This window comes from Streptomyces sp. CHD11 (assembly GCF_018638295.1).
Taxonomy (GTDB): Bacteria; Actinomycetota; Actinomycetes; order Streptomycetales; family Streptomycetaceae; genus Streptomyces.
In genome coordinates this window covers 1-57,076 of record NZ_JABTTS010000021.1, presented here as the reverse complement: position 1 = coordinate 57,076, position 57,076 = coordinate 1, and the positions used below count along the sequence as shown (strand labels likewise).

Here is a 57,076-nt window from a genome sequence, read left to right as displayed (position 1 = left end):
CGACGCGGCCGAGGCGAAGGTGCTGGCGCTGGGGGCGCGGGTGCTGGACCGCGAGGACTACGAGAGCAAGGACTTCCGCGTCTACGCCGATCCCGCGGGGCATCCCTTCTGCCTGTGCCGGATCGAACAGCCGTAGGGGCGGTGTTCGGCGATCGGCGGGGCCGGCTTGCGCCTCGGGCCGGAGCACGAGGAGCAGGCCGGCCGGCACGAAGGATTCCGGCCTTCCCGACCGGGCGGCGAACGCCCGAGCCGCTGGATTGTCAGCCGCTCAGGGCGTTCAGGGTGGCGTTGGACGGCGCGCGGGTGGTGCGGAGGCCGCGGGAGACGTCCTCCGCGGCGGCCAGGACGCGGACCGCGTTCTGCCAGGTGAGCTTGGCCAGGTCGGACCTGGACCAGCCGCGGCCGAGCAGTTCGGCGATCAGGTTCGGGTAGGCGGAGACGTCGCCGAGGCCGTCGGGGGTGAAGGCCGTGCCGTCGTAGTCGCCGCCGATGCCGAGGTGGTCGACGCCGGCCACCTCGCGCATGTGGTCCAGGTGGTCGGCGACCGTGGACACCGTCGCGACCGGGCGCGGGTGGGTCTCCTCGAAGGCGCGGTGGACCTTCATCCCCTCGGCCGTGGTGTCGAGATGGTGGAATCCGTGGGCGCGCATGTTCTCGTCGGCCGCCGCCGTCCAGTCGACGGCGGCCTGGAGCACGAACTTGGGCACGAACGTCACCATCGCGACGCCACCGTTGGCCGGCAGCCGCTCCAGGACGTCGTCCGGGATGTTGCGCGGGTGGTCGCAGACCGCGCGGGCGGAGGAGTGGGAGAAGATCACCGGCGCGGACGTGGCGTCGAGGGCGTCCCGCATGGTCGTCGCGGCGACATGGGAGAGGTCGACCAGCATGCCGAGCCGGTTCATCTCCCGCACCACCTCCCGGCCGAAGGCGGAGAGGCCGCCCACCCCCGGCTCGTCCGTCGCCGAATCCGCCCACGCCACGTTGAAGTTGTGGGTGAGGGTCAGGTAGCGGACGCCGAGGTCGTACAACCCCCGCAGGGTGCCGAGGGAGTCGGCGATGGAGTGGCCGCCCTCCGCCCCCATGAGGGAGGCGATACGGCCCTGCCGGCGCGCGGCCTCCATGTCGGCGGCGGTCAGCGCGGGCGCCAGGTCTTCGGGGTACCGGGTCAGCAACTGCCGTACGCAGTCGATCTGTTCCAGCGTGGCCGGCACCGGGTCGGACTGGTCCGCGCGGACGTAGACCGACCAGAACTGCGCGCCGACCCCGCCCGCCCGCAGCCGGGGGATGTCGGTGTGCAGGTGGGCGGACTGGTCGGCGCCGATGTCGCGGGCGCCGAGGTCGTAGCGGACCTGTTCGCGCAGCGCCCACGGCAGGTCGTTGTGCCCGTCGACGACGGGGAACTCGGCCAGCAGCGCGCGGGCTTCGTCGAGGTGCTTCACGGCAGGACCCACCCCGCTCACTTGCCGAAGCCGAAGCCGTTGCCGGAGCCCTCGGCCCTGGCGCGCAGCCGCTTGCCCTTCTCCGTGGCCTGGTCGTTGAGCTCCTGCTGGAACTCCCGCATCCGGCCGAGGAGTTCCTCGTCGTGGGCGGCGAGGATCCGGGCCGCGAGCAGGCCCGCGTTGCGGGCGCCGGCCACCGACACGGTGGCGACCGGGACTCCGGCCGGCATCTGCACGATGGAGAGCAGGGAGTCCATGCCGTCGAGGTACTTCAGCGGCACGGGCACACCGATGACGGGCAGCGGGGTGACCGAGGCGAGCATGCCGGGCAGATGGGCGGCGCCGCCCGCACCCGCGATGATCACCTTGATTCCGCGGTCCGCGGCCTGCTCGCCGTACGCGATCATCTCGCGGGGCATGCGGTGCGCGGAGACGACGTCGACCTCGTGGCCGATCTCGAACTCGTCGAGGGCCTTGGCGGCCGCCTCCATGACGGGCCAGTCGGAGTCCGACCCCATGACGATGCCCACCGAAGGGAGGGGGCGCGCGTCGGCGCTCGTCGAGGGGCGGTGGTCGTCGGACGGGTGGGCCGGGCTCATTCGGTGATCGTGCCTCTCAGGTAGCCGGCTGCGTGGCGTGCGCGCTCCAGCACGTCGTCCAGGTCGTCGCCGTAGGTGTTGACGTGTCCGACCTTGCGGCCGGGCTTCACGTCCTTGCCGTACATGTGGATCTTCAGCTGGGGGTCGCGGGCCATGCAGTGCAGGTACGCGGAGTACATGTCCGGGTAGTCGCCGCCGAGCACGTTCACCATGACCGTCCACTTCGCGCGCGGGCGCGGGTCGCCGAGCGGGAGGTCGAGGACGGCGCGGACGTGGTTGGCGAACTGCGAGGTGATCGCGCCGTCCATGGACCAGTGGCCGGAGTTGTGCGGGCGCATCGCGAGTTCGTTGACCAGGACGCGGCCGTCCCGGGTCTGGAAGAGCTCGACCGCGAGGTGGCCGACGACGCCGAGTTCCCCCGCGATGTTCAGCGCCATCTCCTCGGCACGCAGCGCGAGTTCCTCGTCGAGGCCGGGTGCGGGAGCGATGACCGTGTCACAGACTCCGTTGACCTGCTGCGACTCCACGACCGGGTAGGCGACGGCCTGGCCGTGCGGGGAGCGGACCACGTTCGCGGCCAGCTCGCGCACGAAGTCGACCTTCTCCTCGGCGAGGACCGGAACACCCGCCTTGAACGGCTCGGCGGCCTCCTCGGCGGAACGGACGACCCAGACGCCCTTGCCGTCGTAGCCGCCGCGGACCGTCTTGAGGACGACGGGGAACCCTCCCCCACCCTCCGCCGCGAACGCGGCCACGTCCCCCGGGTCGGCGACCAGGCGGTGCCGTGGGCACGGCACGCCGATCGCGTCGAGCCTCGCGCGCATCACGCCCTTGTCCTGGGCGTGCACGAGCGCGTCGGGGCCGGGACGGACGGGTACACCGTCCGCCTCCAGGGCCCTGAGGTGCTCGGTGGGCACGTGCTCGTGGTCGAAGGTGATCACGTCGCAGCCGCGCGCGAAGTCGCGCAGCGTCTCCAGGTCGCGGTAGTCGCCGACGACGACATCGCCGACGACCTGCGCCGCGGAATCCTGCGGAGTGTCACTGAGAATCTTGAACCTGATGCCGAGCGGGATGCCCGCCTCGTGTGTCATACGAGCGAGCTGGCCCCCGCCGACCATGCCGACTACCGGGAACGTCACGCCCCCAGGGTATCGGCCCGCGCCACGGTGGCCGATTTCGCACCCGTCGGGCGGGAGGGAGCGCGGTCCCGGCCCGCGTCCGCAGGAAGATCGCACGGGTGGGTGGTTAGCATGGTCGGGTTGACGCATTCGACGGACGGGAGCCTGCAGGCGATGGAACGCGGTTCCCCGGGCCTTCGACGGCTCTTCCGGGAAGTGGCCAAGTTCGGCGCGGTGGGGGGAGCCGGCGTACTGGTCAATCTGGGCGTGTTCAACCTGGTCCGCCAGGTGACCGACCTCCAGGTGGTACGGGCGAGCGTCATCGCCACCATCGTGGCGATCGTCTTCAACTACGTCGGTTTCCGGTACTTCGCCTACCGGGACCGCGACAAGTCCGGGCGCACCCGGGAGATGTCCCTCTTCCTGCTCTTCAGCGCCATCGGCCTGGTGATCGAGAACGGCGTGCTCTACACGGCGACCTACGGTTTCGGCTGGGACAGCTCGCTGCAGAGCAACATCTTCAAGTTCGTCGGCATCGGCGTCGCGACCCTCTTCCGCTTCTGGTCCTACCGCACCTGGGTGTTCCGCGCGCTGCCGGCCCGTGCGCCGGTGGCGGGGTCCCCTCCGGCCACCGAGGGCCGCCGGCCGAAGCAGCGGGTTCCCTAGCCGGGGGTGTCCGACCACGCCTCGGCGGAGGCGTCCCGCCGTCCTCCTCAGCGCACCGTCCGGCCGTGGGCGTCCGGTTCCTTCTGCGGGGGTGTGCGGGAGAGGAACAGGCCGAAGACGGCCGGTTTGGCCTGGAGCATCTCCAGGCGGCCGCCGTCGGCTTCGGCCAGGTCCCGGGCGACGGCGAGTCCGATGCCGGTGGAGTTGCGGCCGCTGATCGCCCGCTCGAAGATCCGGGCGCCCAGGTCGGCGGGGACGCCCGGCCCCTCGTCGGTGACCTCGACCACGACCTGGTTGCCGGTGACCCGGGTCCGCAGGGCGACCGTGCCACCGCCGTGCATCAGCGAGTTCTCGATCAGCGCGGCCAGCACCTGGGCGACCGCACCCGGCGTGCCCACCGCCCGCAGCTCCCGCTTGCCGGACGTGACGATCGCCCGGCCCGCGCTGCGGTAGGCGGGGCGCCACTCGGCGAGCTGCTGGGTGATCACCTCGTCGAGGTCGAAGGTGACCGCGGAGCCGGTACGGGGGTCGCGGGAGTTGGTCAGCAGCCGCTCCACCACGTCCGTCAGCCGCTCGACCTGTGCCAGCGCGATCGTCGCCTCCTCCTTCACCGTGTCCGGGTCGTCGGTGAGGGTGATCTCCTCCAGCCGCATCGACAGCGCGGTGAGGGGGGTGCGCAACTGGTGGGACGCGTCGGCGGCGAGGCGGCGTTCGGCGGTCAGCATCCGGCCGATGCGTTCGGCCGAGGAGTCCAGCACATCCGCGACCCGGTCCAGCTCGGGGACGCCGTACCGGCGGTGCCGGGGACGCGGGTCGCCGGAGCCCAGGCGCTCGGCGGTCTCCGCGAGGTCGGTCAGCGGGGAGGCGAGCCGGCTCGCCTGGCGGATCGCCAGCAGCACCGCGGCGATCACCGCCAGCAGTGCCACCAGGCCGATGATCAGCAGCGTCCGGCCGACCTCCCGGGTCACCGAGGAGCGCGGCTCCTGGACGGTGACCGTCTCGCCCTCCTTGCCGGGCGCCGACGCGCTGATGACGTCGCCGTCCGGTCTGCTGCCGACCTCGATGGGCGGCTTGCCGGGGATGTCGACGACGGCGTACCGGTCCTCGGTGATCTGGTCGCTCAGGATCTCGGCGGTGACCTTGTCCTCGACGAGCAGCCGGCTGTCGACGATGCTGGCCAGCCGTACCGCCTCGGACTCCACCCGCTCCCTGGCGGTCTCACTGATCGTGCGGGTCTCCACGATCACCAGGGAGACGCCGAAGACGGCGATCACGACGAGCACCACGGCGAGCGTGGACTGGATCAGACGACGGCGCATGTTCCCTTACCCCGAGCCGGACCCCGCCGGGTTCAGCTCTTCTCGAAGCGGAAGCCCACACCGCGCACGGTCGCGATGTAGCGGGGGTTGGCGGCGTCGTCGCCCAGCTTCTTGCGCAGCCAGGAGATGTGCATGTCGAGGGTCTTGGTGGAGGACCACCAGGTGGTGTCCCAGACCTCGCGCATCAGCTGGTCGCGGGTGACGACCCGGCCCGCGTCCCGTACCAGGACCCGCAGCAGGTCGAACTCCTTGGCGGTGAGCTGGAGCTCCTCCTCGCCCATCCACGCCCGGTGCGACTCGACGTCGATGCGCACCCCGTGGGTGGCGGGCGGCTGCTGGGGTTCGGTGGAGCCGCGCCGCAGCAGGGCGCGGACCCGGGCGAGCAGTTCGGCGAGGCGGAACGGCTTGGTGACGTAGTCGTCGGCGCCCGCGTCCAGGCCCACGACGGTGTCCACCTCGTCGGCGCGGGCGGTCAGGATCAGCAGCGGAACCGTGTGCCCCTCGGAGCGGAGCCGGCGGGCGACCTCCAGGCCGTCCATTCCGGGCAGGCCGAGATCCAGCACCACCAGGTCGACGCCGCCCTGCAGTCCGGCGTCGAGCGCGCCCGGTCCGTCCTCACGCACCTCGACTTCGTAGCCCTCCCGGCGCAGGGCGCGGGCCAGCGGCTCCGAGATGGACGCGTCGTCCTCGGCGAGCAGTACACGGGTCATGGCAGTGATGGTAGTCCCGTCGGGGCGGGCCCATGGGTGTGATCGCCGGGCCGGCTTCCTGCCTCCGTCCTACCTGATTCCCACCTCCGGCAGCCCGGGCAGGCACCTGGGGGTGTGAGGTGCGATGGTGGGGAGACCTTCGAATGAGTGATCCGGTTCCGTGTTCACCTGTGATCCGTGTCTCAAGTCCTTCCATATCCGGCAGTGTCCTGCCGTATGGTGAATCCACGCCTGTTGCACCGCGGGGACCTTTGGCGCAGTCGACGCCGAGGGTCTCTTTCGCGTGCGGGCCGGTTCTCCGCCGGCCCCGGAAGGAATGACCTGTGGCCGGGCCTCCTGCGCGCATAGACGCACGGAGGAGGCGTGGATCCCGGTGGTCGCCGTCCGCCGCTCCGCGACCCGGAGCGGCCTCCCCGGGCGTGGGTGGACGGTACGGCCTCGCCGGTGCCGGCCTGCCCCCCACCGGGCGCGTACCCGCATCCGCGACGCGTCCCGACAGCAAGGAACGACCATGGCGTCCAGCCTGACGAAGGACTCGGTCACTCCGGGCACCCCCGGTTCCGAGAAGACCTTCTTCGGCCACCCCCGCGGACTGGCCACACTCTTCATGACCGAGATGTGGGAGCGGTTCTCCTACTACGGCATGAGGGCCCTGCTCCCGCTGTACCTCGTCGCGCCGGGCGGACTCGGTCTGAGCGCGGGCACCGCCACCGCGATCTACTCGGTCTACCTCTCCCTGGTGTACCTGCTCACGATGCCGGGCGGCTGGTTCGGTGACCGTGTCTGGGGCCCCCGCAAGACCGTCGCCGTCGCCGGCGGCGTCATCATGCTGGGCCATCTGACGCTGGCCCTGCCGTCCTCCGGCACCTTCTACGCGGGGCTCGGCCTGGTCGCCATCGGCTCCGGCCTCCTGAAGGCCAACATCTCCACGATGGTCGGCCAGCTCTACCAGGGCCCGGACGATCCACGCCGGGACGGCGGCTTCACCGTCTTCTACATGGGCATCAACCTGGGTGCCTTCGCCGCGCCGCTGATCATCGGCACCATCGGTGAGAGCGTCAACTGGCATCTGGGCTTCGCGCTCGCCGCGGCCGGCATGGGCCTGGGCGTGGTGCAGTTCCTGCTGGGCAGCCGCCACCTGGACGCCCGGTCCAGTGTCGTCCCCAAGCCGCTGTCGGCCGAGGAGAGGTCCTCCACGCTGCGCAAGGCCGCACTGTGGGCGGGCGTCGCCGTCGTCGCGTACGCCGTCCTGGGCGTCACCGGCACCTACACCCTGAACTGGGTCCTGGTCCCGCTGACGCTGCTCGGCGTGATCGTCCCGGTGATGGTGATCGCCCGGATCAAGCGCGACAAGGACCTGGACCGCGCCGAGCAGTCGAAGATGTCCGCGTACATCTGGTTCTTCGTCGCCGCCGCGATCTTCTGGATGATCTACGACCAGGGCGGCTCGACCCTGTCGCTCTTCGCCGACTCGTCGGCCGAGAACAGCGTCCTGGGATGGGACTTCCCGGTCTCCTGGTACCAGTCGGTCAACCCCGTGCTGATCATGGCGCTGGCCCCGGTCTTCGCCTGGATCTGGCTGGCGCTGAACCGGCGCGGCAAGGAGCCGAGCACGATCGTGAAGTTCGCTTCCGGTCTGGTGCTGGTCGGCGTGTCGTTCTTCCTGTTCCTGGCCCCGCTGTCGATCGCCGAGGGCGGTCACAAGGCGGCGGCGCTGTGGCTGGTGGCGATCTACTTCACGCAGACCGTCGGTGAGCTGCTGCTCTCCCCCGTCGGCCTGTCGGTCACCACGAAGATGGCGCCCGCGAAGTACGCCTCGCAGATGATGGGCGTCTGGTTCCTGGCCGTGACCGCCGGTGACGCCACGACCGGACTGCTGTCCATCGCCGGAGTCGACCTGAACAAGACGGGCATCGTCGCGATGGAGGCCACGCTCGCCGTGCTCGCCGGTGTCGCGGTGTGGATGTACCGCAAGAAGGTCAAGCTCCTCATGGGTGACGTGCGCTGAGCCCTCCGGGGGCGGTGCACCGGGCTTCTTCGCCCCCCGGCCCCTTCCCCCTGCCGGAACCGGGGCTCCGCCCCCGGACGCCCTGCTCCTCGAACGCCGGAGAGGCTGGCTTCAGCCTCTCCGGCGTTCGAGGAGCGGGTGCGGGGGCGTGGGAACCTCACCGCACCCGGAGGACTACGCGGGCGTGCCCAGTTCCGCCCAGACCGTCTTGCCCGCCACGTCCGGCGCACGCACGACGCCCCAGTCCAGGCACAGCCGCTGCACGATGAACATGCCGTGACCGCCCGGCCGCCCCGCCCGGTGCGGGGTGCGCGGCGCCGGCTGTCCCGTGCCCCGGTCGGTGACCTCCAGCCGGATCACCTTCTTGTCACAGGTGATCGCCATGTGGTCGGGCCCCTCCGCGTGCAGACACGCGTTGGTGACCAGCTCGGAGACGACGAGGAGGACGTCCTCCGCGGCGGCCCGCCGGTCCGCGGTGGCGGCCGGCAGCCAGCCCCACTCGTACAGCGCCTGGCGGGCGAAGTCACGGGCGAGCGGCACGACTCCGCTCTGGCCGTCGAAGTCGAGCCGACGGGTCCCGCCACCCGGAGAGCCCGGTGGCGCGGTGGGCGCGGCCATACCGCCGTCCGGCGCGTCCCCGGCCGGTGCCACGCCCCCGGGCACCCCGGAAGCGCCGCCGGGCTCCGGACCTCGGTCGCCCGGCGAATAGGGCCGGGTGGTGCTCATCAGCGCTTCACCTCACCGTGTCACCGGTTCACGATTCAAAAGATTCCGTACTCGGTCGGTCACGTACGCACGGCACGTCCGGTTCCCAGCACCCCCGCGACCACCGTGTCCGGCCCGTTCAGGGTCTCTCCTGCCCGGGCGGACCGACGGGACACCCCCGTGTTCGCACGAAAAGGCACGACGGAGGAGGACCTCCGTCTCCGGGAGCAGCGGAGGCGCTCCGCCGGGCGTGCCCGCGCGGATCACGCCGAATCGTCGGCCAGAGCCGCCTCGAGAGTGTCATGGACGGTGAACACCGCGTCCGCCCCCGTGATCTCGAACACGCGGGAGACCACGGACTGCATTCCCGCGAGATGGACACCGCCCCCGGCTGCCTCGGCCTTGAGCCGGGCACCGAGCAGTACGTTCAGTCCTGTGGAGTCACAGAACTCCAACCTGGAGCAGTCGATGACAAGACGCTTGAATCCCTTGGCGAGGCAGCCCTCGAGTGGCTCGCGCAACAGATCGGCGGTGTGGTGATCCAACTCACCCGCCGGAGTCACGACGGCACTGGGGCCCTCTTCTCGCACGTCGACCAGAAGCCGGCCCGACTGTGCGCTGCCGACCGTCCCGCGGTCCATGCCGTCTCTCTCTCCCGACACCGTGGCTGCTTGCTGACGCTTCTGAACATTACGCCTTCCGGCCACGCATCGACACTCTAACAATCACGCACAAACGGACATATGCACACAGAACACACTTGCGATGTGCCCGCGGAAGCCGGTAGGGCTAGTAAAGACACGTAAACCGACACGGCCGGCTTTGGAGGCGCCGCACACCGCAGTGCACGTATCGGCTTCGGCAGCCATATGCCGAGAACGATGGAGGACATCATGTCACCCCGGCTCGACGCATCGCCTACCCCTGAAGCGACGTCGACACCACCTCCGGAACATCTGGAACCCATCGAACCGGACGATATGGGTGTCGTCCCGGACGACTTGCTCGCCGGACTCCCGGAGATCCCCCCGTACGACGAGGTGGGCCCGGTCGACGCCCGGGCTCTGTCCAAGACCCTCTTCGAGCGCCTCGAATCGCTGGAGGAAGGCACCCAGGAGTACTCGTACGTACGCAATACGCTCGTCGAACTGAACCTCGCCCTGGTCAAGTTCGCCGCCTCCCGCTTCCGCTCGCGCAGCGAGCCGATGGAGGACATCATCCAGGTCGGCACCGTCGGCCTGATCAAGGCGATCGACCGCTTCGAACTGTCGCGCGGTGTGGAGTTCCCCACCTTCGCGATGCCGACCATCATCGGCGAGATCAAGCGCTTCTTCCGGGACACCTCGTGGTCCGTGCGCGTACCGCGCCGGCTCCAGGAACTCCGGCTCGACCTGGCCAAGGCCGGTGACGAACTCGCCCAGCAGCTCGACCGCGCGCCGACAGTGGCCGAGCTGGCGGAACGTCTGGGCATCACCGGCGACGAGGTCGTCGAGGGCATGGCCGCGTCGAACGCCTACACCGCCTCGTCGCTGGACGCCCAGCCGGAGGAGGACGACGCCGAGGGCGCGCTGGCCGACCGGATCGGTTACGAGGACCACGGGCTCGAAGGCATCGAGTACGTCGAGTCGTTGAAGCCGCTGATCGCCGAACTGCCGCCGCGCGACCGGAAGATCCTCTCCCTGCGTTTCGTCGCGGGCATGACCCAGTCGGAGATCGGTGAGGAGCTGGGCATCTCCCAGATGCACGTCTCCCGTCTGCTGTCGCGGACGCTGGTGAAGCTGCGCAAGGGACTCACGGCCGAGGACTGATTCCTCACCGGATGGTGTTCGTCCTCCAGGGGCGGTCCGCGGTCGGGCCGCCCCTTTCGGCTGCCGTGACCGGCCGTCGGACGCCGTTCACGCCCGCCCGACGGCCGGTGGCCCTCCCGGCGGGCCGCCCGGTCACACCTGGCGTACGCCCCGGCGCCACACCCCCGCGACCAGCGGGACGCCCGGCCGGTAGGCGAGGTGCACATGGCTCGGGGCGTCGAGAAGCGTGAGGTCGGCGTACGCGCCCGGGGCCAGCCGTCCGACGTCGGCACGGCGCAGGGCCGCCGCGCCGCCCGCGGTGGCCGACCAGACCGCCTCGTCCGGTGTCATCCCCATGTCCCGTACCGCGAGGGCGATACAGAAAGGCACGGAGGACGTGAAGGACGAGCCGGGGTTGCAGTCCGTGGACAGCGCGACCGTCGCCCCGGCGTCCAGCAGCCGGCGGGCGTCCGGCCAGTCGGCGCGGGTGGAGAACTCGGCGCCGGGCAGCAGGGTGGCAACCGTGCGGCTGTTCGCGAGGGCGTCCACGTCGGCGTCGGTGAGATGGGTGCAGTGGTCGGCGCTGGCCGCGTCGAGCTCGACGGCGAGCCGCACTCCGGGGCCGTAGGAGAGCTGGTTGGCGTGGATCCGCGGGTGCAGGCCCTTCGCCTTGCCCGCGGTCAGGATCGCGCGGGCCTGGTCGCCGTCGAAGGCGCCCTTCTCGCAGAAGACGTCGATCCAGCGGGCGTGCGGCGCGCAGGCGTCCAGCATCGCGCCGGTGACCAGGGCGACGTAGCCGGCCGGGTCACCGGCGTACTCCGGAGCGACGATGTGGGCGCCGAGGAAGGTGACCTCGTCGGTGTGACGGGCCGCCAGGCGCAGGGCGCGGGCCTCGTCCTCGGTGGTCAGCCCGTACCCCGACTTGGTCTCGAGGGTCGTGGTGCCCTGGCGCAGGGCTTCCGTGAGGTGGCGGGTGAGGTTGGCCTCCAGCTCCTCCTCGCTCGCGGCCCGGGTGGCGGCCACGGTCGTCCGGATGCCGCCGGCGCTGTACGGGCGGCCCGACATCCGGGCGTTGAACTCCTCGGTGCGGTCGCCGGCGAAGACCAGGTGGGAGTGGGAGTCCACGAAGCCCGGGAGGACCGCCCGCCCCCCTGCGTCGACCCGGTTGTCGGTGGCGGGTGCTTTGCTTGATCCACCGGTCCACACGACGCGGTCGCCCTCGATGACGACGGCCGCGTCCCGGACCAGGCCGAGGGGAGAGGTGTCACCCAGGGAGGGGTCGTTGGTGACCAGCGTGGCGATGTTGCTGATGACGGTGCTGCTCATGGTGTCCTCATGGGTGGTCGTCAGGCGCGCAGGGCTTCGACAGCCCGCGCGAGGGCTGCGGGCACATCGGGGACCAGCGTGTGCGCCCCGTCGCGTACGACGTGACGGCCCGCCACGACCGTGTGGCGTACGTCCGCCGCGGTCGCGGCGAATACGGCCGTCTCGGCGCCGAGTCCGGGCGGCGGCCCCGCTGTTCTGACCGAGTCGAGGGCGAGGGTGACGAAGTCGGCCCGTGCCCCGGCCTCGATGGTGCCGATGCCGTCCCAGCCGAGGGCGGCGTGTCCGTCGGCGGAGGCGGCCCGCAGCAGCGCGGCGGCCGTCCAGTGCCCCCGCGTGCGGGTGCGCAGCCGCTCGTTCAGCTCCATCGCGCGCGCCTCTTCGAGCAGGTCGATCACGGCGTGGCTGTCGGAGCCGAGACAGAGCGGGGAGCCCTCGTTCTGCAGGGCCGCGGCGGGGCCGATGCCGTCGGCGAGGTCCCGTTCGGTCGTCGGGCACATACAGGTCCCGGTGCCGCTGCCGCCGATCAGGGAGATGTCCTCGGCGGTGAGATGGGTGTTGTGGACACCGGTGGTGCGCGGTCCGAGGACGCCGTGCAGGGCCAGGAGCTGGGCCGGGGTGCAGCCGTGGATCTCGCGGCAGGCGTCGTTCTCGGCGGTCTGCTCGGACAGATGCACATGGAGCGGGGCCCGCCGCTCCCGCGCCCACCGCGCCACGGTCGCCAGCTGCTGTGCCGGTACGGCCCGGACGGAGTGGATCGCCGCACCGATCCGTGCGTGATCCCGTTCCTCGAGGACGGAACAGCGTTCGGCCCAGGCGTCCGCGTCGCCGTCGGAGAAGCGGAGCTGAGGGGTGGTGGGCGGCTGTCCGAAGCCGGAGGAGAGATAGGCGGTGTCGAGGAGGGTGATCCGGATACCGGCCTCGGCGGCGGCCGCGAGGAGCGCCTCGCCCATGGCGTTGGGGTCGGCGTAGGGCGTGCCGCCGGGAGCGTGGTGGACGTAGTGGAACTCGCCGACGGTGGTGATGCCGGCCAGCGCCATCTCGGCGTATACCGCCCGGGCGAGGGCGTGGTACGTGTCCGGGGTCAGCCGGCCGGCCGTGGCGTACATGGTCTCGCGCCACGTCCAGAAGGTCCCGGAACCCGCCTGGACGGTGCCGCGCAGCGCCCGGTGGAAAGCGTGGCTGTGGCTGTTGGCCAGGCCCGGCATCGTGAGGCCGGGCAGTACCTCCGCGCCGGGCGGCGGAACGGGTGTCGCCTTGTGGACCGCGGTGACGCGGCCGTCGGCGATGTCGAGCGCCACACCCGGCTCGACATCACCCTCCAGCCACGCGTGTTCCGCCCAGTAGGTCCGCTTGGTCACGTGCGGGACAGTCCTTCCAGTACGTCGGCGAGGGCGAGGACCCCGGCCACGCAGTCGTCCTCGGTCGCGTACTCGGCCGGGGAGTGCGAGACGCCGGTGGGGTTGCGCACGAACAGCATGGCGGTCGGCACGCGTCCGGAGAGGATCCCGGCGTCGTGTCCGGCACCGGTACCGAGGACGGGCACCTCGATGCCGGTCTCGCTGCCCAGGATGCCGGCGAGTTCGTCACGCAGGGCGTGGTCGAACTCGACGACGGGCGTGAAGGACTCGCGTTCGACGTCGAGGTGCACGCCGTGGGCGGCGGCACGGGCGCGTGCCGCCTGTTCCACGCCGGCGACCACGGCGTCCAGGCGCTCCTGGTCGGCGGCGCGGGAGTCGAGCCAGCCGCGCACCAGGGAGGGGATGGCGTTGACGCCGTTCGGTTCGACGGCGATCTTGCCGAAGGTGGCGACGGCACCGGCGGGTTCCGCCTCGATGCGGGCGGCGAGGACGGTCTCGGCGTACGGCAGCATGGGGTCGCGGCGGTCCGCGAGCCGGGTGGTGCCGGCGTGGTTGGCCTCCCCGCGGAAGTCGAACCGCCAGCGGCCGTGCGGCCAGATGGCGGACGCGATGCCGATACGGTCGCCGGACAGGTCCAGGGCACGTCCCTGCTCGACATGGAGTTCGACGAAGGCGCCGATGCGGTCCAGCCGCCCGGGGTCGGCGCCGATGGCGTCGGGGTCGTAGCCGGCGGCCTCCATGGCCCGCGGGAGCGTGACGCCGTCGGCGTCGGTGAGCCGGCGGGCCTGCCCGGCCGTGAGCACGCCCGCGGTGAGCCGTGAACCGACGCAGGCGAGCCCGAACCGCGCGCCCTCCTCGTCCCCGAAGTTGACGATGCCGAGCGGCCGGGTGAGGGGCACACCTCGGCGGCGCAGCTCGTCGAGGGCGGCGAAGGCGGACACGACGCCGAGGGGTCCGTCGAAGGCTCCGCCGTCCGGCACGGAGTCGAGGTGCGACCCGGTGACCACGGCGTTCCCCCGCGCGGGGTCGCCGAGCCAGGCCCACTGGTTGCCGTTCCGGTCGACCTCACAGGCCAGCCGCCGGCTGCGGGCCTGCTCCTCGAACCAGGCCCGGCAGTCGGAGTCGGCCCTGGTCCAGGCGAACCGCCGGTACCCACCGGAACCCGCGTCGCGCCCGATGGGCAGCAACTGACTCCACATCGCGTGGAATCCGTCCCCCCGGCCGGCCCGCGCCCCGCCGGGAAGGGCGGCGGGCCGGGTCGGAGCCGTGGAGGGCGGTGACCATCCGCCCGTCCCCACCGGGGAGCCACCGTTGCCCTCACTCATGCCGGGTCACCCTCACGCATCGGCACCCGTACGCCCCGCTCGCCCGCCACCGACTCCGCGATGTCGTACCCGGCGTCGACATGCCGGATGACTCCCATCCCGGGGTCGTTCGTCAGCACCCGCCGGATCTTCTCCCCCGCCAGCGCCGTCCCGTCGGCCACCGTCACCTGCCCGGCGTGCAGGGAGCGTCCCATGCCCACGCCCCCACCGTGGTGGACGGACACCCACGACGCCCCGGACGCCACGTTCACCATGGCGTTCAGCAGCGGCCAGTCGGCGATCGCGTCGGAGCCGTCCAGCATCGCCTCCGTCTCCCGGTAGGGCGACGCCACCGATCCGCAGTCGAGGTGGTCCCGCCCGATGACGACCGGCGCGGCCAGCTCGCCGCTCGCCACCATGTCGTTGAACCGCTCACCGGCCCTGTCGCGCTCGCCGTACCCGAGCCAGCAGATGCGGGCCGGGAGTCCCTGGAAGCGGACCCGCTCCCCCGCCAGTCCGATCCAGCGGGCCAGGGACTCGTTCTCCGGGAAGAGCTCCAGGATCGCCCGGTCGGTCCTGGCGATGTCGGCCGGGTCACCGGACAGCGCGGCCCAGCGGAACGGGCCCTTGCCCTCGCAGAACAGCGGCCGGATGTAGGCCGGCACGAACCCCGGGAAGGCGAAGGCGCGACTGTATCCGGCGAGTTGTGCCTCACCGCGGATCGAGTTGCCGTAGTCGAACACCTCGGCACCGGCATCCTGGAAGCCGACCATCGCCTCGACGTGCCGGGCCATGGACTCGCGGGCGCGGGTGGTGAAGCCGGCCGGGTCCTTCGCGGCGGCGTCGGCCATGTCCTCGAAGGCGATGCCGGCCGGGAGGTACGCCAGGGGGTCGTGGGCGGAGGTCTGGTCGGTGACGATGTCGACGGGGGCGCCCATGGCGAGCGCCCGCGGAACCAGGTCGGCGGCGTTGCCGAGGACGCCGATGGACAGCGGCCGCCGCCGGTCCCGGGCCTCCACGGCCAGTTCCAGGGCGTGGTCGAGCGAGTCGGCCCGTACGTCCAGGTACCGGTGCTCGATGCGGCGCTCGATCGCGCGCGGGTCGCAGTCGGCGCAGATCACGACGCCGTCGTTCATCGTCACGGCGAGCGGCTGGGCGCCGCCCATGCCGCCGAGGCCGGCGGTGAGGGTGATGGTTCCGGCGAGGGTGCCCCCGAACCTCTTGGCGGCGACGGCGGCGAAGGTCTCGTAGGTGCCCTGGAGGATGCCCTGGGTGCCGATGTAGATCCAGGAGCCGGCGGTCATCTGCCCGTACATGGTCAGGCCGAGGGCCTCCAGGCGGCGGAACTCCTCCCAGGTGGCCCAGTCGCCGACGAGGTGGGAGTTGGCGATGAGGACACGCGGGGCCCACTCGTGGGTCTGCATGACACCGACGGGGCGGCCGGACTGGACGAGCATCGTCTCGTCCTGCTTGAGGGTCCGCAGCGTGCGCACCATGGCGTCGAAGGACCGCCAGTCGCGGGCCGCCTTGCCGGTGCCGCCGTAGACGACGAGCTTGTCGGGGTGCTCGGCGACCTCCGGGTCGAGGTTGTTCTGCAGCATCCGCAGGGCGGCCTCCTGCTGCCAGCCCAGGGCGCTCCGGGTGGTGCCGCGCGGCGCTCGGACGGGACGTGGTCCGCCTGCGGATCCGGGTCCGGCCATGGTGTGCCTCCTGTGAACTGCGGATGATTACTGCAGATATTCACATCCTCGAACGCTGAATAGGACTAGTCAAGACAGGGGGTGCGTCAGCACGTCCGTACGGGGGATGTTTGGCTGGATGTATGCGCGCGAACATGGAGAACACCGACGGGACGGACGACACCGTGGCTCACGGATACGGATCGACGGACGAGGTGGACCCCCAGGGCACCGGGCGGGCGGCCCGCCGGCACGAGGCGGTGCGGGCCGCCGTGGAACAGGGACTGCTCGACGCCGACGTTCCCCTGGTGGCACTGCTCGACGTGACCGGTATCCGGGAGTCGGCGGCCGGGCTGCGGGCGGCGTTCGACGCGGTGACGGCGCCCGGCACACCCGTGCTGCACGCCTTCGCGGTGAAGGCGAGCCCGCTGGTGCCGGTGCTTCGGCTGCTGCGCGAGGAGGGCATCGGCGCCGAGGTGGCGAGCCCGGGTGAGCTGGCGCTCGCCCGGGCCGCGGGGGTCGAACCGGAGCGGACGGTTCTCGACTCACCCGCCAAGACGCCCGCCGAACTGCGGGAGGCACTGGCGCTGGGCATTGCCGTCAACGTGGACAATCCGCAGGAGCTGGAGCGTCTCGACGCCCTGGTGGCCGGGTCCGGCTCCCGCTCCCCCATCGGTATCCGGGTGAATCCGCAGGTCGGCGGTGGTGCCATCGAGGCGCTGTCCACGGCGACGGCGACCTCCAAGTTCGGGGTGGCGCTGCGCGACGAAGGGGCACGGGAGTGGGTGGTGCGGGCGTACCTGGACCGGCCGTGGCTGACCCGGCTGCACACCCACTCCGGTTCCCAGGGTGTCGCCCTGCCGATGATGGCGAGGGGAGTCTCGGAGGCGTACGCGCTGGCGGAGGAGATCAACCGGCGGGCGGGGCGGCAGCAGGTCGACACCCTCGACATCGGCGGCGGCCTGCCGGTGAACTTCGCGTCCGAGGCGAGCACTCCGACGTACGGGCAGTACGCGCGGGTGCTGCGCGAGACCGTCCCGGGGCTGTTCGACGGGCGGTACGGGCTGGTGACCGAGTTCGGCCGGTCACTGCTGGCCAAGCACGGCACGGTGGTCGCGCGCGTGGAGTACGCCAAGAGCGCGGGCGGGCGTCCGGTCGCGGTGACGCACGCGGGCGTGCAGGTGGCGACGCGGACGGTGTACGCGCCGGAGTCGTGGCCGCTGAGGATCGCCGCGTACGACGCGAAGGGGCGGCCCAAGGAGGGGCCGGCGGTGACGCAGGACGTGGCGGGGCCGGCCTGTTTCGCGGGCGACCTGCTCGCCCGGGGCCAGGAGCTGCCGCTGCTGGAACAGGGTGACTACGCGGCGGCACTGGACACGGGCGCGTACTACTTCGCCCACCACTACGCGTACAACTCGCTCCCCCGGCCGGCCATCCACGGCTTCGTCCCGGACAGCACCGGCGCCATCACCTTCGCGACCGTACGCCGCGCCCAGACCATCGAGGAGATAGTCGCCGAGTCAGGCACCACCCACACCGACGCCCTCACCGCCCTCCCCTCCTGACCAGGCCCTCCTGACCAGGCGGAACCGATCAGGCCGCCGCCGCGACCCTCCGCCGCGATCCCCCCGGCGCCGCGTCACCCGCCGCGACCCCCGTGGCACGGTACGCCTTGACCCGCTTGCCGGCGGGCCGCCCCGCCCCCGCACGCAGCCAGTCGACACGCACCCACAACAGCACCTCGCCGTCCTGCTCCAGACGCCCGATCCACAACGCCTTCAGCCACAGGCCGACCCCGCCGCCGGCGAGCACCAGACCGCCGGCGGCGGGCGCGGCGAAGGACGCGCCCAGGCCGGCGAGGAAGGCGAGCAGCAGCCACCAGCGGTGCGCCCGGCGCCAGTTGCGCACGGTCACCGCGCGGTCCTGGAGCACATCGTGCTTGCCCGCCCGCGCCGCCTGTCCGGCCAGCGCGCGATACCGTCCCCGCCCCGCGTACGCCGCGGCGGCCGCCGTCACGACGAACAGCGCGGCGCCCGCCAGCACGCCGATCCGGCGCCCGGTCAGTCCGGGCACCAGCACCCCGATACCCGCGGCGGCGACTCCCAGCCACCACAGGGGTGCCGCCCCCGCCCTCACGACGACGGCCACCCGGGCCAGTCCCTGTCCTCCGCGTGTCATGTCCGGCCTCCCGTCTCGATCTGCCGATGGACACGGAAGATTAGCGACCCCAGGTGAGACGAATCTGAGAAGACGCGCGGCGGACGGCGCCTCGTCAGTCCACGAACAGCCCGCGCGCCGCCGCCTTCGCGTCGAACTCCTCCAGCCGTGCCTGCGCGTCGGGCAGGTCGTCGCACATCGCCTCCAGCAGCACCCGGCCCAGCAGCATCGGCGCGCACGCCGTGTCGAAGGCCAGCCCGGTGCCGACGGCGGCGGGCAGCAGCAGGTCGGACACCTTGGCGACCGGTGCGAACGGGGAGTCGGCGACGGTGACGACCGTCAGGCCCGTCTCCTTGGCGTGGGCGAGGGCGTCGACGACCTCGCGGGGGTGGCGGGGCAGCGCGAAACAGAGGAGGGCGCTCGCCCCGGCGCGGGCGGCGGCGTCGATCCGGTCGTGGAGCATCGTGCCGCCCTCGTTGAGCAGCCGTACGTCCGGGTGGACCTTGGCGGCGAAGTAGGCGAACCCGTGTGCCTGTGCCGCGGCGGCCCGCAGCCCCAGTACGGGCAGCGGGCGGCTGTCCGCGAGGACCCGTCCCGCCCGCCGCACGGGCCCGGCGTCGCCCAGTGCCTCCGCGAGGTGGCGCAGGTTCTCGATCTCGGCCTCGACGGCCTGCTGGTACTCGTTGTACGAGCCGGTCTCCGGCGGGGGTTCGGCGGACGGCGCGACCTCGCGCAGATGCCGGCGCAGGGCGGGGTAGCCGTCGAAGCCGAGGGCGACGGCGAACCGGGTCACGGACGGCTGGCTGACCCCGGCCAGCTCGGCCAGCTCCACGCTGGACAGGAACGGCACGTCGACGGCCCGCCGCACCATGCTGTGCGCGATGCGCCGCTGGGTCGGCGTCAGCCGGTGCCCCTCGAAGAGCGCCTGGAGGCGCGCGGCGGGGCTCTCGGTGCCGCTCATCACGTGACGTCCCCCTCGGACCCGGGGCCCGCTCGGCCCATTCACCCATCACCACTTCGGTATGCCGTTATACAGCCGCACGGGACATCGCGCCGCACACGCCCCGTGAAGGGCGGAGATCACACGCTGTGCCCAGCCGGGGACACATCCGGACCTCGACGATTCTGTTACGACCTCAGCGCACCACGAAAGGGCCGGTTAGCGTAACTCATCGAACAATCAAGCGCCTTGAGACGCAGGAGTCGCCTGCGGCACCCGACGAAGGACTGGTACGAGCGTGGATGCGCCAAGTCGTGGACAGGCTGACGGGACCGACCCGGCCGACCAGTGGGTACTCAATCCGGAGACCGGCGATTACGAGCTGCGCCTGGAGGGTTCCCCGGAGTACCCGGTGGCCGCCGGTCCGCGGGCGCCGTCCCGTCCGGGCCCCGCCGCCCCGACGCCGGCCCGCGTCCCCGGGCAGCGTGGGCACCGCACCGCTCCCGCCCGTGTCCCCGAGCCCACGCCCGCCCCGGACGACACGGACGACACGGACGCGCCGGACGACACGGACGACCCCGGGCCCCGCGGGCGCCGGCAGCAGAAGCCGAAGAGGCGGAGCGGAAAGCGGAAGGCGCTGATGTGGACGGGCGGCGCCCTCGGTCTCGTCCTCGTCGGCGGCTCGGCGTTCGCCTACTACTGGTACGACCGCCTCAACGGCAACATCAACACCGTCGACATCGGCGACGCGGGCAGTGACCAGGTGCTGGCGGAGGGCCCGGTCAACATCCTGGTCATCGGCAACGACGTCCGCACCGGCAAGGGCAACGAGGCCTACGGCGACCGGGACAACGTCACCGGTCACGCGGACACCACCCTGCTCTTCCATGTCGCGGAGGACCGCACCAACGCGACCGTGATGAGCATCCCCCGGGACCTGATGACGGAGATTCCGGAGTGTGAGACCAAGCAGTCCGACGGTTCCACCGAGGTCATACCGGGCTCGGCCGGCCCCACGAAGTTCAACGAGTCCTTCGGTGTGAACGGCCGCGACCCCGGCTGCACCATGCGTACGGTCGAGGCCATCGCCGGCGTCGAGGTCGACCACTTCATGATGTTCGACTTCAACGCGGTGAAGACGCTGTCCACCGCGGTCGGTGGCGTCGAGGTGTGCCTGGAGAAGCCGCTGAAGGATGTGGACGGCGGGACCAAGCTCGACCTGCCCGCCGGCAGGAGCACGCTGGAGGGCGAGGAGGCGCTGTCCTTCCTCCGCAACCGGCACGGCCTGGAGAACGAGAGCGACCTGGACCGGATCAAGATGCAGCAGGCGTTCGTCGCGTCGATGATCCGGCAGCTGAAGGAGGACACGCTGGACAGCCCGTCGAAGATGCTCGACGTGGCCGACGCCGCGACCAAGTCCCTCACCGTGGACCAGGGCATCGGCAGCGCCCGCAAGCTCCTCACCCTCGCCAGGGAACTCACCAAGATCAATCTGAAGAACATCACGATGATGACGCTTCCGGTGATCGACAACCCGGCGGAGCCCACACCCGTCACCGTGGTCCTGGACCCGGTCAAGGGCCCGCAGGTGCTCGGCATGCTGCGGGACGACGTCTCCTTCACCGAGGTGAAGAAGAAGGAGAAGGCGGCCAAGGACAAGCAGGCCGCCCTTCTGGAGGGTCCGCGGGCCGAGGCGTCCGCCGTCCGCGTCGACGTCTACAACGGGGGCGGGCCGCAGGGCGCCGCGCAGGACACCGTGACCTGGCTGCAGACCGGCGAGGGGGTGTCCGAGTCCGCCAACCAGGGCAACGCCCCGGCCGAGGTCGCCAGGACGCGGCTGGAGTACGCGCCGGACCAGGCCGACCAGGCCCGCAAGCTCGCCGATCTGATGGGCCTGCCCGCCGCGGCCCTGAAGCCCGGCGGCGAGGGCTCGGACGCGGGGCAGCCGATGACGCTCACGCTCGGCCCCGACTTCAAGAAGGCCGGCGTGCCCGTCGCCGCGCCGGAGAAGGTCGACGTCGGACAGTCCCGGGCCGACGAGAAGATGTGCGAGAGCTAGGGCCTTCGTTCGGATCATCCCGGTGTCGCGGGTCCGGCACGCACAGGTCGGCTGAAGACGCACCGTGTCTCACGGCCGGCCTGATCCGGACGACAGGCCCTGGGGGCGCGGCGAACCCGAATCCGACAGGGGGGTTACCCCCAGTGTCTTAGGCCCGCCGCGTGCCTACCGTGGAGCGCATGACCGGAATGGACGCGCGGGAAGCCGAGCTGAAGAAGGAACTCAACGCCTCCCTGCAGGCGCGCAGGGAACTGGGCGAGGAGTACGAGTCCGCGCTGGTCGACTCGTTCCTGGAGAAGGTCGACCAGCGCATCGACGGGGCGGTGGAGCGCCGGGTACGCCGGCAGTTCGCCGAGCGGCAGCTGACGGTGGCCCGGGATGCCCGGTCGCCGCAGGTCACCGACTCCTGGGGGGAGCGTTTCGGCTTCGGGATCGTCTCGCTGGTGCTGGCGGTGCCGCTGTCCGCGATCGGCGGGGGTGTGGGCCATCTGCCCGGCCTGCTGGTCGCCTGGCTGGGCATCGTCGGCGTCAACGTGGTCCAGGCGGTCCGCACCAACCCGGGCCTGTTCGGCCGCCGCAAGGGCGGGCGGGACAGCGACTGGGAGGACTGAGACGGGCTTGCGCGGGGACCGCCACACCCCCGGTTGCCCGGGAGCCGGGACGACGGCGGTCCCCGCGAGGGACGCGCGCCGTCGAGTCGGCCGCGTCCGAGGCGTCCATGGAGGTCCGGGAGCCGCTCCGGAGGTCCTTCGACGCCGTGTGGTTGCCGGCCCGGAACGGGGAGCCGCTCCCGTTCCCTGCCGACATCCACCACTGTGCCGGAGCCGTGTTAAGCGGGTGCTGCGCCGACGTGACGTGCTCGTACCACTTCCGCGAAGTCCACGAGGATCCTGTGGGCGCCGACACCCGCCCGTTCAGGGCCCGTTCACACCCGCTTCGCCCGACGCGCCGTCACTTGCCGGTCTTGGCGAGGAAGGACAGCAGGTCCTGGCGGCTGACCACACCGGTCGGCTTGCCCTCGACCAGGACCATCGCCGCGTCCGCCTTGCCGAGGACGGCCATCAGGTCCGCCACGGGCTCTCCGGAGCCGACCTGCGGCAGCGGCGCGGACATGTGCCTCTCCAGCGGGTCGTCGAGCGAGGCCCGCTTGCTGAAGAGCGCGTCCAGCAGCTCCCGTTCCACCACGGAACCGACGACCTCGGCGGCCATCACGTCGGGATGCCCGGCGCCCGGCTTGACCACGGGCATCTGCGAGACGCCGTACTCGCGCAGGACCTCGATGGCCTGGCCCACCGTCTCGTCGGGGTGCATGTGGACGAGGGAGGGGATGTGGCCGCCCTCCTTGTCGTTCAGGACGTCGGCGACGCGGGCGCTGGTGCCGGTGTCCTCCAGGAAGCCGTAGTCGGCCATCCACTCGTCATTGAAGATCTTGCTGAGGTAGCCGCGGCCGCTGTCCGGCAGCAGGACGACGACCACGTCGTCCTCGCCGAGCCGGGAGGCCACCTCGAGCGCCGCCACGACGGCCATGCCGCAGGACCCGCCGACCAGCAGGCCCTCCTCCTTGGCGAGGCGGCGGGTCATCTGGAAGGAGTCCTTGTCGGAGACGGCGACGATCTCGTCGGCGACCTCACGGTCGTACGCGGTCGGCCAGAAGTCCTCGCCGACGCCCTCCACCAGATACGGCCGTCCGGAGCCGCCGGAGTACACCGACCCCTCGGGGTCGGCGCCGATCACCCTCACGCCGCCGTCACTGACCTCCTTGAGGTAGCGCCCGGTCCCGGAGATGGTGCCGCCGGTACCGACACCGGTCACGAAGTGGGTGATCCTCCCCTCGGTCTGCTCCCACAGCTCGGGGCCGGTGGAGTGGTAGTGGGAGAGGGGGTTGTGCGGGTTGGAGTACTGGTCCGGCTTCCAGGCATCCGGCGTCTCGCGCACCAGCCGGTCGGAGACGTTGTAGTAGGAGTCGGGGTGCTCGGGCGCCACGGCGGTGGGGCAGACGACGACCTCGGCGCCGTAGGCCCGCAGCACGTTGATCTTGTCCAGGGACACCTTGTCCGGGCAGACGAAGACGCACTTGTAGCCCTTCTGCTGGGCCACGATGGCGAGACCGACGCCGGTGTTGCCGCTGGTCGGCTCGACGATGGTGCCGCCGGGCCGCAGCTCTCCGCTCCGCTCCGCCGCCTCGATCATGCGCAGGGCGATGCGGTCCTTCACGGAACCGCCCGGGTTGAAGTACTCCACCTTGGCCAGGACGGTCGCCCTGATGCCCTTGGTCACGCTGTTGAGCCGCACCAGCGGGGTGTTGCCGACGAGGCTGATCATCGAGTCGTGGAATTGCACCGTTGTCTCCGGATGCTTGCAAAAGATGTGGTCCTAGTGGTCGAACCAGCGTAGGCCCTTCCCCGAGCGGAACCCGGCCGGGTCGTTCACCGCCCGTGAGGATTGGACCACGGTGCGTACGGGGCAAGCACTGGGTACGGCTTCGAGGAGGTGGCGGCGCGTATGACGGGGATGTCGATGTCGAGGGCGCGGGTGGCCCGGCGGATCGCGGCCGGTGCGGCGTACGGGGGCGGGGGCATCGGCCTGGCCGGGGCGGCCACCGTGGGCCTGCTGCTCGCGGAGGCGCGGCTGGCGCGCCGCCGCGTGGGCAACGGCGCGAGTCCCTACGTACCGAACGCGGACGGGCTGTACGGCGCGGCCTACACGGTGCCCGGCGTACCGGCGCTGCGGCTGACGATGCTGGGTGACTCCACGGCGGCCGGGCAGGGCGTGCACCGGGGCGGGCAGGCTCCGGGCTCGCTGCTGGCGTCGGGGGTGGCGGCGATCGCGGAGCGCCCGGTGGGGCTGACCACGGTCGCGGTGCCGGGGGCCCGTTCCGACGATCTGGAGCGGCAGGTGACGCGGACGCTGGCGGATCCGTCCCGGGTGCCCGACATGTGCGTCATCATGATCGGCGCCAATGACGTGACCCATCGGATGCCGGCCACCGAGTCCGTACGCCATCTGTCCTCGGCGGTACGGCGGCTGCGGACGGCCGGTGCGGAAGTGGTCGTCGGGACCTGCCCGGACCTCGGCACGATCGAGCCGGTGCGGCAGCCGCTGCGCTGGCTGGCCCGGCGTGCCTCGCGGCAGCTGGCGGCGGCGCAGACGATCGGCGCGGTGGAGCAGGGCGGGCGGACGGTGTCCCTGGGGGATCTGCTGGGGCCCGAGTTCGCGGCGAATCCGCGGGAGCTGTTCGGGCCCGACAGCTATCACCCGTCGGTGGAGGGGTATGCCACGGCGGCGATGGCGATACTGCCGACGGTGTGCGCGGCGCTGGGGCTGTGGCCGGCGGAGGAGGAGCGGCCGGACGCCGCTCGCCGTGAGGGATTCCTGCCGGTTGCCCGGGCGGCCGCGGAGGCGGCAGCGGAGGCGGGCACGGAGGTGACGGCGGCGATGCCGTCGGGGCCGCGGGGTGCCTGGGCTCTGCTGAAGCGCCGCCGTCGGCGTCGGGTGCCGGTGTCCGAGCCCGAGCCCTCGGCCCAGCCGTCACCGTAGCCGGGAGCACCCGGCGAGCGATGCCCGTGGGGGCCGGGGGCGTGAAGCGGCCCGGCGTCCGCGGGGTGCCTCCCCCACGCGCGGCTTCGCCCGGGCGGGAGATCCCCGTGAGCGGGGGACTCCCGTGAGCGGGGGCACTCCCACCGCCCACGCGTGCCGCGCTGGGGACACATCCCAGGCCCTTGAGGCACTGGGGGAGGCACGACGGCCCGCGGGAGCGGCGGGCTGCGCGGGGGCGCGCGGAGGGCAGCGGTCAGCCACCGGGTGGCGCAGGCACACGGAGGGCAGGGACACGGGAAGGGTGGCCGCCGACCATGGAGCGGCGGGACGCGCGAAGTGTGGTGGTCGGTCATGGGTGACGGGAGGCGGGGAGTGGCAGGGGGTCGGAGGCGTGGGGTGTGGCGGTCAGCGGTCGCCGTCGGCGGCCAGCCGTCAGCCGTCGGCGGCCAGCCGTCGGCGGTCAGCCGTCGGCGGTCAGCCGTCGGCGGTCAGCCGTCGGCGGTCAGCCGTCGGCAGTCAGCCGTCGGCAGTCAGCCGTCGGCAGTCAGCAGTCGGCAGTCGGCGGTCGGCGGTCGGCGGTCGGCGGTCGGCGGTGTGGGCCAAGCAAGCGCTTAGACAGTTGCGGTCCATGTCACATCGCGAGAACCGTGACCCGGCTCATACGGCCGGGTAACTTCCCAGGAGGCCCCGCACCAACCCACCGGTATGCCAGGCGCTCCGCGCCGCCCACAATCCTCTGGAGCCGTGATGCCCGAAGCCGTGATCGTCTCTGCCGCCCGCTCCCCCATCGGCCGCGCCTTCAAGGGCTCCCTCAAGGACCTGCGCCCGGACGACCTGACCGCCACGATCATCCAGGCCGCCCTCGCCAAGGTCCCCGAGCTGGACCCGAGGGACATCGACGACCTGATGCTCGGCTGCGGCCTCCCCGGCGGCGAGCAGGGCAACAACCTCGGCCGCGTCGTCGCCGTACAGATGGGGATGGACCACCTCCCCGGCTGCACCGTCACCCGCTACTGCTCGTCCTCGCTGCAGACCTCACGGATGGCGCTGCACGCCATCAAGGCCGGTGAGGGCGACGTCTTCATCTCGGCCGGTGTCGAGACGGTCTCCCGCTTCGTCAAGGGCAACTCCGACAGCCTCCCGGACACCCGCAACCCGCTGTTCGCCGAGGCCGAGGCCCGTACCGCGGCCGTCGCGGAGTCGGAGGGCTCGACCTGGCACGACCCGCGCGAGGACGGCCTGGCGCCCGACCCCTACATCGCGATGGGCCAGACCGCGGAGAACCTGGCGCGCCTCAAGGGCATCACCCGCCAGGACATGGACGAGTTCGGCGTCCGCTCGCAGAACCTCGCCGAGGAAGCCATCAAGAACGGCTTCTGGGAGCGCGAGATCACCCCGGTGACGCTGCCCGACGGCACGGTCGTCGGCAAGGACGACGGCCCCCGGGCCGGCGTCACCCTGGAGGGCGTCCAGGGCCTCAAGCCGGTCTTCCGCCCGGACGGGCTGGTCACCGCCGGCAACTGCTGCCCGCTCAACGACGGCGCCGCCGCGCTGGTCATCATGAGCGACACCAAGGCCCGCGAGCTCGGCCTCACCCCGCTCGCCCGGATCGTCTCCACCGGCGTCTCCGGTCTCTCCCCCGAGATCATGGGCCTCGGCCCGGTCGAGGCGAGCAAGCAGGCCCTCTCCCGCGCCGGCCTCACCATCGACGACATCGACCTGGCCGAGATCAACGAGGCGTTCGCCGCGCAGGTGATCCCCTCCTACCGCGAGCTCGGCCTCCCGCTGGAGAAGCTGAACGTCAACGGCGGCGCCATCGCCGTCGGCCACCCCTTCGGCATGACCGGCGCGCGCATCACCGGCACGCTGATCAACTCCCTCCAGTTCCACGACAAGCAGTTCGGCCTGGAGACGATGTGCGTCGGCGGCGGCCAGGGCATGGCCATGGTCATCGAGCGTCTCAGCTGACGATGCCGCCCGTGACGGCGACCGTACGGTAGCCGTCACGGCACCCTCCGTGAGACTTCGGCCCGGCACCCCGGCGACCCCGGGCGCCGGGCCGTTCCGTGATCCAATCTCCCCCAGGATGTGACCTATCCCTCTCGCCGGCGGGATTCAGCAGGTCAGCGCCGCCTCCCTGTCGACCCCGGAACCAAAGAGCTGTCCGTTTCGTGACGTTACGCACTGACAGGAGGTCAGTCCGCCCTTCAAGCTGATGTAGGAAGTCGGGGTCGACCTTGAACCGGGAGTACGTCAGTGAGCGCCATGCCGATCGCCCTGCTGATCACCACGGCCGCCACCGGCGCCGTGGGCGTCGCTGTGCTGCGCAGCATCATGGTGCTGCGCCGACAGGTCGCGGCCCTGCACACCGAGCTGGCCGCGAACCGGTCCGCGGCGCCACGCGCGCACGTGCCGGCCGCCCGCGCGTCGGACGCCGCCGAGATACGCGCGGCCGTCGCCGAGGCTCTCGCCGAGGAGCGGGAGCGCGAACTGGCCGAGGCACGGGCCTTCTGGGCCGCGCAGGAGACACGTGACGGCTCCGACGCGCCGTCCCTGCTGGGCCTGGCCGACAGTGAGCTGTTCCTGCCCCGGCAGGCGGACTTCGTGGGTCTGGAGCCGGTGAGCGAGCCGGCCGCGGACACCGAGGAGCACGCCGGGGACTCCCCCGAGCTGGCCGCGGCCCGCCGCCGTCACCCCTCGCACCCGGACTTCGTACCGAACCCCTCGCCGGTCGTGAACGACCACGAGCGCACCGTCGCCGTCCTCGAGGAGCTGGCCGGCTCCCGCACCGAGCTGACCGACGTCCGCCCGGGCCCGCTGGGCACCCTGGACGTCTATGTGTTCGCCGACGGGACGACGCTGTGCATGACCCCGGGCCACCGCGAGACCGCGGAGCGCCTGGCCACGGCCCTGCGCGCGGGCGAGACACCGTTCCTGCTGGGCGGCTCCGGCATCTCGGGCGCGTACACGCTGACCTTCTCCTGCGGCGAGGGAAGCGTCTACATCCTGGCGGACCGCGTCATCGCGTCCCTCTAGACCCGATGCCACCGCGCGGCGTCCGCCCCCGGGCGCGCGCCCGCCCGCCGGCTACACCCCGGCGCGTTCACGCGCCTCCTCCACCAGCCGTACGGCCTCCTGCACGCCCTCGTCGCTCTCCAGCACGAGGGCGAAGTCGTGCCCGGCGACGGTGATCTGGTCGGCGGCGGCGAACATGCCCGCGTCGGGCATCTCGCGCGGCGTGCTGCCCGGCTCCTCGACCAGCTGAGTACGCCGTGCCAGCTCCCTGGCCAGCGCGAGCGCCTCGGCGGCCCCGCTGCGTTGCAGCCGGCTCTGCGGCGCGGCCCGCAGACGGTCGGCGAAATGATCCACGGCACGGGTGAAGGGCGTCGTATCAACCACGCGGCGAGCGTACGCGGCGCCGCAGGACTGTTGCCAACGGGCGGGCGCTCAGGCACGGTGACCTGAAGGACCGGCTTACATCCCAGCGTCCGGAGGCGCCGATGTCCCAAGTCTTCTCCGCAGAGACCCATCGCAACATGCTCGCCCGCATCCCGCACTGCACCGGTCGTGAGATCTCCGACTGGCTGCGCACCGTCGAAGAGGGCCCCTCGCTCTTCCGCTTCGAGGAGAAGGTCAGCTGGCTCCGGCACGAATACGACCTGGCGTACGGCCACGCCAAGGCGATCGTCCACGAGTACGACCTGAGAAGGGCCGCGCGCAAGCTCCTGTAGCGCGCACGACGAAGGGCCCCGGTGTGGAACCGGGGCCCTTGCCTGTGGCGTCGGCGGCGTACGGGACACCGCCGGGCGTCAGTCGCTGCTGTTGAAGATCGCGATCAGTCGCAGGAACTCCATGTAGATCCACACCAGCGTCAGCGTGAGGCCGAAGGCTGCGAACCAGGCCTCCTCGCGCGGCGCGCCGTAGGCGATGCCGTCCTCGACCTGCTTGAAGTCCAGAGCGAGGAAGCAGGCACCCAGGATGATGCCGACGATGCCGAAGATGATGCCGAGCGGACCGCTGCGGAAGCCGAGGCCGTCACCGCCGCCGATCACCGCGAACAGCAGGTTCACGGCCATGAGCAGGATGAAGCCGAGCGCGGCGGCCATGACGAAGCCGTAGAAACGGCGGTTGACGCGGATCCAGCCCGCCTTGTACGCCACCAGCACACCGGCGAAGACCGCCATGGTGCCGAGCACGGCCTGCATGGCCGCCCCGTCGGCGATGCGGTTGTCGACGATGCTGGAGATGACGCCGAGGAAGACACCCTCGAACGCGGCGTACGCCAGGATCAGCGCGGGGGTGGGCTTGCGCTTGAAGGCCTGCACGAGCGCCAGGACCATGCCGATCAGCGCGGCACCGATGCCGATGCCGTAGGACCGGCTGATGTTGGCGTCGTCGACCGGCAGCAGCGCCCAGGAGAGCGCGGCCGTCACGATCAGCAGGCCGAGCGTGCTGCCCGTGCGGATGATGACGTCGTCGATCGTCATCCGGCCGGTGGTGGCCGGTGCCTGCGGCGGCGCACCGTGCTGCGGCTCCGCCTGCGCGTAGGGGTTCTGGGCGTACGGATTGCCCGCCGTCGGCTGCGCGTACGGGTTGGCCTGCGTGGCGACAGCGGGACCCCCGGCCTGCGGCGCGGTGTTGAAGCCCGCGTAGCCGTTGTCGCGGCTGAACCCCCGTCGCGAGAAGACCGGGTTTCTGCTCCTCATTGCACTCCTCCATGGTCACTCGATGCGACCTTGGCTCAAGAGTAATAGGTAGGCAAAGGATTGACCCTATTACCTGGGGAGGATCTTTCCCCCGTCATGCTGCGCAACACGCTACGCGGCCCGGTGATTCCCCTCACCACGGGGGGACGAACCATGACCGACCCGGTACCTGCCCGGAACCGGCAGGAGATCATCCGCTTACTCCAGCGGGAAGCCCGTATAGGCCTCGGCGAGGTCGGTGCCGGCCGCCCGGGAGGAGGTGAGGCGGTCCAGGCGGGCGAGTTGGAGGCGGCCCTCGAAGGGGGTGGCGTCCGGGGCGCGGTGCAGCAGGGTCGTCATGTCGTGGGAGAACCGCTCCGCCTGCCAGACCCGGCGCAGACAGGTCGCGGAGTAGGCGTCGAGGAGTGCGTCGGAACCGGTCTGCCTCCGGTGCGCCAGCGCCCGCGCCAGGACCACCACGTCCCCGACGGCGAGGTTCAGCCCCTTGGCCCCGGCGGGCGGCACGATGTGAGCGGCGTCGCCCGCGAGGAACAGGCGGCCGTACCGCATGGGCTCGTGCACGAAGGAGCGCATGGGCGTGACCGACTTCTGGGTGACCGGCCCGCGGCGCAGCGTCCAGTCGTCGTCGGTCTCGAACCGCAGCTCCAGCTCCCGCCAGATCTCCTCGTCGCTCCACTGCCGGGCGTCGGTCCCCTCGGGCACCTGGAGGTAGAGGCGGGAGACGGCCGGGGTGCGCATGGACAGCAGGGCGAAACCGCGCCGGTGGCGGGCGTAGACCAGTTCTCCGTGGGACGGCGGCACATCGGCGAGCACACCGAGCCAGGCGTAGGGGTACGACCGTTCGAACACGTGTCCCGTTCCGGCGGGGAGGGACGGACGTGACACGCCCCAGAAGCCGTCGCACCCGGCGATGTAGTCGCACTCGAGCACCTTCTCGCGCCCCTGGTGCCGGAAGCGCACGCGCGGAGAGGTGGTGTCCGCCCCCTCCACCCCCACCGCCTCCGCCTCGAACAGCAGCGGCCCGCCCCCGGCGAGCTGGAGGGCGATGAGGTCCTTGCAGATCTCGGTCTGCGCGTAGACCGTCACCGACCGCCCGCCGGTGAGCCCGGCCAGATCGACCCGGTGCCGCCGCCGGTCGAAGCGCAGTTCGATCCCGTCGTGCCGCAGCCCCTCCCGGTCCAGCCGCGCCCCGGCCCCGGCGGCCCGCAGCACGTCCACGGTGCCCTGCTCCAGCACCCCGGCCCGCTGCCGCCGTTCGACATGGTCCCGGTCCCGGGACTCCAGGACGACCGACTCGATCCCGGCGCGGTGCAGCAGCCGCGCGAGCAGCAGCCCGGCCGGCCCGGCCCCGATGATCCCCACGGTGGTACGCATCAGTCGTCCCCCTCACCACGCCGGACGCGAGTTTCCAGCCGCGTACGTCCGGTGTCAACGGGACGGCGCAGCCGGCGGCGGCCCGTGCCCGTGCCCGCGGTCGGCGACCGCGCCCGGCGACCGTTTCGGGGCGGCCCGCCCCGCCCGCCGTGGCGGGTCTGTGCGCGTTAAGGAATGCGATGCGCCCTCGCTCCGCAGCACGGCAGGGCCACGGCGGAACGATCTCCCTGATCAAGAAGGAGAGCGTGATGGTGCCCGGAGCCGGACTTGAACCGGCACGCCCGCTCAGGGGCAGCGAGGTTTAAGCTCGCCGTGTCTGCATTCCACCATCCGGGCAGGCCGTGGGCTCCGCTTCGCGGCTCCGAGCCTATCGGTGACCTTCTCGCCGCCGGCGGCGGGATGAGGCGATCTTGTCTTATTTTATTGGCGCCTGAGGGAGCATCAGCCCGTGGAACGCGCCGTCAGCACGTGCCACCAGCCTTACGGCTGACGCTCCGTGATGTACGCGAAATGACGGAATTTCACCGTCCGAACAGGGGCGCTCCACCCGTTCTCGGCAACGGCCGGCTCAGGGGACTCCATCATCCCCAGGTATGACGGCACGCCCTGGCGGTCCACCCCGAGTCGCCCCCGGAACCGGAGCAGCGGGTGACTACACGACGGCAAAGCGCCGGAAGGATGGACGACGTCCCCGAGAACACGTCGTCCCGACAGGAGCGTCCATCCCATGACCACCGCGCCCTCCCCCGAACTCCGTCCGGGGGGACCCCCCGCCGGCCGGACCACCACCGTGGCCGCACGCGCCACGGAGCTGTCGAAGGTCTACGGTCAGGGTGAGACCCAGGTGGTCGCCCTGGACCGGGTCTCCGTCGATTTCCGGCAGGCCGAGTTCACCGCGATCATGGGCCCCTCCGGGTCCGGGAAGTCCACGCTGATGCACTGCGTGGCCGGCCTCGACACCTTCTCGTCGGGTTCCGTGCGCATCGGCGAGACCGAACTGGGCTCGCTGAAGGACAAGCAGCTGACCAAGCTGCGCCGCGACAAGATCGGCTTCATCTTCCAGGCGTTCAACCTGCTGCCGACGCTGACCGCCCTGGAGAACATCACCCTCCCGATGGACATCGCCGGCCGCAAGCCGGACAAGCAGTGGCTGGACACCGTGATCCGGATGATCGGGCTGGCCGACCGGCTGAAGCACCGGCCCTCGCAGTTGTCCGGCGGCCAGCAGCAGCGGGTCGCCGTGGCGCGTGCGCTGGCCTCCCGGCCCGAGATCATCTTCGGCGACGAGCCCACCGGAAACCTCGACTCCCGCGCCGGCGCCGAGGTGCTGGGCTTCCTGCGCAACTCCGTGCGCGAGCTGGGGCAGACGGTGGTCATGGTGACCCACGACCCGGTCGCCGCCGCCTACGCGGACCGCGTCGTCTTCCTCGCGGACGGCCGGATCGTGGACGAGATGGAGGGACCGACGGCCGACTCGGTGCTCGACCGGATGAAGCGGTTCGACGCCCAGGGCCGCACCAGCTGACCTCCCCCGGCGGCACCTGAGCCCGCCGGTCCGTCCGTCCTCCCTCGCATACGTCTGGACTCGAGAAGACTCCCATGTTCCGTACCGCCCTGCGCAATGTGCTCGCGCACAAGGCCCGGCTCCTGATGACCGTGCTCGCCGTGATGCTCGGCGTGGCCTTCGTGTCGGGGACCCTGGTCTTCACCAACAGCCTCACCGAGGCCCTGCAGACGCAGTCCGCCAAGGGCTTCGACCACGTCGACGTCGCCGTCACCGCCCAGTGGCAGGAGGACGAGGACAGCGGATTCGGCGAATACCCCGACCTGACCCCCGCCATGGTCGAGGACGCCGCCGCGGTGCCCGGGGCCGAGCGGGCCATCGGCATCGTCTTCGGTTTCACCGCGATCGCCGACAAGGACGGCGATCTGATCGGCAGCGGCTTCGAATCGCGGGGCGGCAACTACTGGGGCGACGAGGACCCCCGCTACGCGCTGACCGACGGCCGCGCGCCCGAGGGTGAGGGCGAGATCCTCATCGACTCCGCGACGGCGAAGCGCGCGGGGTTCAAGGTCGGCGACACCGTACGGATGTCGGTCGACGGTCCCGTCCTGAAGCCGGTGATCACCGGCATCTTCACCACCGACGACGGCAATGTCGCGGCCGGCGGCAGCCTCACGCTGTTCGACACGGCAACCGCCCAGAAGCTGTTCGGCAAGACGGACACCTTCGACGAGATCGCCGTCAAGGCGAAGGACGGCGTCGGCAACACCGAGCTGGAGACGCAGCTGGAGAAGGCACTGCCCGCCGGTGCCGTGGACACCATGACCGGTGGGGAGCTCGCCGCCGACCAGACGAGGGCGATCGACCGCTCGATGAGCGGCATCAAGCAGGCGATGCTCGGGTTCGCCGGCATCGCGCTGTTCGTCGGTACGTTCATCATCGCCAACACCTTCACCATGCTGGTCGCCCAGCGCACCAAGGAACTGGCCCTGATGCGCGCCGTCGGCGCCTCCCGCCGCCAGGTCACGCGGTCGGTGCTGATCGAGGCGTTCGTGGTGGGCACGGTCGCCGGCGCAGCGGGTCTGGTCGCCGGTGTCGGTATCGGCGTGGGACTGCGCTCCCTGCTGGGCATGCTGGACGCGCCCCTGCCCGACGGGCCGCTGGTGATCGGCACGGACACCGTCGTCACCTCGTTCGCCGTCGGCGTTCTGGTCACCATGATGGCCGCGTGGCTGCCCGGCCGCCGCGCCGCGAAGATCCCGCCGGTGGCGGCGATGAGCGCCCTGCACGCCCAGGCGACCACCAAGTCCCTGGTACTGCGCAACACACTGGGCGCGCTGTTCTCGGCTGCCGGTGTCGCGGTGGTCCTCATGGCCACGACGATGGACGGCTCCGACGGCCAGGCGCCCATGGCCCTCGGCGCGATGCTGCTGATCATCGGCGTCTTCGTGCTGACCCCGCTGCTGTCCCGCCCGCTGATCGCGGCCGTCGCTCCGGTGCTGCGGCTGTTCGGGGTGTCCGGCAAGCTGGCCCGCCAGAACTCGGTGCGCAACCCGCGCCGCACCGCGGCCACCGCGTCCGCGCTGATGATCGGGCTCACCCTGATCACCGGTATGACGGTGGCGGCCGGCAGTCTGCAGAAGTCCATCGAGAACATGGCGGCCTCCGCGATCGAGGCCGACTACATGGTGTCCATGGCGAACCACTCCGAGCTGTCGCCGGACGTCGAGAAGAAGCTGAAGGGGACCGAGGGCATCACCGCCACCAGCCCTCTGCGCGACACCGAATCCCTCATCGGGGACGAGACGGAGTACCTGACCGGCGTCGACGGCTCCACGATCAACGAGCTGACCGAGTTCGAGATGGAGTCCGGTGCCTTCGAGGTCGGCGGCACGCGGGTGGTCACGGACACCCGCACGGCGGAGAAGTACGGCTGGGAGACGGGTTCCGGCTTCACGGTCTCCTACGAGGACGGCGAGAAGCAGAAGCTCACGGTCTCCGGTGTCTACGTGGCCAACGAGATGATCAGCGGCATCATGGTCGACACCGCCACGCTCGCCCCGCACGAGCCGGAGCCGGCCGACATGATGGTCATGGTGAAGACCGCCGACGGCCCCTCCGACGCGACGAAGGACTCTCTGGAGAAGGCCCTCGGCAGCAACCCGGGCATCAAGGTCCAGGACAAGAAGGACCTCTCCAACGAGATCGGGCAGCTGTTCACCGTGGTGCTGAACATGGTCTACGGTCTGCTGGCGATGGCGGTGATCGTGGCGGTGATCGGTGTGATCAACACGCTGGCGATGTCGGTGTTCGAGCGCTCCCAGGAGATCGGCATGCTGCGGGCGATCGGCCTGGACCGCAAGGGCATCAAGCGCATGGTCCGGCTGGAGTCCCTGGTGATCTCGCTGTTCGGCGCGGTGCTCGGCATCGGTCTCGGGGTGTTCTTCGGCTGGGCGGCCGGTGAGCTGATGAGCACGACGATGTCGACGTACGAGTTGGTCCTGCCGTGGGGCCGGATGGGCGTGTTCCTGCTGCTGGCCGCGGTGGTGGGAGTGCTGGCGGCGCTGTGGCCGGCGCGGCGGGCGGCCCGGCTGAACACGCTGCAGGCGATCAAGGCCGAGTAGCGGCCGCGGCGGTACGGCAGTGGCGCGGGTCCCGTTCCGGGTGGAGCGGGACCCGCGCCCGTGTGGGTCCGGTGTCCGCCCGCGCGTCAGTTCCAGGTGCGGGGGCGCAGCGGGAGGCCGGAGGCGCCGGACCCGGGGGTCCTGACGGCGAGGACCTGGTTGACACCGAGGCGGTTGCGCTCGAAGGCGAGCGCGGAGGCCGCCATGTACAGCAGCCAGACGCGGGCCCGTCCCGGGCTGGTGAGGGACACCGCGCGGGTCCAGTCGGACTCCAGGTTCGCCACCCAGCGGCGCAGGGTGAGCGCGTAGTGCTCGCGGATCGGCTGCACGTCGCGCACCTCGAATCCGGAGCGCTCCAGCAGGGACACCGTGGTGCCCACCGGGGCGAGTTCGCCGTCGGGGAAGACGTAGGCGTCGATGAAGTCGTCGATCCTGTACGACGTCTCGTCCCGCTGCGGGCGGCGCGCGATCTGGTGGTTCAGCAGCCGCCCGCCCGGCTCGAGCAGGCGGTACAGGGCGCCGGCGTACTCCAGATAGCGTTCGGATCCGACGTGCTCGGCCATGCCGATGGAGGAGATGGCGTCGTACGGACCGTCCGCGACGTCCCGGTAGTCCTGTACGCGGATCTCGATCCGGTCGGTCAGGCCCTCCTCCGCGATGCGCTTGCGGGCGTACGCGGCCTGTTCCTGGGAGAGGGTGATGCCGACGACGCTCACGCCGTGGTCGCGGGCGGCGTGGATGGCCAGGGAGCCCCAGCCGCAGCCGACGTCCAGCAGCCGCCGGCCCGGTTCCAGGGCGAGCTTGCGGGTGACCAGTTCGAGCTTGTCGTGCTGGGCCTGTTCGAGGGTGGCCCGCGGGGGCGGGGCCGGCCAGTAGGCGCAGGAGTACACCATCGACGGACCGAGGACGATCTCGTAGAAGTCGTTGCCGACGTCGTAGTGGTGGCTGATGGCGCGTCGGTCGCTGTGCTTGGTGTGCAGGCGGCGCCGGTGGCGGCGGACCTCCTCGGGGGGCGGTGCGGGAGGCAGCGGAAGCCCCGCGAGGCCGGCGAGGCCGCGTACGGCGGAGCGGAAGCGGGGGTCCCGCAGGGCCTGGGTGAGGGGCCGGGGGTCCTGGTCGCGCTCCCAGAGGAGGCCGGCGAGCCGGCCGAGGGCGGTGTAGAGGTCGCCCTCGACGGCGAGATCGCCGGCCACCCAGGCGCGGGCCAGGCCCAGTTCACCCGGCTGCCACAACAGGTGGCGCACGGCGCGGCGGTTGCGTACGACCAGGGTCGGGGAGTCCGGGGGGCCGGCCTGGGATCCGTCCCAGGCGCGGATGCGGACCGGGAGGGGAGTGCCGGTCAGCTGTTCGAGGATGCCTTTCAGCCGCGGGGCGGCGTCTGCCATGGTGTACACCTCCGTGACGGGGAATCCCGGAATGTCGTCACCACGTAAACACCTGGGCGGCGCCTTGGCAGTCCCCGGCGCGCGTCATCTCTGGGCAAAGCGCGGAAACGCACCCGCGGGGAGGCGGGGCGCGGTGACCCGGCGAGGCTGTGCCGCGCCCCCGTGCACCGCACTCCGGTCCGCTGTCCGCCCCCCGGCAGGCCCGGGAAGGTGCATGGAGGGGAGCGCCCCGCACTCCTCCCCCCCGTCCCGTCGCAGGGCGCCGCCCGCCCACGCCCGGCCCGGCGCCCGGGAAGGCGGTGGGCCGGGCGCCGGGATGTGCGGCGGGACGGCGAAGGGGCCGCCCGCACCACGGATGGCGGGCGGCCCCTTCGGGCGATCAGTGACCTGCGGTCAGGAAGCCTTGACCTCGGTCTTCTTCGGCTCCTGCTTCGCCGCCGCGGGCGCCGGCGCGGGCTTCGCGGCCTCGTAGAACTCCTCGCGCGGGGACTCGATCGCGCCCAGGGACACGACCTCGCGCTTGAGGAACATGCCGAGGGTCCAGTCGGCGAAGACCCGGATCTTGCGGTTGAAGGTCGGCATCGCCATGCCGTGGTAACCGCGGTGCATGTACCAGGCGAGACGGCCCTTGAGCTTGATCTTGATCTTGCCGACGACGATCATCGCGACACCCTTGTGCAGGCCGAGGCCCGCCACCGCGCCCTTGTTGGCATGGCTGTACTCCTTCTGCGGGAAGCCCCGCATGCCGGAGATCACGTTGTCGCCGAGGGCCTTGGCCTGGCGCAGCGCGTGCTGGGCGTTCGGCGGGCACCAGGCGTTCTCGTTGCCGGCCTTGCGGCCCACGAGGTCGGGCACCTGGGCGTTGTCGCCGGCGGCCCAGATGTAGTCGGTACCGGTGACCTGGAGGGTGGCCTGGGTGTCGACGTGGCCGCGCGGACCGAGCGGCAGACCGAAGCGGGACAGAGCCGGGTTGGGCTTGACGCCCGCGGTCCACACGATGGTGCTGGAGTCGACCTCGAGGCCGTTCTTCAGCACCACGTGGCCGTCGACGCAGGAGTCCATCGACGTGGAGAGGTAGACCTCGACGCCCCGGCTCTCGAGGTGCTCCTTGCCGTAGGCGCCGAGCTTGGGACCCACCTCGGGAAGGATCTTGTCGGCGGCGTCGACCAGGATGAAGCGCATGTCCTCGCGGGACACCGTCTTGTAGTACTTGGCCGCGTCCCGGGCCATGTCCTCGACCTCGCCGACGGTCTCCGCACCGGCGAAGCCGCCGCCCACGAAGACGAAGGTCAGCGCCTTGCGCCGGATGTCCTCGTCCGTGGTGGAGTCGGCCTTGTCGAGCTGCTCGAGGACGTGGTTGCGCAGGCCGATGGCCTCCTCGACGCCCTTCATGCCGATGCCCTGCTCGGCGAGGCCGGGGATCGGGAAGGTGCGGGAGACCGCGCCCAGCGCGATCACCAGGTAGTCGAAGGGCAGCTCGTACGTCTCGCCGACGAGCGGCGCCACGCGGGCCACCTTGCGGTCCTGGTCGATGGTGGTGACCCGGCCGGTGAGGACCTCCGCCTTGGGCAGCACGCGTCGCAGCGGGACGACGACATGCCGGGGGGAGATGTTGCCGGCGGCGGTTTCGGGCAGGAAGGGCTGGTAGGTCATGTACGACCGCGGGTCGACGACGGTGACGGTCGCCTCGCCGTAACGCATCTTCTTCTGGATGCGCCGAGCTGCGTACAGGCCTACGTACCCACCGCCTACTACGAGGATCCTGGGACGCTCCGTGGTGCTCATGCCATCGAGTATCCACCCGTCTCAGGGGGGTACCTCGTGCGCCCCTTCACAAGCTTCGACGGCCCTTGTGCTACCATCCCCGGCTTCTTGATCCACATCATAGCGCGGAACGGGAACCGGGACCCGGCGCGGGGCGTTGTCAATGCCGCGTGAGCTGCCTCTCTGTCGATTCCCGGCGGACGTGAGGACGGTCGGAGAGCTCGGACGGCGATCGTCGGCGAGCTCCCCCAAGACCCCTTCTGAACGTGTTCAAACGGGTATCGAGGCCTCGGACGGGTCAACACGACCCTCTTCTTCGCCCCACCGGGGCCAAATCCTTGTGAAGAACTTCACGAACTTTCCCGCCGGGCCCTCGCCGAGGGACGCCCGAGGGGCCCGCGAGGGCCCCTCCGGCACCGCTCAAACGCCAAACCGACTGCTCAGCGGAGTGCTACCCGCCCGCAGGAAAGGGGGTCAGGCCACGGACCACGCGATGCCGTCGAGGATGTCGTGCTCCGACACCACGACCTCCTCCGCGCCGATCCGCTCCATGATCGCGAGGAGGACCAGCGCCCCGGCACCGATCACGTCGACCCGGCCCGGGTGCATGGAGGGCACCTCCGCGCGCTCGGCGTGGGTCGAGCGCAGCAGCCACTCGGTGATCTCGCGGACCCGGTCCAGGGAGACGCGTGAGTGGTGGATGGCCTCGGAGTCGTACTCGGGAAGGTTCTGGGCGATCGCCGACACCGTCGTGACCGAGCCGGCCAGCCCGACCAGGGTGCGCGCCTCGCGCAGCGGGACCGTCTCCCCGGCCCGGTCGAGCGCGGCCTCGATGTCCGCGCGCATCGCCGCGACCTGTTCCCCGGTGGGCGGGTCGCAGACGGCCCCGTCCCGCACCAGGTGCCGCTCGGTCATCCGTACGCAGCCCACGTCCACGGAGCGGGCGGCGCGTACGTGGTCGTCGCCGACGACGAACTCGGTCGAGCCGCCGCCGATGTCCACCACCAGGAAGGGGCGGCGCAGATCGGTCCGGCCGGTGAGCTCCCTGGTGGCGCCGGTGAAGGAGAACTCGGCCTCCTGGTCGCCGGTGATGACCTCGGGCTCCACGCCGAGGATGTCCAGCACCCCGCGCACGAACGCGTCGCGGTTCTCCGCGTCGCGGGACGCGGACGTCGCGACGAAGCGCAGGCGCTGCGCGCCGTGCTCCTTGACGAGCGCCGCGTACTCGCGGCAGGCGGCGAAGGTCCGCTCCAGCGCCTCGGGCGCCAGCCGGCCCGTGCGGTCGACGCCCTGGCCGAGCCGCACGATCGTCATCCGCCGCTCCAGGTCCGTGAGTTCGCCCGTCACCGGGTCGGCGTCGGCCACCAGCAGCCGGATCGAGTTCGTACCGCAGTCGACGGCGGCGACCCTGGTCATCGGTCCTCCTCCTTCGCGGGCGGCGTCACACAGGTGCCCTTGCGCCACCACTCGGGCAGCATCGCCAGCGCCTCGTCGCCCAGCGGGTTCACCCCGGGGCCCGCGGCCAGCGAGTGGGCGACCAGCACGTGCAGGCACTTCACCCGGTCCGGCATGCCGCCCGCGCTCGGGAAGTTCTTCAGCTCCTCGATCTCGTCGCGGCGCCGGACGTAGTCCTCGTGCGCCGCGCGGTAGGCGGCCGCCAGCTCCGGATCGGTGCCCAGCCGCTCCGTCATCTCCTTCATCACGCCGTTCGCCTCCAGCGTGCCGATCGCGGAGTTCGCCTTCGGGCACGTCAGGTAGTACAGCGTGGGGAAGGGGGTGCCGTCGGGCAGCCTCGGCGCGGTCTCCACGACGTCCGGCTGCCCGCAGGGGCAGCGGTGGGCGATGGCGCGCAGCCCGCGCGGAGGCCGCCCGAGCTGCTGTTTGAAGGCCTCGACGTCCGCGTCGGTGGGCTCGGTGCGGGGGGTCGTGGGCGGAGGGGTTTCCATACCTGTTCTTCTCTGCGGCTTTCGGTGAAGGGTCACTGGCCGGCGGTGCCGGCCCGGTCGGCGGCGTCGGCCTTGTCGACGCCGTCCCAGACGTTCGCGTACCAGGGGCGGTCGGCGGCCTCGAGATCCGTGCGGGACTTCGTGGCCTCTCCCGGGTCGACGACGATGTAACCGGTCTCGCCGGGCATGACGTAGTGCAGCCGCCGGCGGATCTCCTGCTCGGCGTAGGCGTCGTCCTGCCAGCGCGCCTTCATGTCGCGCAGCCGTTCGACCCGGCGGCGGGTCTCGTCCTGCTCCTGCTGGAGGTCGGCGATGTCCGCCCGCTGGGAGACGTACTGCCGCATGGGATAGGCGAGGGCCACGACCAGCGAGCAGACCACCAGGGCGAGCAGCGCCGCCCGGCCGGTCAGCCGGGAGCGACGGGCCTGGCGTTTGGTCTGCGAGCGGTAGACCCGGGCCGCGGTCTGCTCACCGATCAGCCGGATCCTGGTCGCGGTGGAGAAACGGTCCCGGTCCTTGACCGCCATGTTCCCGCCTCCGGTTCGCCCTCATACACGCGTACGTCCCCGCACACGGTACGGGACCGGGTACGGGGACGTACGTACGACGCTGCCCACGGAAGCGGTGCTCAGCCTCGACGGCTCAGCCCCCGAAGGGCCGACGGGCTCAGCCCTTGCCGTGCTTACTGGTTCGCGGAGCGAAACCGCGGGAACGCGCTGCGGCCGGCGTACACCGCGGCGTCGTCGAGGATCTCCTCGATGCGCAGCAGCTGGTTGTACTTGGCGACGCGCTCGGAGCGGGCCGGGGCGCCGGTCTTGATCTGGCCGCAGTTGGTGGCGACGGCGAGGTCGGCGATGGTGACGTCCTCGGTCTCACCGGAGCGGTGGGACATCATGCACTTGAAGCCGTTGCGCTGGGCCAGCTCGACGGCGTCCAGGGTCTCGGTCAGGGAGCCGATCTGGTTGACCTTGACCAGCAGCGCGTTGGCGGAGTCCTCGTCGATGCCGCGGGCCAGGCGCTCCGGGTTGGTGACGAACAGGTCGTCGCCGACGATCTGGACCTTGTCACCGAGCTTGCCGGTGAGGGCCTTCCAGCCGTCCCAGTCGTCCTCGAACAGCGGGTCCTCGATGGACACGAGCGGGTACGCCTCGACGAGCTCGGCGTAGTACTCGGTCATCTCGGCGGCGGAGCGCTCCTTGCCCTCGAAGGTGTAGACGCCGTCCTTGTAGAACTCGGAGGCGGCGACGTCGAGGGCGAGGGCGATCTGCTCGCCGGGGGTGTAGCCGGCTTCCCGGATCGCCTCGAGGATGAGGTCGAGGGCCTCGCGGTTGGAGCCGAGGTTCGGGGCGAAGCCGCCCTCGTCGCCCAGACCGGTGGCCAGGCCCTTGCTCTTCAGGACCTTCTTCAGGGTGTGGTAGACCTCGGCGCCCCAGCGCAGCGCCTCGGAGAAGGACTCCGCGCCGATCGGGGCGATCATGAACTCCTGGATGTCCACGTTGGAGTCGGCGTGCGAGCCGCCGTTCAGGATGTTCATCATCGGCACCGGCAGCAGGTGCGCGTTCGGGCCGCCCAGGTAGCGGAAGAGCGGCAGGTCCGAGGCCTCGGAGGCGGCGTGGGCGACGGCGAGCGAGACGCCGAGGATGGCGTTGGCGCCGAGCGAGCCCTTGTTGTCGGTGGCGTCCAGGTCGAACATGGCCTGGTCGATCAGGCGCTGCTCGGTGGCGTCGTAGCCGACGAGCTCCGGGCCGATCTGCTCGATGACGGCCAGTACGGCCTTCTCGACGCCCTTGCCCAGGTAACGGCCGGCGTCGCCGTCACGGAGTTCGATGGCCTCGAAGGCACCGGTGGAGGCGCCGGACGGGACGGCGGCACGACCCGTGCTGCCGTCGTCGAGGCCGACCTCGACCTCGACCGTGGGGTTGCCTCGGGAGTCCAGGATTTCCCGGGCTACGACGACGTCGATGGACGGCACGAGCATCTCCTTCATGGGATGTGACGCGGGTGAGCGGGGCCACGGCGGGTCCCGCGGGACCGAGCCTAACCGGCTCGGGACGATCAGCAGGCGGCCGACCGCCCCGTGGACAGAACCGAGCCTAGATTGTTTCCTGGCGGAACAAAAACGTTCCGAGGAACCGTGACCGGAATGCGCCCGAAAAAAGCCCCGCTCCGGTGCGTACGGGGGAAGACGCACCGGAGCGGGGAGCCCATGGGGGTGGGCGGGGAGGGGCCTGGCTGGGCCGCCCTGCTTACCGCAGGTGCAGCTGCTGGCCCGGGTAGATGAGGTCGGCGTCCTGGACGATGTCGTCGTTGAGCTCGAAGACCTTGGCCCAGCCGCCCTTGACGTCGTGCTCCTCGGCGATCGAGCTGAGGGTGTCGCCCTTGACGACCTCGTACTCGCCGTCGCCCTTCTCGACCTTCTTGCCGGTCGGGGTGGTGACGGTCTTCTCGGCCTTCTTCTCGGCCTTGGGCTCGGCCTTGGGCTCGGCGGCCGGGCGGTCGGCGGAGCGGGAGGCCTTCTGCTCGCTCTCGCGGGTCTCGCCGGAACCGGTGTCCTGCGAGGAGTCCCCGGCGGAGGAGCCGGTGTAGGCGGCGCCGGACAGGCCCTTGCCGCAGACCGGCCAGGCACCCTTGCCCTGGCCCGCCAGGACCTTCTCGGCGATCTCGATCTGCTGGGCCTTGGTGGCCTGGTCGGCGGTTGAGGCGTACTTCGTGCCGCCGAAGCCGGCCCAGGTGGAGGCGGAGAACTGCAGACCGCCGTAGTAACCGTTGCCGGTGTTGATGGACCAGTTGCCGCCGGACTCGCACTGGGCGACGGTGTCCCACTCGGAGGCGGTGGCGGCGGAGGCGTTGCCGGCCGCCATCAGCGGCGCGGCGACGGCTGCGGACGCGACGCCGGCGACGGCGATGGCGCGGGTGGCCTTGGACGGACGACGGTGCTTGCCCTTGCCGGAAAACAGCATGGATAGATCCCCTCACCGACGCCTACGAGGTGAGCTGTCGGGTTCGGGCCGGTTGAGTTGCCCGGCCGCGCCCCTCCCGGGACGCGGCTTCACCCCAAGCCGTATCCGGCGTCAACTGCCCGGATCCGGCGCTTACCTTGGGTCCCCCGCTCCTGCCTACGGCGCATGACGCGACGACTGTTCCCGTGCTGCCACTGGCAGGATTCGGCGTGGCGGCAGCCGGGGCCCGCGATGGCGAGCGGTCACGACCGTAGACACGCGATCCGCGGAATATCAAAGACGATCACGGCTTCTGAGACCTATCTCTCACAGTCTTTAAACCGGACATTCAGCGCGAACCATGACGCCAACTGTCGCCGATTTCAGCCGCTTTCGGATGCCGCGTCCGCTCGCCCCGGCGCCCGGCCGAGCCCTACTGACCGGGCAGGACGAGGTTCGGACCGCCACCGAGGAGCTGCCCGTCGGACGCCTGGAGCACGCCCCATCCGCCGCCGACCGCAGGGGAGTCGGAAACAGCCGGAGAACCGCCGCCCTCCCCGGGCACGGGGGCGGAGTCGTCCGCCGTCCCGCCCCAGGCGTTGAGGCCGCGTGAGGCGTGCCGGCCGGAGGCGTCGGACGCACGGTCCTGCCCCTTGTCCTCCGCCGCGCTGGGGCCGCGGTGACGGCCGCCGCCGGAGCCCTCGGTGTCCGTGCTCGCCGAAGAACCGTCAGTTCGCTCCTGATTGTCCGGCTTGTCGGCTGCGGAACCGGCCGAGCCGGAGGGCGAGGTGCCGGGGTCCGCCGTCGCACCGTCGCTCGCGCCCTGGCCCAGACCGCCGGCGGTCCTGCCGGGGCCGGACGATGCGTCCACGGTGCCCGCCGGGGTCCTCTCCCCGGAGCCCGCACCGGACGACGGGTCGGACGTGGCCGACGGAGACGGCGCCGAGGACGCGTCACCGGAGCCCGGCGCCGCCGAGGAACCAGTGGAGCCGGACGCGCCCGCGCCGGTGTCCGCGGCGGGCGTCTCCTGGCCCAGGCCCGCGAGCAGCCCGCAGGTCCGCCACGCTCCGACGCCCTGGTCGTCGAGGATCTTCTCGGCCACGGATATCTGCTGGCCGCGACTGGCCTGGTCGGGGCTCGACGCGTAGTCCAGCCCGCCGTACTTCTCCCAGTCCGCCTGGGTCAGCTGCAGGCCGCCGTAGAAGCCGTTGCCGGAGTTCTGGCTCCACGAGCCACCGCTCTCGCACTCGGCGACCCGGTCCCAGTTCAGACCGTCGGCGGCGCTGGCGCTGCCGGCTCCGAGGAGCGGGATCGCGATGGCGGATCCGGTCACTCCAGCGGCAACCAGGAGAGCGGGAGCCTGGCGGGGGCGACGGTGTCGGCCGTTCCCGGAGAGCATGCGGAAAACCTTTCGCAGACAGCAAGACCGGCGCGGCGAGTGAAGCTTTGGCCACCGCACTTGATGGGTGAAGGTATAGGCAGTCGATCACTTGTCACAAGTTCATGCCGCGCAGATCACGTGAAGATCACAGAGTTGAGTGCGTGTCATGTTTGCGTTGATCGGCGCGGGGGCACGGAAAGCAGCGACTGTTCCGTCATCTTCCCGGGGGCGTGAACTCCACCGGGAGCGTGCGCAGTCCCCGCATGATCAGCCCTCCCCGCCAACGGAGTTCGGCCGGATCCGCCGCGAGTCGCAGGTCCGGCAGGCGGGTCAGCAGCGTGGCGAGCGCGGCCTGTCCTTCCAGGCGTGCCAGCGGGGCGCCCAGGCAGTAGTGGATGCCGTGGCCGTATCCCAGATGCTGGTTGTCGCGCCGGCCGAGATCGAGGACGTCCGGGCCGTCGAACCGGTCCGGGTCCCGGTCCGCCGCCGCGAGCACGACGAGCACCGGGTCGCCGGCGGCGATGTGCTGCCCGCCGAGGGTGACCGGCTCGGTGGCGTACCGCCAGGTGGCGAGCTCCACGGGGCCGTCGTAGCGCAGCAGTTCCTCCACGCCGGTCTCCAGCAGCCCGCGGTCCCCCTCCGCGAGGGCGCGCTGCAGACGCTCGCGCTGCCCGGGATGGGTGAGCAGCGCGTAGGTGCCGTTGCCGATCAGGTTGACGGTGGTCTCGAAGCCGGCGAACAACAGGATGAACGCCATGGCGGCGGCCTCGTTCTCGGTGAGGTGCTCACCGTGGTCGGAGGCGCGGATCAGGCCGGAGATGAGGTCCTCTCCGGGGAGTGGCCCGGCGGGCAGCGCCGCGCGCTTGCGGTGGATGAGCTCGGCGAGGTAGCCCCGCATCTTCTTCACGGACCGGGCGACCCCGCCGCGCGGCCCACCGCCGTGACGGATCATCATGCCCGCCCAGTCCCGGAAGTCGTCCTGGTCCTCCCGCGGGACGCCGAGCAGGTCGCAGATGGCGTAGATGGGGAGGGGGAAGGCGAAGTCGTGAATGAGGTCGGCGGAACCGCTGTCCGCGAACCGGTCGATGAGCCCGTCGGTGAGCTCCTGCACCCGGGGGGCGAACTCGGCGACCCGGCGCGGGGTGAACGCCTTGCTGACCAGCCGCCGCAGCCGGGTGTGGTCCGGCGGGTCGATGTTCAGCAGATGGGTCATCAGGTCCGCCTGGCGCTCACCGGGGATACCGGTCTTGCCCTTGGCGTGGGCGGATCCGCCGTGATGAGCGGGGTTCTTGGACAGCCGGTTGTCGGCGAGGGTCTGCTTGGCGTCGGCGTACCGTGTGACCAGCCAGGCCTCCACCCCGCTGGGCAGCCGGGTCCGGTGCACCGGCGCGTGCTCGCGCAGCCAGGCGTAGGCGGGGTACGGATCGGCGGCGAACTCCCGGCTGAACAGTCGGGGGTCGGGTCCCTGCGGGGCGGAGTGGCTGGGCTGGTCAGACATGCCGCGACCCTAACCGGGCGGGGGCCGTGCGACGCGGCGAGCTCGGGTGACCGGGGGACGTCGTGGTGGGTGCGGGTACGTCGTGGTGGTTCGCGCAGTTGCCCGCGCTCCTCCGGGGGCGCGGGGAACTGTGCGAAGGGGGCGCCCGGGGACGCAGCCCCCGGGACGGGGAGGGAAGGGGCGGCCGGGGCGAGAACCCCCCTGCGGCCCCGCCCCTCAGCCCGCGCCCTCCGCGGAGCGAACCGCGTCCCGGTACACCCGCGCCGCCGCCCGCAACGCCGCCTCCGGATCCTCCCCCGCCGCCTCCGCCCGCGCCGCCAGCGCCAGCAGTTCGTAGCCGATCCCCTGCCCCGCCGGCAGCGGCACGTCCAGCCCCGCCGTCCGTGCCCGCGACACCAGCTTCGCCGCCAGGGCCAGCCCCGGCTGCCCCAGCGGCACCCCCTCCGTCACCGAACTGCGCCGCTTCTCCTCCGCCTTCGTCCGCAGCCAGTGCTCCTTGACCTCCTCCGGGCTGTCCGCCGTCTCCTCGCCGAAGACATGCGGGTGCCGGTGGATCAGCTTGTCCACGATGCCGCCCGCCACGTCGTCCACGGAGAACGGCTCCTGAGGGTGCTCCTCGGCGATCCGGGCGTGGAAGACCACCTGGAGGAGCACGTCCCCCAGCTCCTCCCGCAGCTCCTCCCGGTCACCCGCCTCGATGGCCTCGACGAGTTCGTACGCCTCCTCGATGCCGTACTTCGCCAGGCCCTCGTGCGTCTGCCGGGACGACCACGGGCACTCCGCCCTGATGCGGTCCATCACCTGTACGAGGTCGAGCAGGCGGGCGCCCGGCAGGTCGTAGGAGGCGGGCAGCAACTCCAGCTCCGGCATGTCGACCCGGCCGGTCCCGGCCAGCCGCGCCAGCCCGTCGGTCAGCCGGGGCTCGCCCTCCCCCGTCGCCACGACCACCACGGTCCGCCCGCCGGCGCAGAAGCCGACGATCTCCTGGGCGCTCGGCGAGGCCTCCTCGACCGGTATCCCCGCCTCCCGCAGATACGGCAGCTGCGGATGGGCGCCGTCGGAGCACAGCACCCGGTCGGCCGCGTGCAGCAGCTGCCAGGCCGGCCAGGACAGCAGGCCGGGGGCGACGCGATGGCTGGTGGTGAGCAGGACGACGCGGCCGGGGCCGCCCTCGGGCGTCGGTGCGGGGCTGATGGCGTTCACGGTCCGAAACTAGCCCACTCCGCCGACAGCTCCCGAGTTGTCCACAGGCCGGTTGTCACAGGCGGGTTCTCCACAGGCCGGTCGTCCACGGGCCTGACCGCCCCGGAACGGTGGCCCACGGGCCCCGCCCGGGTCAGAAGGTCCCCGGAGCCCCGGCAGCCGCCGTCACGTCCCGCACCCACGGGGTCTTCGCGTCCACCCGGCTGCTCTTCTCCACGTCCCAGTCGCCGTAGCGCGGGTTGAGGTCGACGTCGAGGTCCTGGCCCGCCTCGGACAGCGCCTGCCAGAACTCGGGCCGGCTGGTGTCCGTACCGAGCCCCTGGGCGAGCTTCTGGGCCTGGAGCTGGAGGCGGAGATTCGCCTCGAGACGCTGCGGCGGGATGCCGTACTGCTGGAGCCAGGCGGCCTCCAGCGCCTCCGCGCCGCCCGCCTGCTGTTCCAGCCCTGACCGCATCTGCTGGATCTCCCGGTCCGTGACGGTCACGCCGGCATCCCGCGCGGCCCGCTCCAGCACCTGGTCCAGGACCATGCCGTGCAGGGTGTCGCGGGTCAGACTCCCGGTCCGCGCGATCGCCTGCTGGTACTGCGCCTCGTCCGGTACGGCCGCCCGCTGCGCCGCGCGGACCTCCTCGACCCGGTTCTCCAGCTGCGACACGGTGATCCGCTCCCCGCCGACGACGGCCGCGGCACCGGGGTGCGCGTCGTTTCCACAGGCGGTGAGCAGGGGCGCTGCGGCGATCGCGGCGGTGAGGAGGAACGCGGAGCGACGGCGGCGGTGCAAGGAGACCTCCTGAGGAGAGCTTGTGCGGCGGTGCACAAAGTCTTGCGATGATCGATGGTAGGCATCGGCCAAGCTCTGGCCAACCCATTCGACCAACGATTCGCGACGACTTCCGGCACCGCCGCGCCCCGCGGTCCGGCCGTACGGCCCTTCGCGACCCGCTGTCCCGCCATGTCGCAGGTGCCACAAGGGGGGCAGGTGCCGCCGGTGCCGAGGTGCGCCTATCCGCGCACCTGTCCCAGCCACTGCAGGGTCCGGCGGATCTCCGCGGCGAGCGGATGCCCCGGGCCCTGGGACCGCTCCACGTCGTGCAGCAGCCGGGCCAGGACCTCGTGCGCGGCGGGGCGGTCGCCGAGGGCGAGCAGCAGGTGGCCGATGCGGCGGCGGACGTCATGGGCCAGTTGCGGGTCGCCGGCGGCCACGTACTGGTTCTCGTAGTACGCCAGCAGCGCCCGGTACTCGGCGAGCGCCGCCGCCGGTTCGCCGAGCTGCTCCAGGCACTGGGCGGCCTCGTAGCGGTAGCGCAGCGACTGTGGGTCGGCCCGGCCGGCCTCGGCGGCGCGCTCCTCGGCGAGCCGGCGCAGTTCGGGCAGGGCGCGCCGGTACTGGCCGTCGTCCAGGAGAGTGGCCGCGTACTGCTTGCGCAGGGTGCGCACGACCGGGGAGTGCTCGCCGTGCTGGTCGGCGGCGACGGGCAGGATCGAGCCCAGGATGTCGACGGCGTGGGTGATGCGGCCCTCGCCGAGCAGCCGCTTCACCTCGTCCACGGCGGCGGCGACATCCGCCTTCTCCGCCACGGGCGCCGGCGGCCCGGCGGGGGCCGGCTGGGGCGCGGGCGTGCGGGCGCGGTCCGGCCAGGGGGCGTGCGGGCGCAGGAACGGACGGGTGGGGTCCAGCGGGGCGCCGGTGGGGGTGCCCCGCGCGGGGAGCAGCTGTGCCAGGTCCTCGTAGACCTCCTGGGCGGAGTCCGGGCGGTGCTGCGGGTCCTTGGCGAGCAGCCGCAGTACCAGCGCCTCCAGGGCCTCGGGGACCTCCGGGCGGATCCGGCGCACCGGCACCGGCGGCTCGTACAGGTGCCGGTGCAGCACCCCGAGCGCCGTCGAGCCGGCGAACGGCACGTCGCCGCTGAGCAGTTCGTGCATCAGCACGCCCATCGCGTACAGGTCCGTGTAGGGGCCGACCGCGCCGCCCATCGCCTGTTCGGGGGCCATGTAGGCGGGCGAGCCGATGGGGGTGCCGGTGTGGGTCAGGCGGGTGGTGTCGGCGTCCATGACGGAGGCGACACCGAGGTCGAGCACGGTGACGGTGCCGTCCTGCTTCACCATCACGTTGCGCGGCTTGAGGTCGCGGTGGACGATCGGCACGGCGTGCACGGCGCTGAGCACGGCGCACAGCTGCGCGGCCACCGCGACCGTCCACTGCCACGGGTAGGGGTCGTGTTCGGCGAGGTGGTCGCCGAGGTCGGCGCCGTCGACGTACTGCATGACGAGGAACAGTTCCTCGCCCTCGCTGCCCGCGTCGTGCACGGTCACCAGGCCGGGGTGGTCGACCTGGGCGGTCACCCGGCACTCGCGCACGAAGCGGCGGCGCAGTTCCTCGGCCTCCTGGCCGGCCACCTTGTCCGGGCGCAGCAGCTTCACCGCCACTCGCCGGTCCAGCCGCTTGTCGTAGGCCGTCCAGACCTGTCCCATGCCGCCCTGTCCGATGAGCGTGGACAGTTCATAGCGGCCGGCGACGACACGTCCCGTCGTCACGCTCACCTTCCGCCTTCGTCAGGGCCCTGGCGCCCCTGCTGCCCGTCCTGCCGGCGCAGATAGTCGCTGAGTTCGTCGAGTTCGGCGCGCACCTGGTCGATCCGGGCCGGCGCGGGACGCTGCGGCGGCTGCGGCAGGGAGGCGGGGGGAGCCTGTGGTACGGGGGTGTGGGGGGCCTGCGGCTGCGGCACGGGCGTGGGCGCGTACGGCGAGGTCTGCTGCGGGTAGCCGTACGGGGCGTGGGTGCCCGGCGCGTGCACCGTCGTGGCGTGCGGCGACGGTGGCGGCAGCGGGGCGGCGTACGGGCCCTGCCGGCGGTGGAAACGGATGTCCACGGTCAGGAAGTACGCGGTGGCGAACGCGCCGAGCAGCAGCATCGCGGCCACGGCGACATCGGTGCGGTAGTCCGACTCCGGCAGCGAACCCGCCACCGCCGCGCAGGCGATCCACAGGGGGATGCTCGCCCAGGCCATCACCCAGTCCAGCGTCCGCCCCCGCAGATACGCGATACGGAACAGCGGCACACTGGCCAGCATCCCGCAGCAGAGGATCCCGGCGGCGGCGTACAGCACGCGCTGCGTGATGACAGATGCGCCGCTGGGTGGGGGCGGCGCCGCGCCGTGGCCGTACATGACTGCTCCTGGACAGGTGTACCGATGGGAACTCGGAGTCCGAGCGTATAGGCCCGCGGCGACAACCGGTCCGTGATGTACCGAACCGTTGTCGTCCCGAAGCGTCCCGGGGCGTCCCGTGCGCGGCCGAAGACGCCGTACGGGCTCGGGCGCGGGCTCGGGCGCGGGCTCAGTCGGGCGGGATCGTCCCGTCGGCCAGGCCGTCGTACATGCCGCGCAGGAGCTGTTCACCGAGCCGCCCGGCCTGACCGAGCGCCTGCTCGAACCCGTCGAGGGCGCGGAAGCGGGCGCCGTAGCGCCGCTGTTCGTCCAGCGGGAGGCGGGGCAGCTGGAGGCGGCGCACGTCGAGCCGCGTGGCGGTGGACGCGTAACTGCCGGCCTGGCGGGTATTGGCGGTGCCGCGCAGGAATCCGGCGAGGAACCACGCGTCGAGCGCGGCGGGATCGGGGCGCAGCAGCACGAGGTTGCGGCCCGGGGCGGCGCCGGCGGTGGCGTCGTCGACGACCCGTGCGACGGCGCCCCCGCCGAGCACGGGGACGACGATGTCGCCCGCCGCGGTGAGCACCGCCTCCTCCTCGCTCTCCGGGAGCGTCCCGGAGGGGGCGGTTGCGGAGAGCACGTCGTGGTGGGTGAGCACGGGCACGCGCGCGTGGCCGCCGTGTCCGCCCGTACGTATCACCAGCGCTCCGCCGTGCGCCAGTTCACCGACGGAGGTCAACGGCAGGCGTCCGGACGCGGTGGGTGGCGCGGGGTCCTCGGGCGGCGGGGTCAGCCGGGCGGCCAGGCGCAGCGTCTCGCCGAGCCGGTCGCGTACCTCGGTGAGCCGGCCGGTGCCGTCCGCGGCGGCCGGGGGCGGCAGGTGGCGGGCCGGGGCCAGGTCGACGTCGTCGTCGAGGAGGTCGAGGACGGGCACGGAGCGGGCCGGACCGGTCTGTTCGCCGAGCCGCCCGGCCCGGTCGAAGGCGTGCCAGGCGTCCAGGACCGTCTTCCGCACGCCCGGCCAGTCGGGCCCGCCGCGCCCGCCGGTGGTGAGGTGTCCGGCATCGGCGAGCAGCACCTCCGGCTGCGGGAGGGGCCGTTCGGGCCGGCGCGGCACCCACAGGTGCAGGGGAACGTTGTACGGGGGTGCCGCACCGGCCGGCAGTGCGACGACGGCGCGCAGCGCGCCCCGGCGCAGCAGGTCGGCCCTGATCCGGCGGCGGGACGCGGCGGCGGGCGGCATCAGCAGCACGGCGGTGCCGCCGTCGCGGAGCCGGGCGAGCGCGTGCTGCGCCCAGGCGAGCTCGGACTCGGCGCGGGCCGGGAAGCCGTACTCCCAGCGCGGGTCGTAGGCGAGTTCACCGTGGCCCCAGTCGCGGTCGTTGAACGGCGGATGGCACAGGACCGCGTCGGCGCCCAGCTCCGGGTGGGCGCCGGCGCGCAGGGTGTCGCCGGAGGCGGCGTGCACGGCGGCGCGGGTGTGCAGGGCGAGACGCCATGGGCGAGGGCATGGGCCCCGCCAAGCTCATCGCCTCCGCGTTCGCCGACTGGAAGTCGAGCGACAACGGCCTCGTCACCATCTACGACGCCGAGGGCGAACTCCTCGGCAACGGCAACTTCCAGAACGCCACGACCGCGCCGCCGCCCCCGGACCCGCTCGGCCACGCCGGCCGAGGGCGGCCGCCCCTGCCACCGTCAGACGATGCCGCCGGCCGCCGTCAGCCGCCGCACTGCTCCAGCATCATCCGCTTGTCCGGTGCGGTGACCGCCATCTCGTACTTGAGGGCGACCTGGGCGAAGCGGACCGTGTAGGCGCACCTGATCCGCTTGTTCGGCGGCAGCCAGGCGGCGGGGCCTGAGTCGCTCTTGGCCGAGTTGGCCCGGCCCTCGACCGGCAGCAGATTGAGGGCGTCGTTGGCGAGCTGCTCACGCTTGGACTCCGACCAGCGCGAGGCGCCCATCTGCCAGCTGTAGGACAACGGCACCACGTGGTCTATCTGCACCTCGGAGGCTTTCGCCTTCTTCCAGGCGATGTCCTGGCCCGTGTACGGGTCGTGCAGGTCCATCGCGACGACCACACAGTCGGAGCCCGTACGGAACTCGACGTTTCGCCCGTGGAGTTTCAGCAGGTCGTTACGGGTGTCACAGCCGTTCCTCGCGAGCGGTACGCCGTCGGCCGTGTCCATCCAGGCGTAGCCGAACTCGTCCCGGTCGTAGCCCGTCCTCGGACCGCGGCCCTTGGTGGTCACCTTCCCGATGAGGTCGACGGCCGCGGCGCGGGCCCGCTCACCGCTCACGGGTCCGAGACCCGGTTCGGTGCCGTCCGGATTGTCCAGCGGACTGACGGCACGCCCGTCGGGTGCCGCCGCCCCGTCGCCTCCACCCCCGCTGCCGGCCGGGGAATCCGGCTCCGGGAGCGCTTCACAGCCGACCAGGAGGGCCACCGAGGCGATCACCGCCGGTCCCGTACTCCGGATTCTCCTGCTCCACCCCATGTGCCGCGTCACCGCGCCCTCCCTCGCTCACCTGAACCCTGCCCCGGCACGAGCGGGGCAACGCCGGATCTCACCGTATCGAGCGAGTGGTCCAGACCATATCGCCGCCTTTTGGGCATGTGACGCAAACCGCGCGTATCGTCGATACGGAGTCATCTCCGGAAGGAGTCACGGATGGGCATCCTCGACAAGTTCAAGAGCAACAAGGCGGCACGGCAGAAGGCCCACCAGGCCTCGGACGCCGCGGAGAAGAAGATGAACGAGAGGACCGGCGGCAAGCACGAGCAGCACATCGACACCGCGCAGCAGCAGGCCGAACGCCGGCTCGGCATGGACCGCGACCGTCCCGACCAGCGCTGAGGTCTCGCGCAGCTGCAGGAGCCGTCCACGGCGACCACCGCCGTGGACGGCCCGCTGTCCGGGGAGCCGGCGTCAGGAGCCCAGGACGGAAGTGAGGAACTCCCCCACCCAGCCGAGCAGATCCCGTCCGACCAGCGGCTTCCCGCCCACCTTCGCCGTCCTCGGGCGCGGCACCAGCACCTGGTGGGCAGTCGGCTTGATGACCGTGCCGGGGTAGAGGCGCTTCAGCCGCAGCTCCTGCGACTCACGCAACTCCACCGGCGCGAAGCGGATGTTGGCGCCCTGGAGCACGATCTCCCCGACCCCGCAGGCGCGGGCCAGCATCCGCAGACCCGCCACCATCAGCAGGTTCTCCACCGGCTCCGGCAACTTGCCGTAGCGGTCGACGAGTTCCTCCCGCACGGCCTTGACGTCCTCCTCCGAGTTGGCGGAGGCGATCGCCCGGTACGCCTGGAGGCGCAGCCGCTCGCCGGGCGCGTAGTCGTGCGGGACATGCGCGTCCACGGGCAGCTCGATCTTCACCTCGAGCGGCGGCTCCTCCTCGATCCCGCCGGTCTCCAGCTGCCGCCGGTAGTCCGCGACCGCCTCACCGACCATCCGCACGTAGAGATCGAAACCGACGCCCGCGATGTGCCCGGACTGCTCGCCGCCGAGGAGGTTGCCGGCGCCGCGGATCTCCAGGTCCTTCATCGCCACGTACATGCCCGCGCCCATCTCCGTGTGCTGGGCGATCGTGGCCAGGCGTTCGTGCGCCGTCTCCGTCAGGGGCTTCTCCGGCGGGTAGAGGAAGTACGCGTAACCGCGCTCCCGCCCTCGTCCCACCCGGCCGCGCAGCTGGTGCAGCTGGCTGAGACCGAAGTTGTCGCCCCGCTCCACGATCAGGGTGTTGGCGTTGGAGATGTCGATGCCGGACTCGACGATCGTCGTCGACACCAGCACGTCGAACTTCTTCTCCCAGAAGTCCACGACGACCTTCTCCAGCGACGCCTCCGACATCTGGCCGTGGGCGGTCGCGATCCGCGCCTCGGGCACGATCTCACGCAGCCGGGCCGCCGCGCGGTCGATGGACTCCACCCGGTTGTGGATGTAGAACACCTGGCCCTCGCGCAGCAGTTCACGGCGGACGGCCGCACCGATCTGCTTCTGCTCGTAGGGCCCGACGAAGGTGAGCACCGGGTGGCGCTCCTCCGGCGGGGTGGTGATCGTGGACATCTCGCGGATGCCGGTGACCGCCATCTCCAGGGTGCGCGGGATGGGCGTGGCGGACATCGTCAGCACGTCGACGTTGGCGCGCAGCTTCTTCAGCTGCTCCTTGTGCTCGACACCGAAGCGCTGCTCCTCGTCGACGATGACCAGGCCCAGGTCCTTGAACCTGGTCTCGGAGGAGAACAGGCGGTGGGTACCGATGACGACGTCCACCGAGCCCTCGCGCAGGCCCTCCAGGACCGCCTTGGCCTCGGTGTCGGACTGGAAGCGGGACAGCGCCTTCACGACCACGGGGAACTGCGCGTACCGCTCGCTGAACGTGCCGAAGTGCTGCTGCACCAGCAGCGTGGTGGGGACGAGCACGGCGACCTGCTTGCCGTCCTGTACGGCCTTGAAGGCGGCCCGCACCGCGATCTCGGTCTTGCCGTAGCCGACGTCGCCGCAGACCAGGCGGTCCATGGGAACCGTCTTCTCCATGTCCTCCTTGACCTCGGCGATGGTGGTGAGCTGGTCGGGCGTCTCCGTGTACGGGAAGGCGTCCTCCAGCTCGCGCTGCCAGGGCGAATCGGCGCCGAAGGCGTGGCCGGGGGCGGCCATACGGGCGCTGTACAGCTTGATCAGGTCGGCGGCGATCTCCTTGACGGCCTTCTTGGCGCGCGCCTTGGTCTTGGTCCAGTCCGCGCCGCCGAGCCGGTGCAGGGTGGGCGCCTCACCGCCGACGTACTTGGTGATCTGCTCGAGCTGGTCGGTGGGGATGTACAGCCGGTCGCCGGGCTGGCCGCGCTTGGCGGGGGCGTACTCCACGACCAGGTACTCGCGGGTGGCGCCCTGCACGGTGCGCTGCACCATCTCGATGTAGCGGCCCACGCCGTGCTGCTCGTGGACGATGTAGTCGTCCGCCTCCAGGGTGAGCGGATCGATGGTCTTGCGGCGCCGGGCCGGCATCCGCGCGCCCTCACGCCCGGAGGCCTTCTGGCCGGTCAGGTCGGTCTCGGTGAGCACGGCGATCCTGAGCGCCGGGTCGACGAAGCCGTAGTCGATGCAGCCGCAGGAGACGTGCACGACGGAGGGGGTGATCTCACCGAGGTCGTTGTCGAGGCGGGCGGCGATGCCCTCGCCGCCGAGCACCTCGACCGTACGGGCGGCCGGGCCGTGCCCCTCGGTGACGAACACCGCGCGCCAGCCGTCCGCGAGCCAGCCCTTGGTGTCGGCCAGCGCCCGCGCGGTGTCGCCCCGGTAGGTCTCGGGGGCGTGCATACCGAGCTTGAGGGTGTCGCCGTCCCCCTCCGCGCCGGCGGCCGGTGTCAGCGTGTCGTCGGCGGCGAACTGCGACACCGACCACCACATCATGTCCAGCTCCCGGGCCCGGTCGCGGACGTCCGCGAGGGACCACAGGGACGCGGCGCCGACGTCGATGGGGGCATCGCCTCCGCCGGCGGTGGCCGCCCAGGACGCCTGCAGGAACTCCTGCGAGGTGGCGACGAGGTCCGACGCGCGCGTACGCACCCGCTCGGGGTCGCAGACGACGGCCATGGAGCCCTTCGGCAGCACGTCCAGCAACAGCTCCATGTCGTCGACGAGGACGGGCGCCAGGGACTCCATCCCCTCCACGGCGATGCCCTCGGCCATCTTCCCGAGCAGCTCCGCCAGCTCCGGGTGCTGCTCGGCGAGGACCCGCGCGCGCTCCCGCACGTCGTCCGTGAGCAGCAGCTCGCGGCACGGCGGGGCCCACAGGCCGTGCTCCGCGACCTCCAGGGAGCGCTGGTCGGCGACCTTGAAGTAGCGGATCTCCTCGATGTCGTCGCCCCAGAACTCCACCCGGAGGGGGTGCTCCTCGGTGGGCGGGAAGACATCGAGGATGCCGCCCCGTACGGCGAACTCGCCGCGCTTCTCGACGAGCTCCACGCGCGCGTACGCGGCGGCGGCGAGGGCCTCGACGATCTCGTTCAGATCGGCACTCTCGCCCGTCCGCAGGGATACGGGCTCCAGATCTCCCAGGCCTTTGACCTGCGGCTGGAGCACGGAGCGCACGGGCGCGACCACGACGGAGACCGGGCCGGTCTCCGGGTCGTCGGGGCGGGGGTGGGCCAGGCGGCGCAGGACGGCGAGGCGGCGGCCGACGGTGTCGCTGCGCGGGCTGAGCCGCTCGTGCGGGAGCGTCTCCCAGGACGGGTACTCCACGACGCCCTCGGGCGGGAGCAGGGAGCGCAGGGCCGCGGCCAGGTCCTCCGCCTCGCGGCCGGTCGCCGTCACGGCGAGTACGGGCCGGCCGGTGTCGCGGGCCAGGGCGGCGACGGAGAAGGGGCGGGCGGCGGGCGGGCCGACCAGGTCGACGTGCGTGCGGTCGCCGTCCGCGGCGGCCGCGATCGCTTCCGCGAGGGCGGGGTCCTCGACTACGGCGTCGAGCAGACCGTGCAAGCTCATTCGGGGTGCTTTCCGTCCGGGGGGTGTGCAACACGACGGGCCCGACGCGCGCTGCGGGCCGGGGGTTTCCAGAGTACGTCGCCGCGGACGCGAGCGCCGGGGCTGTGGACAACCGTCCGCCGACCGGGGTGACGGCACACCCGCCAGGGGGCTCCGCTCCCCTGGCCCCTGGCCTGAGCCCTCCCGCCCCCGACTCGGTGGCCCGCCAGAACGGGCCACGGCGACGGCGTCCCGGGACTCACAGGTGCCCGGTTCCCCGGCCCCGGCCCGGCGAACCGGGCACACGCGCCAAGGGTGGGCCGCGCCGCCGAAAGCCGCGGGGCCGGGGCTGCCGGGCTCGGGCTGCCGGGCTCGGGCTGCCGGGCTCGGGCTGCCGGGCTCGGGCTGCCGGGCTGAGGCTCGGCGGGCGG

47 protein-coding genes, 1 tRNA gene, 1 pseudogene and 1 riboswitch (1 of these 50 cut by a window edge) are annotated in these 57,076 nt (G+C 71.8%); of the genes and pseudogenes, 15 read left to right on the top strand and 34 right to left on the bottom strand.

Going from position 1 to position 57,076, the window contains the following annotated elements; translation table 11 throughout:
- Positions 1–136: the 3' end of a VOC family protein gene (locus tag HTV45_RS20820; protein WP_215207331.1), read on the top strand. Its footprint begins 251 nt before the window's first position; only the last 136 of its 387 coding nucleotides appear in the window; its start codon lies beyond the left edge, outside the window; it ends in the stop codon at positions 134–136.
- Between the two features lie 124 nt (positions 137–260).
- Here the strand turns inward: HTV45_RS20820 and HTV45_RS20815 are convergent, their stop codons facing one another.
- From HTV45_RS20815 to HTV45_RS20805, 3 genes are all read right to left on the bottom strand, one after another.
- Positions 261–1,439 (bottom strand): dipeptidase, encoded by a 1,179-nt coding sequence (locus HTV45_RS20815; RefSeq protein ID WP_215207330.1) that lies wholly within the window; start codon positions 1,437–1,439, stop codon positions 261–263.
- Positions 1,440–1,456: 17 nt separating this feature from the next.
- Positions 1,457–1,957 (bottom strand): 5-(carboxyamino)imidazole ribonucleotide mutase, encoded by a 501-nt coding sequence (gene purE, locus HTV45_RS20810; RefSeq protein ID WP_215207374.1) that lies wholly within the window; start codon positions 1,955–1,957, stop codon positions 1,457–1,459.
- A 77-nt stretch (positions 1,958–2,034) separates the two neighbouring features.
- Complete coding sequence (locus tag HTV45_RS20805; RefSeq protein ID WP_215207329.1) at positions 2,035–3,177, bottom strand: 5-(carboxyamino)imidazole ribonucleotide synthase; 1,143 nt, start codon at positions 3,175–3,177, stop codon at positions 2,035–2,037.
- A gap of 153 nt (positions 3,178–3,330) precedes the next feature.
- Between HTV45_RS20805 and HTV45_RS20800 the strand changes: the two genes are divergently transcribed.
- The gene (locus tag HTV45_RS20800) at positions 3,331–3,822 is read left to right on the top strand and encodes a GtrA family protein (RefSeq protein ID WP_215207373.1); all 492 of its coding nucleotides are present in this window, start codon (positions 3,331–3,333) and stop codon (positions 3,820–3,822) included.
- A 47-nt stretch (positions 3,823–3,869) separates the two neighbouring features.
- Here HTV45_RS20800 and HTV45_RS20795 read toward each other — a convergent pair whose 3' ends face one another.
- Positions 3,870–5,141: an ATP-binding protein gene (locus HTV45_RS20795; protein WP_215207328.1), complete on the bottom strand. Its 1,272-nt coding sequence runs from the start codon at positions 5,139–5,141 to the stop codon at positions 3,870–3,872.
- Between the two features lie 32 nt (positions 5,142–5,173).
- Complete coding sequence (locus HTV45_RS20790; protein ID WP_215207327.1) at positions 5,174–5,851, bottom strand: response regulator transcription factor; 678 nt, start codon at positions 5,849–5,851, stop codon at positions 5,174–5,176.
- A 511-nt stretch (positions 5,852–6,362) separates the two neighbouring features.
- Between HTV45_RS20790 and HTV45_RS20785 the strand changes: the two genes are divergently transcribed.
- The gene (locus HTV45_RS20785) at positions 6,363–7,859 is read left to right on the top strand and encodes an oligopeptide:H+ symporter (protein ID WP_215207326.1); all 1,497 of its coding nucleotides are present in this window, start codon (positions 6,363–6,365) and stop codon (positions 7,857–7,859) included.
- 174 nt (positions 7,860–8,033) lie between these two features.
- Here HTV45_RS20785 and HTV45_RS20780 read toward each other — a convergent pair whose 3' ends face one another.
- Together HTV45_RS20780 and HTV45_RS20775 are read right to left on the bottom strand one after the other, a co-directional pair.
- Complete coding sequence (locus tag HTV45_RS20780) at positions 8,034–8,585, bottom strand: ATP-binding protein (RefSeq protein ID WP_215207325.1); 552 nt, start codon at positions 8,583–8,585, stop codon at positions 8,034–8,036.
- 242 nt (positions 8,586–8,827) lie between these two features.
- Positions 8,828–9,205 (bottom strand): STAS domain-containing protein, encoded by a 378-nt coding sequence (locus HTV45_RS20775; RefSeq protein WP_215207324.1) that lies wholly within the window; start codon positions 9,203–9,205, stop codon positions 8,828–8,830.
- A 252-nt stretch (positions 9,206–9,457) separates the two neighbouring features.
- Between HTV45_RS20775 and HTV45_RS20770 the strand changes: the two genes are divergently transcribed.
- Positions 9,458–10,372, top strand: coding sequence for an RNA polymerase sigma factor SigF (locus tag HTV45_RS20770; RefSeq protein ID WP_215207323.1), 915 nt, complete (start codon positions 9,458–9,460; stop codon positions 10,370–10,372).
- Positions 10,373–10,504: 132 nt separating this feature from the next.
- Here the strand turns inward: HTV45_RS20770 and hutI are convergent, their stop codons facing one another.
- The 4 genes from hutI to hutU form a co-directional block, all read right to left on the bottom strand.
- Complete coding sequence (gene hutI, locus HTV45_RS20765) at positions 10,505–11,677, bottom strand: imidazolonepropionase (protein ID WP_215207322.1); 1,173 nt, start codon at positions 11,675–11,677, stop codon at positions 10,505–10,507.
- A gap of 20 nt (positions 11,678–11,697) precedes the next feature.
- Positions 11,698–13,035 (bottom strand): formimidoylglutamate deiminase, encoded by a 1,338-nt coding sequence (locus HTV45_RS20760; protein WP_215207321.1) that lies wholly within the window; start codon positions 13,033–13,035, stop codon positions 11,698–11,700.
- Complete coding sequence (locus HTV45_RS20755; RefSeq protein WP_251692480.1) at positions 13,032–14,234, bottom strand: allantoate amidohydrolase; 1,203 nt, start codon at positions 14,232–14,234, stop codon at positions 13,032–13,034. The genes HTV45_RS20760 and HTV45_RS20755 overlap by 4 nt, the downstream gene beginning before the upstream one ends.
- A 122-nt stretch (positions 14,235–14,356) precedes the next feature.
- On the bottom strand, positions 14,357–16,039 hold the full coding sequence (gene hutU, locus HTV45_RS20750) for a urocanate hydratase (RefSeq protein WP_215207319.1): 1,683 nt from the start codon (positions 16,037–16,039) through the stop codon (positions 14,357–14,359).
- 134 nt (positions 16,040–16,173) lie between these two features.
- On the opposite strand from hutU, the gene HTV45_RS20745 reads away from it, so the two are divergent.
- On the top strand, positions 16,174–17,583 hold the full coding sequence (locus tag HTV45_RS20745; protein WP_215207318.1) for a diaminopimelate decarboxylase: 1,410 nt from the start codon (positions 16,174–16,176) through the stop codon (positions 17,581–17,583).
- Positions 17,584–17,611: 28 nt separating this feature from the next.
- Here the strand turns inward: HTV45_RS20745 and HTV45_RS20740 are convergent, their stop codons facing one another.
- The gene (locus tag HTV45_RS20740) at positions 17,612–18,196 is read right to left on the bottom strand and encodes a hypothetical protein (protein WP_215207317.1); all 585 of its coding nucleotides are present in this window, start codon (positions 18,194–18,196) and stop codon (positions 17,612–17,614) included.
- A 94-nt stretch (positions 18,197–18,290) separates the two neighbouring features.
- On the bottom strand, positions 18,291–19,136 hold the full coding sequence (locus tag HTV45_RS20735) for a MurR/RpiR family transcriptional regulator (protein ID WP_215207316.1): 846 nt from the start codon (positions 19,134–19,136) through the stop codon (positions 18,291–18,293).
- A 277-nt stretch (positions 19,137–19,413) separates the two neighbouring features.
- Here HTV45_RS20735 and HTV45_RS20730 point away from each other — a divergent pair, with 277 nt between their 5' ends.
- Both HTV45_RS20730 and HTV45_RS20725 read left to right on the top strand, forming a co-directional pair.
- On the top strand, positions 19,414–21,174 hold the full coding sequence (locus tag HTV45_RS20730) for an LCP family protein (protein WP_215207315.1): 1,761 nt from the start codon (positions 19,414–19,416) through the stop codon (positions 21,172–21,174).
- Between the two features lie 188 nt (positions 21,175–21,362).
- Positions 21,363–21,785 carry a hypothetical protein gene (locus tag HTV45_RS20725; protein WP_215207372.1) on the top strand — a complete coding sequence of 141 codons (423 nt, stop codon included), beginning with the start codon at positions 21,363–21,365 and terminating at the stop codon, positions 21,783–21,785.
- Positions 21,786–22,125: 340 nt separating this feature from the next.
- Here HTV45_RS20725 and HTV45_RS20720 read toward each other — a convergent pair whose 3' ends face one another.
- On the bottom strand, positions 22,126–23,514 hold the full coding sequence (locus tag HTV45_RS20720) for a cystathionine beta-synthase (RefSeq protein WP_215207314.1): 1,389 nt from the start codon (positions 23,512–23,514) through the stop codon (positions 22,126–22,128).
- A gap of 162 nt (positions 23,515–23,676) precedes the next feature.
- Between HTV45_RS20720 and HTV45_RS20715 the strand changes: the two genes are divergently transcribed.
- The 3 genes from HTV45_RS20715 (at position 23,677) to HTV45_RS20705 (ending at position 27,747) form a co-directional block, all read left to right on the top strand.
- Positions 23,677–24,711, top strand: a complete 1,035-nt coding sequence (locus HTV45_RS20715) for an SGNH/GDSL hydrolase family protein (RefSeq protein WP_215207313.1) — start codon at positions 23,677–23,679, stop codon at positions 24,709–24,711.
- 747 nt (positions 24,712–25,458) lie between these two features.
- Positions 25,459–26,679, top strand: a complete 1,221-nt coding sequence (locus tag HTV45_RS20710; protein WP_215207312.1) for an acetyl-CoA C-acetyltransferase — start codon at positions 25,459–25,461, stop codon at positions 26,677–26,679.
- A 288-nt stretch (positions 26,680–26,967) separates the two neighbouring features.
- Complete coding sequence (locus tag HTV45_RS20705) at positions 26,968–27,747, top strand: hypothetical protein (RefSeq protein ID WP_215207311.1); 780 nt, start codon at positions 26,968–26,970, stop codon at positions 27,745–27,747.
- A gap of 51 nt (positions 27,748–27,798) precedes the next feature.
- On the opposite strand, the gene HTV45_RS20700 is transcribed toward HTV45_RS20705, so the two are convergent.
- Positions 27,799–28,110 carry a hypothetical protein gene (locus tag HTV45_RS20700; protein WP_215207310.1) on the bottom strand — a complete coding sequence of 104 codons (312 nt, stop codon included), beginning with the start codon at positions 28,108–28,110 and terminating at the stop codon, positions 27,799–27,801.
- Between the two features lie 101 nt (positions 28,111–28,211).
- Here HTV45_RS20700 and HTV45_RS20695 point away from each other — a divergent pair, with 101 nt between their 5' ends.
- The gene (locus HTV45_RS20695) at positions 28,212–28,442 is read left to right on the top strand and encodes a DUF4287 domain-containing protein (RefSeq protein WP_037939887.1); all 231 of its coding nucleotides are present in this window, start codon (positions 28,212–28,214) and stop codon (positions 28,440–28,442) included.
- A gap of 78 nt (positions 28,443–28,520) precedes the next feature.
- Here the strand turns inward: HTV45_RS20695 and HTV45_RS20690 are convergent, their stop codons facing one another.
- The 3 genes from HTV45_RS20690 to HTV45_RS20680 form a co-directional block, all read right to left on the bottom strand.
- The gene (locus HTV45_RS20690; RefSeq protein ID WP_215207309.1) at positions 28,521–29,417 is read right to left on the bottom strand and encodes a Bax inhibitor-1/YccA family protein; all 897 of its coding nucleotides are present in this window, start codon (positions 29,415–29,417) and stop codon (positions 28,521–28,523) included.
- Between the two features lie 198 nt (positions 29,418–29,615).
- Positions 29,616–30,791 carry a 4-hydroxybenzoate 3-monooxygenase gene (locus tag HTV45_RS20685; protein ID WP_215207308.1) on the bottom strand — a complete coding sequence of 392 codons (1,176 nt, stop codon included), beginning with the start codon at positions 30,789–30,791 and terminating at the stop codon, positions 29,616–29,618.
- A gap of 249 nt (positions 30,792–31,040) precedes the next feature.
- Positions 31,041–31,127 (bottom strand) — tRNA-Leu (locus HTV45_RS20680).
- A 391-nt stretch (positions 31,128–31,518) separates the two neighbouring features.
- Between HTV45_RS20680 and HTV45_RS20675 the strand changes: the two genes are divergently transcribed.
- Positions 31,519–32,316 carry an ABC transporter ATP-binding protein gene (locus HTV45_RS20675; RefSeq protein WP_215207307.1) on the top strand — a complete coding sequence of 266 codons (798 nt, stop codon included), beginning with the start codon at positions 31,519–31,521 and terminating at the stop codon, positions 32,314–32,316.
- 74 nt (positions 32,317–32,390) lie between these two features.
- Positions 32,391–34,919, top strand: a complete 2,529-nt coding sequence (locus HTV45_RS20670; protein ID WP_215207306.1) for an ABC transporter permease — start codon at positions 32,391–32,393, stop codon at positions 34,917–34,919.
- 86 nt (positions 34,920–35,005) lie between these two features.
- On the opposite strand, the gene HTV45_RS20665 is transcribed toward HTV45_RS20670, so the two are convergent.
- From HTV45_RS20665 to HTV45_RS20600, 14 genes and pseudogenes are all read right to left on the bottom strand, one after another.
- Positions 35,006–36,304: a cyclopropane-fatty-acyl-phospholipid synthase family protein gene (locus HTV45_RS20665; RefSeq protein ID WP_215207305.1), complete on the bottom strand. Its 1,299-nt coding sequence runs from the start codon at positions 36,302–36,304 to the stop codon at positions 35,006–35,008.
- Between the two features lie 393 nt (positions 36,305–36,697).
- A complete protein-coding gene (locus HTV45_RS20660; protein WP_215207304.1) occupies positions 36,698–38,089 on the bottom strand; it encodes an NAD(P)/FAD-dependent oxidoreductase in 1,392 nt (463 codons plus the stop codon).
- A gap of 453 nt (positions 38,090–38,542) precedes the next feature.
- Positions 38,543–39,484: a Ppx/GppA phosphatase family protein gene (locus tag HTV45_RS20655; RefSeq protein ID WP_215207303.1), complete on the bottom strand. Its 942-nt coding sequence runs from the start codon at positions 39,482–39,484 to the stop codon at positions 38,543–38,545.
- A complete protein-coding gene (locus HTV45_RS20650; protein ID WP_215207302.1) occupies positions 39,481–40,014 on the bottom strand; it encodes a DUF501 domain-containing protein in 534 nt (177 codons plus the stop codon). Before HTV45_RS20650 ends, HTV45_RS20655 begins: the two co-directional genes overlap by 4 nt.
- 32 nt (positions 40,015–40,046) lie before the next feature.
- Entirely contained in the window at positions 40,047–40,541 is a 495-nt protein-coding gene (locus HTV45_RS20645) for a septum formation initiator family protein (protein WP_215207301.1), read from the bottom strand.
- Between the two features lie 155 nt (positions 40,542–40,696).
- A complete protein-coding gene (gene eno / locus HTV45_RS20640; protein WP_215207300.1) occupies positions 40,697–41,986 on the bottom strand; it encodes a phosphopyruvate hydratase in 1,290 nt (429 codons plus the stop codon).
- Between the two features lie 274 nt (positions 41,987–42,260).
- Positions 42,261–42,974, bottom strand: a complete 714-nt coding sequence (locus tag HTV45_RS20635) for a transglycosylase family protein (RefSeq protein WP_215207299.1) — start codon at positions 42,972–42,974, stop codon at positions 42,261–42,263.
- A gap of 4 nt (positions 42,975–42,978) precedes the next feature.
- Positions 42,979–43,148, bottom strand: a riboswitch (cyclic di-AMP (ydaO/yuaA leader).
- 238 nt (positions 43,149–43,386) lie between these two features.
- Entirely contained in the window at positions 43,387–44,286 is a 900-nt protein-coding gene (locus tag HTV45_RS20630) for a transglycosylase family protein (protein WP_308309720.1), read from the bottom strand.
- Between the two features lie 262 nt (positions 44,287–44,548).
- Positions 44,549–45,832: a cytochrome P450 gene (locus HTV45_RS20625; protein WP_215207297.1), complete on the bottom strand. Its 1,284-nt coding sequence runs from the start codon at positions 45,830–45,832 to the stop codon at positions 44,549–44,551.
- A 216-nt stretch (positions 45,833–46,048) separates the two neighbouring features.
- Positions 46,049–47,035 carry a nucleoside triphosphate pyrophosphohydrolase gene (locus HTV45_RS20620; protein WP_215207296.1) on the bottom strand — a complete coding sequence of 329 codons (987 nt, stop codon included), beginning with the start codon at positions 47,033–47,035 and terminating at the stop codon, positions 46,049–46,051.
- A gap of 133 nt (positions 47,036–47,168) precedes the next feature.
- Complete coding sequence (locus HTV45_RS20615) at positions 47,169–47,816, bottom strand: SurA N-terminal domain-containing protein (protein WP_215207295.1); 648 nt, start codon at positions 47,814–47,816, stop codon at positions 47,169–47,171.
- A 221-nt stretch (positions 47,817–48,037) separates the two neighbouring features.
- Positions 48,038–49,534: a serine/threonine-protein kinase gene (locus tag HTV45_RS20610; protein WP_285899669.1), complete on the bottom strand. Its 1,497-nt coding sequence runs from the start codon at positions 49,532–49,534 to the stop codon at positions 48,038–48,040.
- Between the two features lie 38 nt (positions 49,535–49,572).
- Positions 49,573–50,202, bottom strand: coding sequence for a hypothetical protein (locus tag HTV45_RS20605; RefSeq protein WP_215207293.1), 630 nt, complete (start codon positions 50,200–50,202; stop codon positions 49,573–49,575).
- Positions 50,203–50,371: 169 nt separating this feature from the next.
- A pseudogene (locus HTV45_RS20600) lies at positions 50,372–51,676 on the bottom strand (N-6 DNA methylase); the annotation flags it as partial.
- Between the two features lie 2 nt (positions 51,677–51,678).
- Between HTV45_RS20600 and HTV45_RS20595 the strand changes: the two are divergent.
- Positions 51,679–51,993, top strand: coding sequence for a hypothetical protein (locus tag HTV45_RS20595; RefSeq protein WP_215207376.1), 315 nt, complete (start codon positions 51,679–51,681; stop codon positions 51,991–51,993).
- On the opposite strand, the gene HTV45_RS20590 is transcribed toward HTV45_RS20595, so the two are convergent.
- Positions 51,900–52,676 (bottom strand): HNH endonuclease family protein, encoded by a 777-nt coding sequence (locus tag HTV45_RS20590; RefSeq protein WP_215207371.1) that lies wholly within the window; start codon positions 52,674–52,676, stop codon positions 51,900–51,902. The genes HTV45_RS20595 and HTV45_RS20590 overlap by 94 nt on opposite strands.
- A 174-nt stretch (positions 52,677–52,850) precedes the next feature.
- Here HTV45_RS20590 and HTV45_RS20585 point away from each other — a divergent pair, with 174 nt between their 5' ends.
- On the top strand, positions 52,851–53,036 hold the full coding sequence (locus HTV45_RS20585; protein WP_215207292.1) for an antitoxin: 186 nt from the start codon (positions 52,851–52,853) through the stop codon (positions 53,034–53,036).
- A gap of 72 nt (positions 53,037–53,108) precedes the next feature.
- Here the strand turns inward: HTV45_RS20585 and mfd are convergent, their stop codons facing one another.
- Positions 53,109–56,666, bottom strand: coding sequence for a transcription-repair coupling factor (gene mfd / locus HTV45_RS20580; protein ID WP_215207291.1), 3,558 nt, complete (start codon positions 56,664–56,666; stop codon positions 53,109–53,111).
- Positions 56,667–57,076 lie beyond the last annotated feature (410 nt).

What these genes read in the sequence shown, in the direction of transcription:
- HTV45_RS20585 (WP_215207292.1), top strand. Translation starts at nt 52,851, where the DNA reads ATGGGCATCCTCGACAAGTTCAAGAGCAACAAGGCGGCACGGCAGAAG.
- HTV45_RS20690 (WP_215207309.1), bottom strand. Translation starts at nt 29,417, where the DNA reads ATGAGGAGCAGAAACCCGGTCTTCTCGCGACGGGGGTTCAGCCGCGAC.
- purE (WP_215207374.1), bottom strand. Translation starts at nt 1,957, where the DNA reads ATGGGGTCGGACTCCGACTGGCCCGTCATGGAGGCGGCCGCCAAGGCC.
- HTV45_RS20650 (WP_215207302.1), bottom strand. Translation starts at nt 40,014, where the DNA reads ATGGAAACCCCTCCGCCCACGACCCCCCGCACCGAGCCCACCGACGCG.
- HTV45_RS20635 (WP_215207299.1), bottom strand. Translation starts at nt 42,974, where the DNA reads ATGCTGTTTTCCGGCAAGGGCAAGCACCGTCGTCCGTCCAAGGCCACC.
- HTV45_RS20665 (WP_215207305.1), bottom strand. Translation starts at nt 36,304, where the DNA reads ATGGCAGACGCCGCCCCGCGGCTGAAAGGCATCCTCGAACAGCTGACC.
- HTV45_RS20790 (WP_215207327.1), bottom strand. Translation starts at nt 5,851, where the DNA reads ATGACCCGTGTACTGCTCGCCGAGGACGACGCGTCCATCTCGGAGCCG.
- HTV45_RS20770 (WP_215207323.1), top strand. Translation starts at nt 9,458, where the DNA reads ATGTCACCCCGGCTCGACGCATCGCCTACCCCTGAAGCGACGTCGACA.
- HTV45_RS20590 (WP_215207371.1), bottom strand. Translation starts at nt 52,676, where the DNA reads ATGGGGTGGAGCAGGAGAATCCGGAGTACGGGACCGGCGGTGATCGCC.
- HTV45_RS20785 (WP_215207326.1), top strand. Translation starts at nt 6,363, where the DNA reads ATGGCGTCCAGCCTGACGAAGGACTCGGTCACTCCGGGCACCCCCGGT.
- HTV45_RS20605 (WP_215207293.1), bottom strand. Translation starts at nt 50,202, where the DNA reads ATGTACGGCCACGGCGCGGCGCCGCCCCCACCCAGCGGCGCATCTGTC.
- HTV45_RS20625 (WP_215207297.1), bottom strand. Translation starts at nt 45,832, where the DNA reads ATGTCTGACCAGCCCAGCCACTCCGCCCCGCAGGGACCCGACCCCCGA.
- HTV45_RS20795 (WP_215207328.1), bottom strand. Translation starts at nt 5,141, where the DNA reads ATGCGCCGTCGTCTGATCCAGTCCACGCTCGCCGTGGTGCTCGTCGTG.
- HTV45_RS20710 (WP_215207312.1), top strand. Translation starts at nt 25,459, where the DNA reads ATGCCCGAAGCCGTGATCGTCTCTGCCGCCCGCTCCCCCATCGGCCGC.
- HTV45_RS20675 (WP_215207307.1), top strand. Translation starts at nt 31,519, where the DNA reads ATGACCACCGCGCCCTCCCCCGAACTCCGTCCGGGGGGACCCCCCGCC.
- HTV45_RS20740 (WP_215207317.1), bottom strand. Translation starts at nt 18,196, where the DNA reads ATGACACGCGGAGGACAGGGACTGGCCCGGGTGGCCGTCGTCGTGAGG.
- HTV45_RS20775 (WP_215207324.1), bottom strand. Translation starts at nt 9,205, where the DNA reads ATGGACCGCGGGACGGTCGGCAGCGCACAGTCGGGCCGGCTTCTGGTC.
- hutU (WP_215207319.1), bottom strand. Translation starts at nt 16,039, where the DNA reads ATGGCCGGACCCGGATCCGCAGGCGGACCACGTCCCGTCCGAGCGCCG.
- HTV45_RS20725 (WP_215207372.1), top strand. Translation starts at nt 21,363, where the DNA reads ATGGACGCGCGGGAAGCCGAGCTGAAGAAGGAACTCAACGCCTCCCTG.
- mfd (WP_215207291.1), bottom strand. Translation starts at nt 56,666, where the DNA reads ATGAGCTTGCACGGTCTGCTCGACGCCGTAGTCGAGGACCCCGCCCTC.
- HTV45_RS20685 (WP_215207308.1), bottom strand. Translation starts at nt 30,791, where the DNA reads ATGCGTACCACCGTGGGGATCATCGGGGCCGGGCCGGCCGGGCTGCTG.
- HTV45_RS20645 (WP_215207301.1), bottom strand. Translation starts at nt 40,541, where the DNA reads ATGGCGGTCAAGGACCGGGACCGTTTCTCCACCGCGACCAGGATCCGG.
- HTV45_RS20655 (WP_215207303.1), bottom strand. Translation starts at nt 39,484, where the DNA reads ATGACCAGGGTCGCCGCCGTCGACTGCGGTACGAACTCGATCCGGCTG.
- HTV45_RS20745 (WP_215207318.1), top strand. Translation starts at nt 16,174, where the DNA reads ATGGAGAACACCGACGGGACGGACGACACCGTGGCTCACGGATACGGA.
- HTV45_RS20695 (WP_037939887.1), top strand. Translation starts at nt 28,212, where the DNA reads ATGTCCCAAGTCTTCTCCGCAGAGACCCATCGCAACATGCTCGCCCGC.
- HTV45_RS20755 (WP_251692480.1), bottom strand. Translation starts at nt 14,234, where the DNA reads ATGTGGAGTCAGTTGCTGCCCATCGGGCGCGACGCGGGTTCCGGTGGG.
- HTV45_RS20715 (WP_215207313.1), top strand. Translation starts at nt 23,677, where the DNA reads ATGACGGGGATGTCGATGTCGAGGGCGCGGGTGGCCCGGCGGATCGCG.
- HTV45_RS20735 (WP_215207316.1), bottom strand. Translation starts at nt 19,136, where the DNA reads ATGAGCGGCACCGAGAGCCCCGCCGCGCGCCTCCAGGCGCTCTTCGAG.
- hutI (WP_215207322.1), bottom strand. Translation starts at nt 11,677, where the DNA reads ATGAGCAGCACCGTCATCAGCAACATCGCCACGCTGGTCACCAACGAC.
- HTV45_RS20660 (WP_215207304.1), bottom strand. Translation starts at nt 38,089, where the DNA reads ATGAGCACCACGGAGCGTCCCAGGATCCTCGTAGTAGGCGGTGGGTAC.
- HTV45_RS20670 (WP_215207306.1), top strand. Translation starts at nt 32,391, where the DNA reads ATGTTCCGTACCGCCCTGCGCAATGTGCTCGCGCACAAGGCCCGGCTC.
- HTV45_RS20780 (WP_215207325.1), bottom strand. Translation starts at nt 8,585, where the DNA reads ATGAGCACCACCCGGCCCTATTCGCCGGGCGACCGAGGTCCGGAGCCC.
- HTV45_RS20595 (WP_215207376.1), top strand. Translation starts at nt 51,679, where the DNA reads ATGGGCGAGGGCATGGGCCCCGCCAAGCTCATCGCCTCCGCGTTCGCC.
- HTV45_RS20800 (WP_215207373.1), top strand. Translation starts at nt 3,331, where the DNA reads ATGGAACGCGGTTCCCCGGGCCTTCGACGGCTCTTCCGGGAAGTGGCC.